Annotated in this window: 54 protein-coding genes and 1 riboswitch (2 of these 55 only partly in view); of the genes, 25 read left to right on the top strand and 29 right to left on the bottom strand. The window is 59.0% G+C overall.

Annotated features, from left to right (window positions below; translation table 11 throughout):
• A protein-coding gene (locus ACR0J8_RS09470; protein WP_480524872.1) for a LysR family transcriptional regulator crosses the window boundary here: on the bottom strand, nucleotides 1–573 show its 5' portion. Its footprint begins 348 nt before the window's first position; the window shows 573 of its 921 coding nt (coding positions 1–573); it begins with the start codon at nucleotides 571–573; its stop codon lies off the left edge, out of view.
• A 96-nt stretch (nucleotides 574–669) separates the two neighbouring features.
• Here ACR0J8_RS09470 and ACR0J8_RS09475 point away from each other — a divergent pair, with 96 nt between their 5' ends.
• From ACR0J8_RS09475 to ACR0J8_RS09485, 3 genes are all read left to right on the top strand, one after another.
• Nucleotides 670–1,893 (top strand): urate hydroxylase PuuD, encoded by a 1,224-nt coding sequence (locus ACR0J8_RS09475; protein WP_480524873.1) that lies wholly within the window; start codon nucleotides 670–672, stop codon nucleotides 1,891–1,893.
• A gap of 147 nt (nucleotides 1,894–2,040) precedes the next feature.
• Entirely contained in the window at nucleotides 2,041–3,846 is a 1,806-nt protein-coding gene (locus ACR0J8_RS09480) for an autotransporter assembly complex protein TamA (protein WP_480524875.1), read from the top strand.
• On the top strand, nucleotides 3,843–7,928 hold the full coding sequence (locus ACR0J8_RS09485; protein WP_480889845.1) for a translocation/assembly module TamB domain-containing protein: 4,086 nt from the start codon (nucleotides 3,843–3,845) through the stop codon (nucleotides 7,926–7,928). Before ACR0J8_RS09480 ends, ACR0J8_RS09485 begins: the two co-directional genes overlap by 4 nt.
• 225 nt (nucleotides 7,929–8,153) lie before the next feature.
• Here the strand turns inward: ACR0J8_RS09485 and fdhF are convergent, their stop codons facing one another.
• The 5 genes from fdhF to ychF form a co-directional block, all read right to left on the bottom strand.
• On the bottom strand, nucleotides 8,154–10,937 hold the full coding sequence (fdhF, locus tag ACR0J8_RS09490) for a formate dehydrogenase subunit alpha (protein ID WP_480524878.1): 2,784 nt from the start codon (nucleotides 10,935–10,937) through the stop codon (nucleotides 8,154–8,156).
• A 13-nt stretch (nucleotides 10,938–10,950) separates the two neighbouring features.
• The gene (locus ACR0J8_RS09495) at nucleotides 10,951–12,654 is read right to left on the bottom strand and encodes an NAD(P)H-dependent oxidoreductase subunit E (RefSeq protein ID WP_480524880.1); all 1,704 of its coding nucleotides are present in this window, start codon (nucleotides 12,652–12,654) and stop codon (nucleotides 10,951–10,953) included.
• Nucleotides 12,655–12,739: 85 nt separating this feature from the next.
• The gene (locus ACR0J8_RS09500; protein WP_480889848.1) at nucleotides 12,740–13,621 is read right to left on the bottom strand and encodes a LysR family transcriptional regulator; all 882 of its coding nucleotides are present in this window, start codon (nucleotides 13,619–13,621) and stop codon (nucleotides 12,740–12,742) included.
• Nucleotides 13,622–13,696: 75 nt separating this feature from the next.
• A complete protein-coding gene (locus tag ACR0J8_RS09505; protein ID WP_480889851.1) occupies nucleotides 13,697–14,206 on the bottom strand; it encodes an N-acetyltransferase family protein in 510 nt (169 codons plus the stop codon).
• A 10-nt stretch (nucleotides 14,207–14,216) separates the two neighbouring features.
• Nucleotides 14,217–15,314 (bottom strand): redox-regulated ATPase YchF, encoded by a 1,098-nt coding sequence (gene ychF / locus ACR0J8_RS09510; RefSeq protein ID WP_321251396.1) that lies wholly within the window; start codon nucleotides 15,312–15,314, stop codon nucleotides 14,217–14,219.
• Between the two features lie 198 nt (nucleotides 15,315–15,512).
• On the opposite strand from ychF, the gene ACR0J8_RS09515 reads away from it, so the two are divergent.
• The 7 genes from ACR0J8_RS09515 to ACR0J8_RS09545 all read left to right on the top strand — a co-directional run bounded on the left by ACR0J8_RS09515 (nucleotide 15,513) and on the right by ACR0J8_RS09545 (nucleotide 21,534).
• Nucleotides 15,513–15,998, top strand: a complete 486-nt coding sequence (locus ACR0J8_RS09515; protein WP_321251394.1) for an acyloxyacyl hydrolase — start codon at nucleotides 15,513–15,515, stop codon at nucleotides 15,996–15,998.
• A gap of 78 nt (nucleotides 15,999–16,076) precedes the next feature.
• On the top strand, nucleotides 16,077–16,868 hold the full coding sequence (gene trpA / locus ACR0J8_RS09520) for a tryptophan synthase subunit alpha (protein WP_170678260.1): 792 nt from the start codon (nucleotides 16,077–16,079) through the stop codon (nucleotides 16,866–16,868).
• A gap of 138 nt (nucleotides 16,869–17,006) precedes the next feature.
• Nucleotides 17,007–18,173 carry an alpha-hydroxy acid oxidase gene (locus ACR0J8_RS09525; RefSeq protein WP_480889855.1) on the top strand — a complete coding sequence of 389 codons (1,167 nt, stop codon included), beginning with the start codon at nucleotides 17,007–17,009 and terminating at the stop codon, nucleotides 18,171–18,173.
• A 248-nt stretch (nucleotides 18,174–18,421) separates the two neighbouring features.
• Nucleotides 18,422–19,072 carry a 50S ribosomal protein L25/general stress protein Ctc gene (locus ACR0J8_RS09530; RefSeq protein ID WP_170807711.1) on the top strand — a complete coding sequence of 217 codons (651 nt, stop codon included), beginning with the start codon at nucleotides 18,422–18,424 and terminating at the stop codon, nucleotides 19,070–19,072.
• Nucleotides 19,073–19,223: 151 nt separating this feature from the next.
• Nucleotides 19,224–19,907, top strand: a complete 684-nt coding sequence (pth, locus tag ACR0J8_RS09535) for an aminoacyl-tRNA hydrolase (RefSeq protein ID WP_480524889.1) — start codon at nucleotides 19,224–19,226, stop codon at nucleotides 19,905–19,907.
• A gap of 79 nt (nucleotides 19,908–19,986) precedes the next feature.
• Nucleotides 19,987–21,150, top strand: coding sequence for a serine hydrolase domain-containing protein (locus ACR0J8_RS09540; RefSeq protein WP_480889859.1), 1,164 nt, complete (start codon nucleotides 19,987–19,989; stop codon nucleotides 21,148–21,150).
• A gap of 9 nt (nucleotides 21,151–21,159) precedes the next feature.
• Nucleotides 21,160–21,534 carry a DUF2237 family protein gene (locus ACR0J8_RS09545; RefSeq protein WP_480524893.1) on the top strand — a complete coding sequence of 125 codons (375 nt, stop codon included), beginning with the start codon at nucleotides 21,160–21,162 and terminating at the stop codon, nucleotides 21,532–21,534.
• A gap of 87 nt (nucleotides 21,535–21,621) precedes the next feature.
• On the opposite strand, the gene ACR0J8_RS09550 is transcribed toward ACR0J8_RS09545, so the two are convergent.
• From ACR0J8_RS09550 to ACR0J8_RS09585, 8 genes are all read right to left on the bottom strand, one after another.
• Nucleotides 21,622–23,277 (bottom strand): Ig-like domain-containing protein, encoded by a 1,656-nt coding sequence (locus ACR0J8_RS09550; RefSeq protein ID WP_480524895.1) that lies wholly within the window; start codon nucleotides 23,275–23,277, stop codon nucleotides 21,622–21,624.
• A gap of 506 nt (nucleotides 23,278–23,783) precedes the next feature.
• On the bottom strand, nucleotides 23,784–25,031 hold the full coding sequence (trpB, locus tag ACR0J8_RS09555; protein ID WP_480524897.1) for a tryptophan synthase subunit beta: 1,248 nt from the start codon (nucleotides 25,029–25,031) through the stop codon (nucleotides 23,784–23,786).
• Nucleotides 25,032–25,098: 67 nt separating this feature from the next.
• On the bottom strand, nucleotides 25,099–25,434 hold the full coding sequence (locus ACR0J8_RS09560) for a hypothetical protein (RefSeq protein ID WP_170613420.1): 336 nt from the start codon (nucleotides 25,432–25,434) through the stop codon (nucleotides 25,099–25,101).
• A gap of 47 nt (nucleotides 25,435–25,481) precedes the next feature.
• The gene (locus tag ACR0J8_RS09565) at nucleotides 25,482–26,126 is read right to left on the bottom strand and encodes a phosphoribosylanthranilate isomerase (protein ID WP_480889863.1); all 645 of its coding nucleotides are present in this window, start codon (nucleotides 26,124–26,126) and stop codon (nucleotides 25,482–25,484) included.
• Nucleotides 26,127–26,131: 5 nt separating this feature from the next.
• Nucleotides 26,132–26,482: a LapA family protein gene (locus tag ACR0J8_RS09570; RefSeq protein ID WP_170613423.1), complete on the bottom strand. Its 351-nt coding sequence runs from the start codon at nucleotides 26,480–26,482 to the stop codon at nucleotides 26,132–26,134.
• A gap of 7 nt (nucleotides 26,483–26,489) precedes the next feature.
• Nucleotides 26,490–26,774: an integration host factor subunit beta gene (ihfB, locus tag ACR0J8_RS09575; protein ID WP_037310872.1), complete on the bottom strand. Its 285-nt coding sequence runs from the start codon at nucleotides 26,772–26,774 to the stop codon at nucleotides 26,490–26,492.
• A 272-nt stretch (nucleotides 26,775–27,046) separates the two neighbouring features.
• Nucleotides 27,047–28,723: a 30S ribosomal protein S1 gene (gene rpsA, locus ACR0J8_RS09580; RefSeq protein WP_170613425.1), complete on the bottom strand. Its 1,677-nt coding sequence runs from the start codon at nucleotides 28,721–28,723 to the stop codon at nucleotides 27,047–27,049.
• 382 nt (nucleotides 28,724–29,105) lie between these two features.
• Nucleotides 29,106–29,294, bottom strand: a complete 189-nt coding sequence (locus ACR0J8_RS09585; RefSeq protein WP_480524901.1) for a DUF6525 family protein — start codon at nucleotides 29,292–29,294, stop codon at nucleotides 29,106–29,108.
• A 160-nt stretch (nucleotides 29,295–29,454) separates the two neighbouring features.
• Between ACR0J8_RS09585 and ACR0J8_RS09590 the strand changes: the two genes are divergently transcribed.
• On the top strand, nucleotides 29,455–30,933 hold the full coding sequence (locus tag ACR0J8_RS09590) for a sulfatase-like hydrolase/transferase (protein WP_480524904.1): 1,479 nt from the start codon (nucleotides 29,455–29,457) through the stop codon (nucleotides 30,931–30,933).
• A 134-nt stretch (nucleotides 30,934–31,067) separates the two neighbouring features.
• On the opposite strand, the gene ACR0J8_RS09595 is transcribed toward ACR0J8_RS09590, so the two are convergent.
• Entirely contained in the window at nucleotides 31,068–32,753 is a 1,686-nt protein-coding gene (locus ACR0J8_RS09595; protein WP_480889868.1) for a tryptophan halogenase family protein, read from the bottom strand.
• Between the two features lie 315 nt (nucleotides 32,754–33,068).
• Nucleotides 33,069–33,593, bottom strand: coding sequence for a hypothetical protein (locus tag ACR0J8_RS09600; protein WP_480524908.1), 525 nt, complete (start codon nucleotides 33,591–33,593; stop codon nucleotides 33,069–33,071).
• 216 nt (nucleotides 33,594–33,809) lie between these two features.
• Between ACR0J8_RS09600 and ACR0J8_RS09605 the strand changes: the two genes are divergently transcribed.
• Complete coding sequence (locus ACR0J8_RS09605) at nucleotides 33,810–34,289, top strand: YHS domain-containing (seleno)protein (RefSeq protein ID WP_170816780.1); 480 nt, start codon at nucleotides 33,810–33,812, stop codon at nucleotides 34,287–34,289.
• A gap of 17 nt (nucleotides 34,290–34,306) precedes the next feature.
• On the opposite strand, the gene cmk is transcribed toward ACR0J8_RS09605, so the two are convergent.
• Together cmk and aroA are read right to left on the bottom strand one after the other, a co-directional pair.
• Entirely contained in the window at nucleotides 34,307–34,924 is a 618-nt protein-coding gene (gene cmk, locus ACR0J8_RS09610; protein WP_480524911.1) for a (d)CMP kinase, read from the bottom strand.
• Complete coding sequence (gene aroA / locus ACR0J8_RS09615; protein ID WP_480524913.1) at nucleotides 34,921–36,267, bottom strand: 3-phosphoshikimate 1-carboxyvinyltransferase; 1,347 nt, start codon at nucleotides 36,265–36,267, stop codon at nucleotides 34,921–34,923. The genes cmk and aroA overlap by 4 nt, the downstream gene beginning before the upstream one ends.
• A gap of 178 nt (nucleotides 36,268–36,445) precedes the next feature.
• Here aroA and ACR0J8_RS09620 point away from each other — a divergent pair, with 178 nt between their 5' ends.
• Complete coding sequence (locus tag ACR0J8_RS09620; RefSeq protein ID WP_480524915.1) at nucleotides 36,446–37,255, top strand: hypothetical protein; 810 nt, start codon at nucleotides 36,446–36,448, stop codon at nucleotides 37,253–37,255.
• A 3-nt stretch (nucleotides 37,256–37,258) separates the two neighbouring features.
• Here the strand turns inward: ACR0J8_RS09620 and trmB are convergent, their stop codons facing one another.
• The 8 genes from trmB to miaB all read right to left on the bottom strand — a co-directional run bounded on the left by trmB (nucleotide 37,259) and on the right by miaB (nucleotide 45,768).
• Nucleotides 37,259–37,966: a tRNA (guanine(46)-N(7))-methyltransferase TrmB gene (gene trmB / locus ACR0J8_RS09625; protein ID WP_480524917.1), complete on the bottom strand. Its 708-nt coding sequence runs from the start codon at nucleotides 37,964–37,966 to the stop codon at nucleotides 37,259–37,261.
• A 131-nt stretch (nucleotides 37,967–38,097) separates the two neighbouring features.
• A complete protein-coding gene (gene metK, locus ACR0J8_RS09630; protein WP_480524918.1) occupies nucleotides 38,098–39,279 on the bottom strand; it encodes a methionine adenosyltransferase in 1,182 nt (393 codons plus the stop codon).
• A 5-nt stretch (nucleotides 39,280–39,284) separates the two neighbouring features.
• Nucleotides 39,285–39,333, bottom strand: a riboswitch (SAM-SAH riboswitch).
• 42 nt (nucleotides 39,334–39,375) lie between these two features.
• A complete protein-coding gene (gene lnt / locus ACR0J8_RS09635) occupies nucleotides 39,376–40,881 on the bottom strand; it encodes an apolipoprotein N-acyltransferase (protein WP_480889874.1) in 1,506 nt (501 codons plus the stop codon).
• Nucleotides 40,878–41,765, bottom strand: coding sequence for a hemolysin family protein (locus ACR0J8_RS09640; RefSeq protein ID WP_480524922.1), 888 nt, complete (start codon nucleotides 41,763–41,765; stop codon nucleotides 40,878–40,880). Before ACR0J8_RS09640 ends, lnt begins: the two co-directional genes overlap by 4 nt.
• Before the next feature lie 35 nt (nucleotides 41,766–41,800).
• A complete protein-coding gene (ybeY, locus tag ACR0J8_RS09645) occupies nucleotides 41,801–42,295 on the bottom strand; it encodes an rRNA maturation RNase YbeY (protein ID WP_480524923.1) in 495 nt (164 codons plus the stop codon).
• A 36-nt stretch (nucleotides 42,296–42,331) separates the two neighbouring features.
• Nucleotides 42,332–43,354 carry a PhoH family protein gene (locus ACR0J8_RS09650; RefSeq protein ID WP_480524925.1) on the bottom strand — a complete coding sequence of 341 codons (1,023 nt, stop codon included), beginning with the start codon at nucleotides 43,352–43,354 and terminating at the stop codon, nucleotides 42,332–42,334.
• A gap of 148 nt (nucleotides 43,355–43,502) precedes the next feature.
• Nucleotides 43,503–44,267, bottom strand: coding sequence for an outer membrane protein (locus ACR0J8_RS09655; RefSeq protein ID WP_480524926.1), 765 nt, complete (start codon nucleotides 44,265–44,267; stop codon nucleotides 43,503–43,505).
• Between the two features lie 181 nt (nucleotides 44,268–44,448).
• Nucleotides 44,449–45,768, bottom strand: a complete 1,320-nt coding sequence (gene miaB, locus ACR0J8_RS09660) for a tRNA (N6-isopentenyl adenosine(37)-C2)-methylthiotransferase MiaB (protein ID WP_480525028.1) — start codon at nucleotides 45,766–45,768, stop codon at nucleotides 44,449–44,451.
• Nucleotides 45,769–45,888: 120 nt separating this feature from the next.
• Between miaB and ACR0J8_RS09665 the strand changes: the two genes are divergently transcribed.
• Entirely contained in the window at nucleotides 45,889–46,752 is an 864-nt protein-coding gene (locus tag ACR0J8_RS09665; protein ID WP_480524928.1) for a hypothetical protein, read from the top strand.
• A 68-nt stretch (nucleotides 46,753–46,820) separates the two neighbouring features.
• Here ACR0J8_RS09665 and ACR0J8_RS09670 read toward each other — a convergent pair whose 3' ends face one another.
• Complete coding sequence (locus ACR0J8_RS09670) at nucleotides 46,821–47,618, bottom strand: phytanoyl-CoA dioxygenase family protein (protein ID WP_480524930.1); 798 nt, start codon at nucleotides 47,616–47,618, stop codon at nucleotides 46,821–46,823.
• An 85-nt stretch (nucleotides 47,619–47,703) separates the two neighbouring features.
• Here ACR0J8_RS09670 and ACR0J8_RS09675 point away from each other — a divergent pair, with 85 nt between their 5' ends.
• On the top strand, nucleotides 47,704–48,594 hold the full coding sequence (locus tag ACR0J8_RS09675; RefSeq protein WP_480524932.1) for a LysR family transcriptional regulator: 891 nt from the start codon (nucleotides 47,704–47,706) through the stop codon (nucleotides 48,592–48,594).
• A gap of 6 nt (nucleotides 48,595–48,600) precedes the next feature.
• Here the strand turns inward: ACR0J8_RS09675 and irrA are convergent, their stop codons facing one another.
• Nucleotides 48,601–49,020: an iron response transcriptional regulator IrrA gene (gene irrA / locus ACR0J8_RS09680; protein ID WP_480524934.1), complete on the bottom strand. Its 420-nt coding sequence runs from the start codon at nucleotides 49,018–49,020 to the stop codon at nucleotides 48,601–48,603.
• A 191-nt stretch (nucleotides 49,021–49,211) separates the two neighbouring features.
• Here irrA and fabA point away from each other — a divergent pair, with 191 nt between their 5' ends.
• From fabA to ACR0J8_RS09700, 4 genes are read left to right on the top strand one after another with little or no spacing between them, the layout of a single operon-like run.
• The gene (fabA, locus tag ACR0J8_RS09685) at nucleotides 49,212–49,721 is read left to right on the top strand and encodes a bifunctional 3-hydroxydecanoyl-ACP dehydratase/trans-2-decenoyl-ACP isomerase (RefSeq protein ID WP_170807690.1); all 510 of its coding nucleotides are present in this window, start codon (nucleotides 49,212–49,214) and stop codon (nucleotides 49,719–49,721) included.
• Nucleotides 49,722–49,769: 48 nt separating this feature from the next.
• Nucleotides 49,770–50,999: a beta-ketoacyl-ACP synthase I gene (gene fabB / locus ACR0J8_RS09690; protein ID WP_170613465.1), complete on the top strand. Its 1,230-nt coding sequence runs from the start codon at nucleotides 49,770–49,772 to the stop codon at nucleotides 50,997–50,999.
• A 5-nt stretch (nucleotides 51,000–51,004) separates the two neighbouring features.
• Nucleotides 51,005–51,796, top strand: a complete 792-nt coding sequence (locus ACR0J8_RS09695; RefSeq protein ID WP_480524937.1) for an enoyl-ACP reductase FabI — start codon at nucleotides 51,005–51,007, stop codon at nucleotides 51,794–51,796.
• A 59-nt stretch (nucleotides 51,797–51,855) separates the two neighbouring features.
• Complete coding sequence (locus tag ACR0J8_RS09700; protein ID WP_480524939.1) at nucleotides 51,856–52,047, top strand: hypothetical protein; 192 nt, start codon at nucleotides 51,856–51,858, stop codon at nucleotides 52,045–52,047.
• Nucleotides 52,048–52,068: 21 nt separating this feature from the next.
• Here ACR0J8_RS09700 and ACR0J8_RS09705 read toward each other — a convergent pair whose 3' ends face one another.
• Complete coding sequence (locus tag ACR0J8_RS09705; protein WP_170678317.1) at nucleotides 52,069–52,497, bottom strand: FKBP-type peptidyl-prolyl cis-trans isomerase; 429 nt, start codon at nucleotides 52,495–52,497, stop codon at nucleotides 52,069–52,071.
• A 126-nt stretch (nucleotides 52,498–52,623) separates the two neighbouring features.
• On the opposite strand from ACR0J8_RS09705, the gene ACR0J8_RS09710 reads away from it, so the two are divergent.
• The 6 genes from ACR0J8_RS09710 to ACR0J8_RS09735 form a co-directional block, all read left to right on the top strand.
• The gene (locus ACR0J8_RS09710; RefSeq protein WP_480524942.1) at nucleotides 52,624–53,310 is read left to right on the top strand and encodes a haloacid dehalogenase type II; all 687 of its coding nucleotides are present in this window, start codon (nucleotides 52,624–52,626) and stop codon (nucleotides 53,308–53,310) included.
• On the top strand, nucleotides 53,310–54,137 hold the full coding sequence (locus ACR0J8_RS09715; RefSeq protein ID WP_480524944.1) for an alpha/beta fold hydrolase: 828 nt from the start codon (nucleotides 53,310–53,312) through the stop codon (nucleotides 54,135–54,137). The genes ACR0J8_RS09710 and ACR0J8_RS09715 overlap by 1 nt, the downstream gene beginning before the upstream one ends.
• Nucleotides 54,134–55,108, top strand: coding sequence for a threonine ammonia-lyase (locus tag ACR0J8_RS09720; protein WP_480889884.1), 975 nt, complete (start codon nucleotides 54,134–54,136; stop codon nucleotides 55,106–55,108). Before ACR0J8_RS09715 ends, ACR0J8_RS09720 begins: the two co-directional genes overlap by 4 nt.
• A gap of 59 nt (nucleotides 55,109–55,167) precedes the next feature.
• Nucleotides 55,168–55,956 (top strand): 3-oxoadipate enol-lactonase, encoded by a 789-nt coding sequence (gene pcaD, locus ACR0J8_RS09725; RefSeq protein ID WP_480524947.1) that lies wholly within the window; start codon nucleotides 55,168–55,170, stop codon nucleotides 55,954–55,956.
• Nucleotides 55,957–55,969: 13 nt separating this feature from the next.
• On the top strand, nucleotides 55,970–56,683 hold the full coding sequence (locus ACR0J8_RS09730; RefSeq protein WP_480524949.1) for an alpha/beta fold hydrolase: 714 nt from the start codon (nucleotides 55,970–55,972) through the stop codon (nucleotides 56,681–56,683).
• Nucleotides 56,684–56,779: 96 nt separating this feature from the next.
• Nucleotides 56,780–57,039: the 5' end (the start) of a TCR/Tet family MFS transporter gene (locus ACR0J8_RS09735; protein ID WP_480524951.1), read on the top strand. 940 nt of this gene lie beyond the right edge of the window; 260 of the gene's 1,200 nt are visible here — the first part of the coding sequence; its start codon is at nucleotides 56,780–56,782; its stop codon lies off the right edge, out of view.

Consider the following 57,039-nt stretch of genomic DNA (forward strand, 5'->3'; position numbering starts at 1 on the left):
ACATTCATGCTTGTCCGAAACCAGGTCCGCGCCGGTCTGCGGCATGCCCCTGCGTTCCACGTAATCCGGCGCGGCGCATAGAACCCGCTGGCAATCCGCGATCTTTCTGATCCGCAGGGTGCTGTCCTCTGGCTGGCCAATGAAAAATGCCAGATCCAGGCCCTCGGTGGTCAGATCAACCGACCTGTCCGTCAGCCGCAGGCGCACGTCAATCTCCGGGTATTCAGACAGAAAATCAGGCACATGCGGAGCCAGCAACCGGCGGCCAACCCCCAACGGCGCCGCAACGAATAGCGATCCCCTTGGCGCTTCGGTCAGATGGACAACCTGCGCCTCGGCCTCATCCACCGCATCCAGAACCGCGACCGCGCCGGGATAAAAGGCGCGACCCTGTTCGGTCGGACTGAGGTTTCGCGTGGTGCGTTGAAACAGACGCACGCCCAGATGATCCTCAAGCTGCGAAATCCGGGCCGAGGTTACGGCAGGGGAGATCCGCAGGTCTCGACCCGCAGCGGACATGCTGCCCAGATCATAGACACGGACAAAGGTACGGATGTTCTCGAGATAGGACATCTTATCGATTTTTTTGATACAGTTTGACAATATACGGGAATACCGAAGAAAATCCCTTTTGCCTAGTGTGACGGCAAGCAATCGGAGACTTCTTGCATGTATGACCTCGCCGTGTTCTGGGACTGGATAGCCTTTGCTGTGCGCTGGCTGCACGTGATCACTGCCATCGCGTGGATCGGATCATCCTTTTATTTCATAGCGTTGGATCTTGGGCTGAACCGCGACATCCCCGGCCCCGCCGATGGCGAGGAATGGCAGGTGCATGGTGGTGGCTTCTACCACATTCAGAAATACCTGGTCGCGCCCGAGCGGATGCCGGACCACCTGACCTGGTTCAAATGGGAAAGCTATGCGACCTGGCTCAGCGGGGCGGCGCTTTTGATGATCGTCTATTGGGTCGGCGGCGAGTTGTATCTGATCGACGCGCAAAAGGCCGATCTGGCGCTGTGGCAGGGGATTTTGATCTCGGCCGCCTCGCTGACCGTGGGCTGGCTGGCCTATGACTACCTGTGCAAATCAGGTCTTGGCGAACGCCCCACCCTTTTGATGGTACTGCTGTTCGTGCTGCTGGTGGCAATGGGTTGGGGGTACAACCAGATCTTCACCGGCCGTGCAATGATGCTGCATCTGGGGGCCTTCACGGCCACAATCATGACGGCGAACGTGTTCTTCATAATCATGCCCAACCAGCGCATCGTGGTGGATGACCTGAAGAACGGGCGCACACCGGACCCGAAATACGGCAAAATCGCCAAGCTGCGGTCCACGCACAACAACTACCTGACGCTGCCGGTCGTGTTCCTGATGCTGTCGAATCACTATCCGCTGGCCTTTGCGACCGAATACAACTGGATCATCGCGGCGCTGGTCTTTCTGATGGGTGTCACCATCCGGCACTATTTCAACACCCGCCATGCCCGTGCCGGTAATCCGACCTGGACCTGGCTGGTCACCGCCCTGCTGTTCATCGCCATCATGTGGCTGTCGACCGCGCCGATGTACAAGCCGCTGGAAGAGGCCGAAGCGCAGCCGCTGACGCCTTATGAACAAAAATTCGCCGCCGCAGACGGGTTCGAAGAGGCGCATGACATCGTGCTGGGCCGCTGCTCCATGTGCCACGCTCGCGAACCGGTCTGGGAGGGTATCCTGTGGGCACCCAAGGGCGTGCTATTGGAAACCGAAGGCGACATCGCAAGAAACGCAAAGCAGATCTATCTGCAGGCAGGCGTCAGTCATGCGATGCCGCCTGCAAATGTCACCTTCATGGAGCCCGAGGACCGCGACGCCCTGATCCGCTGGTTCCGCAATGCGGGTCTTTGACCCCACAAAAGATTGCCACAAATCGCAATTCGCACGTCATTTCCCTTTTCCTGCACCCCATCAGATGGTCTAACATGAAGTCGAACAGCCGCCGAACCGTACAAGGCGGCCAAAGTGATTTCGAGTTGGGGCAGTTGGAGCCATTTGATGCAGGGAAGAAGGCCGCGCGCCATTCTTAAGTGCTGGCTGTTTGGCGTTGTCGTGGCCATCGCGCCGACCACATTGGCGGCGCTGGAAACCACGTTGACGGCGCCCGGAGCGCCGAAAGAAGTGGTGGACCGCCTCAAGGAAAACTCTTCGGTAACAACAGCCAAATCGCGCGGGCTGGACACTCCGCTGGAAATTCTGTCCGCGGCTCTTTCGGATTACCGCACCATCGTCCAGATCCTGTATGACGAGGGGTATTTCAGCCCGGTCGTCAGCATCAAACTGGATGGACAGGAAGCGGCCGATCTCAGTTCGCTGAGCGTTCCAAGCCAGATCAAGCGCGCTGTCATCACTGTGAACACGGGCCCGGTCTTTACATTCGGAACAGCGCTTGTGCAGCCGTTGGCCCCGCTGACCGTATTGCCGCAGGAATTTGCCACCGGCAAACGTGCGACAACAGGCGCGATCCAGCAGGCCACGTCCACAGGTGTTCAGGCATGGAAAGACGCTGGGCACGCAAAGGCGGACGTTGCTGGACAAAAGGTCGTCGCCCGGCACAAACAATCCAAGCTGGATGCCGAGATCGATCTGGCGCCCGGCCCGCGCCTGACATTCGGAAGGATGTTCATCGACGGCGACACCACCGTGCGGCACAGATCGATAGAAAAGATCGCTGGATTTCCCACGGGCGAAGTCTACTCCCCGCAAAAAGTTCAGAAAGTCGGAACCCGTCTGCGCCGCACCGGGACGTTCAATGTTGTCTCGATCAAGGAGCGGGAAAAACCCAACCCTGATGGCTCGCTGGATTTTGATGCCACGTTCGAGGATCTGCCCCCGCGTCGCATAACACTCGGGGGCGAGCTTGCCTCGCGCGATGGTCTTGATCTGACCGCGACATGGACCCATCGAAATGTGTTCAGGCGCGCGCAGCGGCTGAGGTTCGAGGCCGCGATCCGCAACATTGGCGGGGCCGAGAATATCGATGGGCGGATTGGCCTGCGACTGGATCAGCCAGACAGGCTGGGCCCCGACGACAGCACCTTTTGGAGCGCCCTGCTGGAGCGGCGCGACACCGAAAACTACAACGTTACCGTGGCCTCAGTGGCATATGGTGCGAGGCGCACCTTCTCGGACCAGCTTTATGCCGAGGCATCAGCAGGGTTCCAGTATTCGGATGCGGATGATGCCTACGGCTCCGGGCGCAAATTCAGGTATTTCATCCTCCCCTTCCGGTCGGAATGGGACCAGCGCGACAGCAAGGTCAGCGCCACGCGGGGGTTCTATCTTGATGCGAATGCCATGCCTTTTGCCGGACTGTCCGAGACCGAGTCCGGCCTGCGCATTTTTGTGGACGGGCGCGGCTATACCAGTTTCGGAACCGGCGGCAGGCTGGTGCTGGCCGGCCGCGTGCAGCTGGGGTCGGTTCTGGGGCCGTCACCGGACGGGGTGACACCGGATTTTCTGTTCTTCTCGGGCGGCGCGGGAACCGTGCGCGGACAACCTTTTGAAAGCCTCGGCATCCCGGTGGGAACCGGCGTGGCGGGCGGCAAGTCCTTTCTCGGCCTGTCCGGAGAGGTACGCGGCAAGGTCACCGACTCACTGTCTCTGGTCGGGTTCTACGACTATGGCACGGTCGACACGTCATCCTTCATCGGCAGCGGTGCCGAGTATCATGCCGGTGCCGGTATCGGTGCCAGATACGATCTAGGTGGGTTCGGCCCGTTGCGCGTTGATCTGGCATGGCCGGTTCAGGGCGACACCGGCAGCGGGTTGCAGTTCTATATCGGGATTGGACAGGCATTTTGATCCGGCGGCTTTCATATCCGGTGCTGATCGGCGCGGTGCTGATCACATCGCCCGTGACCGCGCAGGAAGATGGCGGCGGCAGCATGCTGGAGAATTTCCTGCAGGACACCTTGTCCGGCGACGACCAGAACGTCCGGGTCAAGGGCCTTCAGGGCGCGCTGAGTTCACGGGCGACCATCGAAGAAATCACCGTGGCCGATGACGAAGGCGTCTGGCTGACCATCAAGGATGCAGTGCTGGACTGGAACCGGCTTGCATTGATCCGCGGCCGTTTTTCGGTCAACGCCCTGACTGCGCAGGAAATCGACATCGCCCGCGCGCCTGGGGCAACCACCAAGGACACCCCCGCGCCTTCGGCTGAAACCAAGCCGTTTCAGCTGCCTGAATTGCCCGTTGCCATCCAAATCAGCGAAATCCGGGTAGACGAGCTGTCGCTGGGCCAACCCCTGATCGGGGTCGCGGCCGAGCTCGCCGTGAACGGAAATCTGTCGCTGGCAGACGGCACGCTGGATACCAAACTGGATGTCACGCGACTGGACCAGGCCGGCGACCAGATCAGCCTGTCCGCCGGGTTTGAGAACGCGAGCAGTGAAATCCGTCTGGACCTGAAAGTGGTCGAGGATTCGGGCGGGCTGATCTCGACGGCGCTGAAGATACCCGACAGCCCACCGATCGGTCTGACCGCCACCGGGTCAGGTCCCCTTACGGATTTCACAGCGGATATCGGCCTGAGCAGTGACAACCAGCAGCGTGTCGCAGGACAGGTCCGGTTGCGGTCGGCCACGGAGGCAGGTGGCGCGTCAAGTGACGGCATCGCCTTTACAACCGATCTGAAAGGCGACCTGACGCCATTTCTGGCGCAAAACATGGACACGTTCTTTGGCCCTGACACGCGTCTGTTTGTCGATGGCCGGACGCAGCCGGACGGCGCGCTGGACATTTCCGATCTCGAGTTTTCCTCGCAGGCGCTGAAGCTGAAGGGAGAGCTGCAGCTTGCCCCTGGCGGTGTACTGCAACTGGCGGCCCTGCAAGGGCGGATAACTCCACCGGATGGCGAAACTGTCGTGCTGCCAGTCTCAGGCGGTCAAACATCTATCGAAGCGGCTCAGATTTCAGCGCTGTTCGATCAGAAGAACGGCAACCTCTGGGATTTGAGCCTGACAACCAACGCTTTCAAATCGCCGCAAATCGGGTTGCAGCGGGCACAGATCACCGGCCAGGGAACACTGGAACAAGGTGCATCCTTACAATTCGAAGGTGACATTCAAGCCGCGCTGGACGGGATCGATCTGGCCGATGCCGGGCTGAACGCGGCACTGGGCGATCGCATCACACTGGACGGATTGTTCAGCTACGGCAGCGATCAGTCGTTGACCCTGTCGGGTGTGGAACTGGTGGGTTCAGACTATACGCTTGGGGCAGACGCATTGATAAGCGGTTTGGCCGGCGGTCTGACGATTGACGGAACGGCGACCCTGGACGCAACGGACCTGTCCCGGTTCTCGGAACTGGCCAAGCTTGATCTGGGCGGACAGGTCTCGGCCCGGGTCGAGGGAAACGGATCACCGCTGGAAGGCAGCTTTGACGGCAAGCTGAACGTCGAGGCCCGCGATCTGTTGACGGGCCGGGACGATATCGATCCGGTGATTGCCGGCGAAACGACCATTCTGGTGGATGCAAAGCGCGACACGGACGGCGTCACCATCCGTGACCTCACAGTAAACGGCGAAACCTTGCAGGCGGCTGCGAGCGGTGAGGTCACGACACCGAACGGAAACCTGACCATCGACGGTCAGGCCAGCGTCAACGCGCAGGATCTTTCCGTCTTTTCGGGTCTGGCAAAGCGCGAACTGAGCGGCGCAGTTCAGGCCACCCTCGACGGTCAGGGAACCGCGCAAACGCTGGAGTTTGACGGAACGGCCAGCGTAATCGGACAAGACATCACAACCGGACTTTCGGACATCGACCCGCTTTTGACCGGTCGGACCACTATTGAGTGGGATGGCGCCCGGACCGCCGACAAAATTGATATCCGTAACGCCACGGTAAACGGCACCGCACTGAACGCGCAGGTCTCGGCGATTGTGCAGGATCCGACAGGGGATCTGTCCGTTGACGGACAGGCGCAATTGAACGCGCCGGATCTGTCGCTGTTCTCCGGCCTGGCCAAACGCGATCTGGCGGGTTCGGTGCGGGCCGACGCCAATGGGACCGCCGCGCTGGCCAACCGGACTTTTGACATCAAGGGCGATCTGGATGCACGCGACATCCAGACCGGCATCGAAGCGCTGGACAAACTGATTCAGGGCCGCACGACTTTGACGGTGGACGCCGAGAAAACCGAGGAAACCGTCGATATCCGGGCATTCCGTCTGCAGGGAACGGCCTTGTCCGCGGACGCGTCCGGTGAACTAAACCGCGAAAACGGGGGGCTGACCTTCAACGTCAGACTGGATGATCTGGCCAGGTTGGCGAATACCCTTTCCGGTCCTTTGACCCTGACCGGCAATGTAGCACCCGATGGATCAGGTCTGGAAGGCACCGTCAGCCTGCAAGGCCCTGACAGCTCCTATGCCAGTCTGGACGGCAATGTTGGACTGGACGGAAACGCCGATCTGGAATTTGACGCGCGATTCAACAAAATCGAGCGGTTTGTGCCCGAGTTTCCGGGGACTATTGCGGCCAAGGGTACGGCAAAACGCGACAACGGCGTCTGGACCGTCAGCGCCAAGGCCGATGGACCTGCGGAAATCAGCGGCGATGTCTCGGGGACATTTAGCGAGACCACCGGTCAGGCCGACCTGACCGCGCAAGGTGGTTTGAACCTGGGCATCGCCAATGTGTTTATCACACCCAACAAGATCGATGGTCAGGCGCGGTTTGATCTTGCTTTGAACGGCGCGCCGTCACTGGCGGCCTTAAGCGGAACGGTTACAACCTCCGGTACAGCTCTGGCCATTCCCGCGGCTGGACAGACCGTGACGGGGATCAGCGGTTCGGTCGACCTGGCGCAAAGCCGCGCTACCGTCGCGCTGAACGGCGGGATGCAGGCTGGCGGGTCCTTTACGGTCAACGGCCCAATAGACCTGACGCCACCCTTCAATGCCAACATCACGACCGTTCTCAACAGCCTCGTGCTGACTGACAGGCTGCTATATGAAACGACGCTGAACGGCCAGATCGCCATGACCGGCGCTTTGGCGGGCAACAGCTCGATCGCCGGGCAGATCACATTCGACGAGACCAACATCAACCTCGCCGCAGCATCCGGCGCGGTGGGCGCGGCACCCATCCCCAACATCACGCATGTGAACGAAAGCGCGGCCGGTTTCCTGACCCGGGAACGCGCGCAGCTAGTCGTGACCGGGGACAAAGCCAAAAGCGATTCCCGGATTGCGCTGGACGTCAGCCTGCTGGCCCCCAAAGCCGTGTTTGTGCGCGGCCGCGGTGTAAACGCTGAACTTGGGGGCAGAATCAATATCGGTGGAACCACGGCATCCATCGTGCCGTCCGGTCAGATTGAGCTGATCCGGGGCAACTTCGACATTCTGGGGCGCAGGCTGGCGCTGACCAAGGGTGTCGTGACACTTCAGGGCGATCTGACACCCTATATCGAGTTCGAATCCTCAACCAGCACATCGGACGGCACCGCCACGATTGAAATTGCGGGGCCATTGGATGCGCCTCAGGTCGACATATTTTCCGACCCTGAACGCCCTGCGGAAGAGGCCCTGGCGATATTGTTGTTCGGCAATCGCTTTTCCGAACTTTCACCCTTTGTGATCGCGCAAATGGCGGCGTCGCTGGCGCAACTCAGCGGTGCAGGCGGGGACGCAACCAAAGGGCTGCGCGATGCGACGGGCGTGGATACCGTCGATATTGGCGCCTCGGAGGGCGGTGCGGGCCGTCTGGGCGCAGGTGCTTATCTGAGCGACAACCTCTACACTGATTTCACGGTCAACACTGAAGGCGACACCGAAGTGAACCTGAATCTGGATGTCACCGACAGTTTCACCGTGCGTGGCACGGTCGACGGGCGTGGTGAAACAGGTTTGGGTGTCTTTTTCGAACGCGACTACTAGGGCCAGTTGCGGTTCCAGAACCATCGGGACAGGTGTGTAAGATTGTTTTGTCCTGTACCAAAGCGCGTTTTTTGTCTGCCTGCCTAGCTCTCTGGCGAATGCGGCGCGTTGAGGCGCAACTGACGCTGCACAGTTTTGGACAGGCATGACCGGCACAGGATGGTGTGAAACGCGAAAGGGCGGCTCTGATCAGAACCGCCCCTGAATTTTTGTCGTGCGCGGCGCCTACTCCGCTGCGATGGCATCCCCGATCTTTTCAACGCGAATGGCCGAGAATTTAAACTCGGGGATTTTCCCATAGGGGTCGATCGCCGAGTTGGTCAGAATGTTCGCCGCCGCTTCGACATAGGCAAACGGAATGAAGACCATGTCTTCAGCGATCGCCCGATCGGCTCGAACCATGATGTCTATCGTCCCGCGCCGGGTGGTCAGCCGGATCATCTCACCCGGTTCGATCCCCATCAGCTTGAGCGTGCGGGGGTTCATCGAACAGTTCGCTTCCGGCTCAACAGCGTCGAGAACATTAGAACGGCGGGTCATCGACCCGGTGTGCCAGTGTTCCAACTGACGGCCGGTGGTGGCGATCATCGGGTACTCGTCATCCGGCGCTTCATCCGGCGGGATGACGCTGGCCGGAGTGAACCGGGCTCGGCCATCCGCGCGCGGGAATCCGTCACCGAACACAATCGCCTGCCCCGGATCGGTCTCGCTGAGCGACGGATAGGTGATGGTTTCGGTCTCAAGCCTCTCCCACGTGATGTTGTCAAGCGACGCCATGGTCAGCTTCATTTCATGGAACACCTGAGACACGTCCGTGTAATCCCAGTTCAGCCCGATCCGCTGCGCCAGATCGACGGTGATCTTCCAGTCCTCGCGCGCCTCGCCCGGAGGTGTCACAGCAGGCCGCACCCGCTGCACCTGACGGTTGGTGTTCGACACAGTGCCGTTCTTTTCATACAGCGCCGAGGCGGGCAGGATGATGTCAGCATAGTTCGCCGTTTCGGTCAGGAAGATGTCCTGCACGATCATCAGGTCCAGCTTGGCCAGCGCGTCACGCGCGTGATTCACATCCGGGTCGGACATGGCCGGGTTTTCGCCCAGAATATACATGCCCTTGATGTTGCGCGCATAAATCTGGTCGATGATCTCGGTAACGGTCAGGCCCTTCTCGTTCGAGAAGTCGTCCGAGTTCCAGACCTCGTTGAACTTGGCGCGAATGCCATCGTCCGTCACGGTCTGGTAATCCGGCAGGAACATCGGGATCAGGCCCGCATCGGATGCACCCTGCACGTTGTTCTGACCGCGCAGCGGGTGCAGACCCGCGCCGGGTTTACCGACGTTGCCGGTCATCAGAGCCAACGAGATCAGGCAGCGAGAGTTGTCTGTGCCGTGGATGTGCTGGCTGACGCCCATGCCCCAGAAGATCAGGCCGGCCTTGGCCTGCGCAAAGGTGCGCGCGACACGGCGCAGCTGATCGGGCTCGATGCCGCAAATCGGCGACATCGCCTCGGGCGTGAACTGGCGCAAATGCTCTTTCTCGGCTTCCCAGTTCTCGGTCCAGCGGTGGATGTACTGGCTGTCATACAGCTCTTCCTCGACGATCACGTTCATGATCGCGTTCAGCATCGAAACATCAGCACCCGGACGGAACTGCAGCATTTCGTCTGCGAACTTGCGCATACCAACGCCGCGCGGGTCCATCACGATCAGCTTGCCGCCGCGCTTGGCGAACTGCTTGAAGTAGGTTGCCGCAACCGGGTGGTTCTCGATCGGGTTCGAACCGATGATGATCGCCACATCCGCGTTTTCGATCTCGTTGAAGGTCGCGGTCACAGCACCTGAACCAACATTCTCGATCAGCGCCGCAACGGAGGACGCGTGGCACAATCGGGTGCAGTGGTCGACGTTGTTGTGTTTGAAACCCTGGCGGATGAATTTCTGGAACAGATAGGCTTCTTCATTGGTGCATTTGGCCGAACCAAAGCCTGCAACGCTGCGCGGGTCTTCGTCGCGAAGCGCCTTCAACTTGGTGGCGGCAAGATCCATCGCCTCTTCCCAAGTCGCTTCGCGGAAATGGGTACTTAGATCGCCGGGATCGACGTTCAGGCCCTTCTCGGGGGCGTCTTCGCGGCGGATCAGCGGCTTGGTCAGACGGTGCGGGTGGTGGATGTAGTCAAAGCCGAACCGCCCTTTGACGCACAAACGGCCTTCGTTTGCCGGGCCGTTGATGCCCTCGACATACTTGACCTTACCGTCCTTGACCTTCAGCGAGACTTTACAGCCCACACCGCAGAACGGGCAGACGCTTTCGGTTTCGCTATCGTAGTCTTTACTGTCGCCGTGCTGCTGATCGTCCAGCACGGTCGCGGGCATCAGCGCCCCGGTTGGGCAGGCCTGAACGCATTCGCCACACGCCACACAGGTCGACGCGCCCATCGGGTCGTTCTGATCGAACACTACCTGCGCCGTATGGCCACGACCGGCCATGCCGATCACGTCATTCACCTGCACTTCGCGACAGGCCCGGACGCAGAGGTTGCAGTTGATGCAGGCGTCCAGATTGACGCGCATCGCAACGTGGCTGTCATCCAGCAGCGGGATTTTCTCGGCCTCTTTCGCAGGGAAACGGCTGTCGCTGACATCGTTCAGCTTGGCCATGTCCCAGAAATGGCTGGAGGTATCGTGCGCTTCCTCGGGCTGGTCGGCCACCAGCAGTTCCATGACCATGGCGCGTGACTTCTCGGCACGTTCGCTGTCGGTCTTGACCACCATACCGTCCGCTGCGGGACGGATGCACGAGGCGACCAGAGTGCGCTCGCCTTCCACCTCGACCATACAGGCGCGGCAGTTGCCGTCCGGACGATAGCCTGGCTGCGGCTTGTGGCACAGGTGCGGGATAGTGAATCCCTGCCCCTTGGCGGCTTCCCAGATGGTCCAGCCCTCGGGCACGGTGACGTCTTCGCCGTTCAGGTTGAAGGTGACGGTCTTGTTTGGGCTTGCATCAAGCATGGCTCTGTCTCCCTCAGATTTCGTCAGCGAAATGTTTCATGACCAGGCGGATCGGGTTCGGGGCCGCTTGCCCCAGACCGCAGATGGACGCGTCGCCCATGACCTGGCACAGATCTTCGAGCAGGTCCTGATCCCACTTGTCGGCCTGCATCAACTTCACCGCCTTTTCACAGCCGGCCCGGCAGGGCGTACACTGACCGCAGCTTTCGTCTTCGAAAAACCGCAGCATGTTCAGTGCCGCATCGCGCGCAGTGTCCTGATCGGACAGAACCACCACAGCGGCAGACCCGATGAAGGTGCCCAGCGGCTGCAGTGTGTCAAAGTCGAGCGGGACGTCGTCGATACTGGAGGGGAGAAGACCTGACGACGGCCCGCCCGGTTGATACGCCTTGAACGCATGACCTTCGGCCATGCCGCCGGCGGCATCAATCACGTCAAGAATGGTCGAACCCGCGGGCAGCAGGTAAACACCCGGCTTCGCAACCCGGCCCGAGACCGAATAGCTGCGCAAGCCCTTGCGGCCATTCTTTTCAACTGAATTCAGAATCTGCGGCCCCTCGCGGCAGATCTTCGAGACCCAATAGAGCGTCTCAACATTGTGCACGAGCGTTGGGCGGTTAAAGACCCCAACCTGCGCCACGAACGGAGGACGGTGACGCGGCAGGCCCTTCTTGCCCTCAATCGACTCGATCATCGCGGATTCTTCACCGCAGATGTATGCGCCAGCACCGCGGCGAAGATCGATATAGCCTGTTTCGACGATCCCGGCCTGTTCCAGCGCGGCAATCTCGCGGGCCAGGATTTCCAGTACCGCCGGATACTCGTCGCGCATGTAGATAAAGCAGGTCTCGGCCTCGACCGCCCAGGCGGCGATCAGCATGCCCTCAAGAAAGACATGCGGCGCACGCTCCAGATAGTAGCGGTCCTTGAAGGTGCCGGGTTCGCCCTCGTCGCCGTTCACGGCCAGATAGCGTGTGCCCTCGTTCATTCGAACAAAGCCCCACTTTTTGCCGGATGGGAAGCCAGCACCACCCAGGCCGCGCAGGCCCGAGGACAGGATGTCTTCCTGCACCTTCTCCCAGTCACCACCGTCGCGCAGCTCTTTCAGCTTGGCGTAGCCGCCATTGGCCTCATAGGCGGCAAAGGTCTCATAGTCGGGCAGATGGGCGTGAGTGTCGCCCACAGCAATCGCAGCCTGCACCTTTTCGGGGGTCGCATGGTCGATATGGTTGTGGCCAATCTCAAGTACCGGAGCGGTATCACAACGGCCCATACAAGGCGCACGCACCACACGCACCTCTGCCGGGTCCAGACCGTCTTCCAGCGCCTTCTGCAGCAGCTGGGCACCGGCCATTTCGCAGGACAGAGAATCACAGACACGGATCGTGAGCGCAGGCGGAGGGGTCTCGCCTTCTTTCACAACGTCGAAATGGGCGTAGAAGGTCGCCGTCTCATAAATCTCGGCCTGTCCGATCCGCATCTCAACTGCAAGCGCGGCAATGTGATCGGCGCTGATATGGCCGTGTTCGTCCTGAATCAAATGCAGAAATTCGATCAGCAGGTCGCGGCGGCGCGAGCGGTCGCCCAGCAGGCGATGAATTTCCGCCTGCGCCTCATCCGTGAACTGACGGCCTTTGGGCGTGTGCCGCCCTTTGCCTTTACCTGACTTCCAGACGCCCTTGGGTGCGCCTGATGGCTTGGTGTCTAATGGTGCCATGATGCCCTCCGATTGAGGCTCCGTGTCTCATCAGAATAGCATATCGTCAAATCGCCAAATTCAATCGCACGATAACGACAGTTTATCACCGTAAAGACGTCACTACGGCACGCAAAGCCTCGACCGTTGGCAATTCCGGGTCACGACTGAGGGTCGCCAGACAAATCGGTTTGCTGACAACGGGATCGACCAAGGGCAGCACTTTGGTTCCCTTCAGATCACCCAACGCCCGGATCAGAACGCGAGGAACAACCGTAGCTGCCAGCCCCTCGCGCGCCATCACCATCGATGCGGTAAAGCCACTGGTTTCGGCGACGACGTGGGGATGCAGGCCCTGTTCGGCGAAAATCCGGTCTAGAATACGTCGGTTCTGCATCTGCGGCTCCAGAAGGCTGATCGGAAATTCAGCCACCCGAGCCCATGGAATAGGGCCGGTTTCCTCGGTCATGTGGGACGGGACCAGCAGCACATAGGTTTCTTCATAAAGCGGCTGCACCTGCCGTAAGTCAGTGCCGATACTGTCGCCATAGGTGATGCCTGCATCCAGACTGCCTTCGTCCAGCCGGTGCTGAATGGCCGAGGCCGACATGGTTTCGATCCGTGTGACAACACGTGGATGCGCCTGATGCAGTCGCTTGACCAGCCGTCCCGTAAAGGCAATCGCGGTTGGGATCACGCCCAGAATCAACGTGCCCGTAATCTCACCCCGCGCGGCCAGCACCTGCTGTTCCAGCGCCTTGGCGTCATCGAGGATACGCCGCGCGCGGCGGACGATCATCTCGCCCTCTTCGGTCAGGCCCTGAAACCGGTTGGCCCGGCGGACAATTGAAACGCCCAGCCGATCTTCGAGATTGCGGATGCGCATGGAAAACGCGGGTTGAGAAATCCCACATTCCTCGGCCGCCTTGGCGAAATGGCGTTGCCGCGCCAGAGCGCTGAGCAATTGCAGGTCGCGGATTTCGATCATGTGGCGGCGCCCAAAGTCTGGAGAGAGGCCCAGATTAGCGGTATTTTCAACAGGGGAAAGAGCCTGATGAAAACCTCAGCTCAGGCGCAGGGCGTAAACGTTGTTCAAATATCCCTCATCCCCAATATGGAATAAGGTCTCGCCGATCTGTTCAAACCCCTGAGCAAGGTAAAACGCAATGGCCGGGTCGTTTTCTGCGTTTGTCGTCAGCCAGACCAGACCGGCCCTATGGTCATGGCAGCACTGGAGCGCCGCTTTCAGCAAATGTTTACCTATGCCTTTCCCATGATGGCGCGGCTGAACGTAGAAGGTCGAGATTTCCATGCCCGACCAGCCGACAATAGGCGCGTTGCGCTCCGATGACAGGCGGATGAACCCGTCGATCCCCTCATCATTGTCAGACACCAGAATGAACTCATTCGGGTCGCGGATAAGCTGTCCGATTTTGGACGGCGTGAATTCCTGCAAAGCAAAGTCGGCAAATTTCGAATTCACCCCGCGCTTGAGGTAGGTACCGATCCACACCTCAATCGAGATTGCCGCGATCCTGGACGCATCCGAAATTTCCGCCTTGCGCAGTGTCAATGATCAGGCGCTAAGTATTAAACAAAAAGTGCATCACATCGCCGTCCTTGACGATGTAGCCCTTGCCCTCGGCCCGCATCTTGCCTGCTTCTTTCGCACCCTGTTCGCCATTGGCAGCGATGTAGTCGTCATAGGCGATGGTCTCGGCGCGGATGAAGCCCTTTTCGAAATCCCCATGGATCACGCCAGCGGCCTGCGGCGCGGCGGTGCCGGTGCGGATGGTCCAGGCGCGGGCCTCTTTCGGGCCGACGGTGAAATAGGTTTCCAGTTTCAGCAGGTCGTAACCTGCTCGGATCAGACGATCGAGACCGGGTTCTTCCAGGCCCATCTCTTCAAGGAACATCTGGGCTTCGTCCGCTTCCAGCAGGCTGATCTCTTCTTCGATCTTGGCGCTGATGATAACGTGAGCATTACCCTGAGCAGCGGCCATTTCGGCCACCTTCGCCGAGTACTCATTACCTTCGGCAGCTTCTTCTTCGGACACGTTGCAAACATAGAGCACCGGCTTGGTGGTCAGCAGTTGCAGCATCTTCCAGGCCTTGGCATCTTCGTCTGACACTTCAACCAGACGCGCGGGCTTGCCGCTTTCCAGCATCGCTTGCGCTTGGGCCAGCAAGCGGTCCTGTTGCTGTGCCTCTTTGTCACTGCCTTTCAGCTTGCGCACCAGATTGGCGCGGCGCTTTTCGATGCTTTCCAGATCGGCCAGCATCAGCTCGGTCTCAATCGTGTCCGCATCAGCTACCGGATCGACACGGCCATCCACATGGGTCACATCTCCGTCTTCGAAACAGCGCAGCACATGGGCAATGGCGTCGGTTTCCCGAATGTTGGCCAGAAACTGGTTTCCAAGCCCCTCGCCTTTCGAGGCTCCCTTAACCAGACCGGCGATGTCAACGAACGTCATCCGCGTCGGGATGATCTGTTTCGAGCTTGCAATCGCCGCCAGCTTGTCCAGCCGATCATCGGGCACGGCCACATCACCCACGTTGGGTTCGATCGTGCAGAACGGGAAATTCGCCGCCTGTGCAGCCGCGGTTTTGGTCAGCGCGTTGAAGAGGGTCGACTTACCCACATTCGGCAAACCCACGATTCCCATTTTAAAGCCCATGACGGTCTCCTGATGCCATTCGAGGGGTGCTTCTATGCAGGTCCGGGTCAATGCGCAAGCCAGAGCGAAAGATGGCGGCCCGGTCCAAAATGCAACATCACGAAATCGTTCGACATCCGTGATATTGCCGGCATTGAATCCTGCGCTCTAAGCTCACCATGTAAGACGTTGCAAACAACCAGATAGTGATCAACAGTTATGAAGAGTTTTGTTGCAGCCCTTGTGCTGATAATGGCCGCTCCAGCAGCGTACGCTCAAACCATCATCTTTGGCGCTGGGTATTCGGATTTCTCCGACAGCGACGCAGACGATGAAGCCGCTTTCTCGCTCGAGTACCAGCACCGCCCCTTTTATGAAGCCACCCGCGTGTCCGCCACCTGGGGCAGCGCCCTGACGGTGGATACGGCTGGTGATGTTCATATCGGGATCGGGTTGATCGGGTTCTACACCTTCGCCGACCGATGGTTCGTCGAAGGCAGCGTCATGCCAGGGTACTTTTCCGAAGGCGACTCGTTGAACGATCTGGGCGGAGAGTTCCAGATCCGCAGCCTTGTTGGCCTTGGATATACGTTGAACAATGGCAACAAACTGTCCTTCGCGATTACCCACAAATCCAACGCCAGCACCCATGACGACAACCCGGGTGTCAACTCGGCCCTGGTCAGATATCATTACGCGTTCTGAACCATTCAGCCTTGGCGGGATTGATTTCCGGGCAAAGTTTCTGCACATCAGGTTCAAACCTGAATGCAAGGACAGAAGATGACCCGTATCGACGCCAAGTTCGCCGCCCTCAAGGCCGAAGGCAGGAAGGCCTTTGTTTCCTACGTCATGGCCGGGGATCCCGATTTCGACACCTCGCTTGAGATCGTGAAAGGTCTGCCGGGCGCCGGTGTCGACGTGATCGAACTGGGCCTGCCTTTCACGGACCCGATGGCTGATGGCCCTACGATTCAGGCTGCAGGCCAGCGCGCGCTGGACGGGGGAATGACCCTGCAGCGCACTCTGGATCTGGCGCGGGCTTTCCGTGAAACAGATGATACGACCCCGATTGTCCTGATGGGATATTACAACCCGATCTACAGCCGAGGTGTCGACGACTTTCTGGCCGAGGCTAAATCCGCCGGAATCGATGGCCTGATCGTTGTAGACCTGCCCCCGGAAGAGGATGCCGAACTGTGCCTGCCCGCGCAGGCCGCCGGCCTGAACTTTATCCGGCTTGCAACGCCCACAACCGACGATAAGCGCCTGCCCCGCGTCCTTCAGAATACATCGGGCTTTGTGTATTACGTCTCGATCACCGGCATCACCGGCGCTGCCGAGGCGCAGGCCACCAATGTCGGCCCGGAGGTAGCTCGGATCAAGTCGGAGACCGATCTGCCGGTTATCGTGGGCTTTGGCATCAATACACCCGAAAAGTCGAAGGCAATCGCAAGCATAGCTGATGGCGCCGTGGTCGGTTCAGCCATTGTCAGCCAGATTGCCGAGGGAAAGCCGGTCGGCCAGATCCTGAGCTTCGTCCGGTCACTGGCGGACGGTGCACATTCGGCCTGATCCGCCGACAAAACTCGTCTCATGCGTCAACCGCAGCCCGCCTTTGCGAGCTGCGGTTTTTTTGCTGCCAGAGATACGTTGCAGAGCGCAAGAGAAATTGGTAAATAAAATTAACCAAAGCTACCGAGGCCCGGAATCATGCCAGTCATTACAACGATTGAAGACCTCAGACGCATCTATGAACGCCGCGTGCCACGGATGTTCTACGACTACGCCGAAAGCGGCAGCTGGACCGAGCAGACCTTTCGCGAAAACACCTCGGATTTCGAGAACATCCGCCTGCGCCAACGGGTTGCAGTAGACATGTCCGGGCGTTCGACCGCGTCACAGATGATCGGACAGGACGTAACGATGCCGGTCGCGCTGGCGCCGGTGGGGCTGACCGGCATGCAACACGCAGATGGCGAGATAAAAGCGGCCAAGGCAGCGGAAGATTTCGGCGTACCCTTCACCCTGTCGACAATGTCAATCAATTCCATCGAAGATGTGGCCGAGAACACGGGCAAGCCGTTCTGGTTCCAGCTTTATACGATGAAGGATCAGGACTACATCAATCGCCTGATCCAGCGGGCCAAGGACGCCAAATGTTCGGCATTGGTGATCACACTCGACCTGCAAATCCTCGGCCAGCGGCACAAGGACCTCAAGAACGGGTTGTCCGCCCCGCCGAAATTGACGGCCAAAACAATCGCCAACCTGATGACGAAATGGGCTTGGGGAATCGAGATGCTGGGTGCCAGCCGACGCGAGTTCGGCAATATCGTCGGACATGCGCACGGCGTTTCTGACGCATCCTCGCTGGGGGCCTGGACTGCCGAACAATTCGACCCAAGCCTTGATTGGGGCAAGGTCGAAAAGCTGATGGAGCAATGGGGCGGTAAGGTTATCCTGAAAGGTATTCTGGACGCCGAAGACGCGAAAATGGCCGCAAAGCTGGGGGCGGATGCCATTGTGGTCTCGAACCACGGCGGTCGCCAGTTGGATGGTGCGCTCAGTTCCATCCGAATGCTGCCGCAGATCATGGACGCCGTTGGCGGAGGCGTCGAAGTGCATATGGACAGTGGCATCCGTTCGGGTCAGGACGTTCTGAAAGCACTGGCGCTGGGGGCCAAGGGTACATATATCGGCCGCGCGTTTGTCTATGGCCTTGGGGCGATGGGTCAGAAAGGCGTAACCACGGCGCTGGACGTCATCCACAAGGAACTGGACACCACCATGGCGCTCTGCGGCGAACGCAATGTTGGCGATCTGGGGCGCCACAACCTGCTGATCCCAGAAGACTTCGGTGGCCGCTGGCAGAACTGAGAGAGCCGCTGTTGTCAGGGGCTCTGCCCCCGCCGCCCTACGGGCGTCTCCCCCGGGATATTTTTAGCCAGATGAAGACCGGATCCGTTTTTCATCTGGCCCCAAATATCCCGGAGCGCGAGGCAGAGCCTCGCAAAATGACAATCCGTCAAAAACCCCTTTCCAAACCCAATGAATCAAGCTAAGGACGCGGCTTCACGCGGGCATACAGCCTTGGAGGATGCCCGCCCTAACATTGGAGAATTATCATGGCTGGAGAGATTCCTGATCTCGTAGCTCTGGAACGGACGGGGACAGGCAAGGGCGCCGCTCGTCAGGCACGCCGCGACGGCATGGTTCCGGGCATTGTTTTTGGTGGTGACAAAGAGCCGCTGCCGATCCAGATCCCGTTCAACGTCCTGTTCAAGCGCCTGAAAGCAGGCCGGTTCAAGTCGACCCTGTGGAACCTGAAGGTTGAAGGCCACGAAGACGTTCGCGTCATCTGCCGCGACGTTCAGCGGGACGTCGTCAAAGACCTGCCGACCCACCTGGACCTGATGCGCCTGCGCCGGACCACCAAGATCGCGCTGTTCATCCCGGTTGAGTTCATCAACGAAGAAGAAGCGCCCGGCATCAAGAAGGGCGGCGTTCTGACCGTTGTTCGTCCGGAAGTCGAACTGATGTGCACCGCGGGTGACATTCCTGAAAAGATCACCGTCGATCTGACCGGTCTGAACATCAACGACGTTGTGACGATTTCGTCGGTTGATCTGCCGGCCGGCACCAAGCCGACCATCGACCGTGACTTCGTGATCGCGAACATTTCGGCTCCGACCGGTCTGTCGTCCAGCGACGATGAAGACGGCGAAGAGGGCGAAGTTGCAGCCGACGAAGTCGAAGTAATCGGCGCTGAAGAATAATTTCGGAACCTTTTGGTTCTGGATATGAAACGGGGTTCTTTCAGAGCCCCGTTTTTCTTTTGGCCGGGCGGGACTGGAAAGGCGGTGGCGAACCGTGCAATGAACCTGATACGTATTCAGGTATTGGCCCGCGACATGTAAGGACGAAATGATGAAGCTGTTTGTCGGCCTGGGGAATCCCGGTTCAAAATACGCTGGAAACCGTCACAACATCGGCTTCATGGCACTGGACCGCATCGCAGAGGATCACGGGTTTGGTCCCTGGCGTTCAAAGTTTCAGGCCGAGGTCTGCGAAGGTCGTCTGGGCACGGACAAAATTCTGCTGCTGAAACCGCAAACCTTCATGAACCGGTCCGGCCAGTCCGTTGGTGAAGCGATGCGGTTCTACAAGCTCGAGTCGGTTGACGTGACCGTCTTTCATGATGAACTCGACCTGGCCCCCGGCAAGGTGCGGGTCAAGGCCGGCGGTGGTCACGCGGGGCATAACGGGCTGCGATCAATCCACGAACACATCAGCCCCGCCTATGACCGGGTTCGGCTGGGGATTGGCCATCCGGGGCGCAAGGAAATGGTCTCGGCCTATGTGCTAAGCGATTTTGCCAAGGCTGACGCCGACTGGCTGGAAGACGTCCTGCGGGGCGTTTCGGACGGGGCCCAATATCTTGCCGAAGGGGAAAGCGGGAAATTCATGAATGCCGTGGCTTTGCGGACGGCGCCTGCGCGGTCGTCAAAGACACCGGAAAAGCCCACACCAAAAGCCGCGAACGACCCTGAGCCTATTCCGGCTCCGGATGACCGGTCACCGATGCAAAAGCTGTTGGACAAGTTTCGGTAAATCACCTGCTGCCGCAACGTTCGGATTGCGAAAGGTCCCGGACCTCTTTTCTATTGTGTTGATCAGGTGGAGGGGACGAATGAGAACTGTATTCAGATGGCTGTTGCGCATTGTTCTGGCGCTGGTTTTGGCGGCCGTCGTCGTTGGCCTGTGGAAACGGGAAGAGATCGAGCGGCTTCTGGCGGTCAATTCCCTGTTCTCGGAAGAGCGGATCGTTCACAATTTCTCGCACATGAGCGACGCCTTTCTGACGGTCGATCTGCCGCGCGGGAGCGGCCCGACATGGGAACTGCCCTATGGACCGGGCTTTGATCTGCCTGAGGGAACCGATCAATGGATCGGGGAACGCGCTGTGACATCCCTGCTGGTGATGCAGAAAGGCCAGATCCGGTTCGAAGAATACTATCTGGACACCCGCCCGGACGATCGGCGGATATCGTGGTCCGTCGCCAAAAGCTATCTGTCCGCCCTGTTCGGCATTCTGTTGGCCGAGGGGGCAATCGACTCGCTGGACGACCCCGTGGTGAAATATGCGCCCAAACTGGCCGGCAGCGCTTATGACGGCGCCACGATCCGCAATGTCCTGAACATGGCCAGCGGGGTGACCTTTGACGAGGACTATCTGGATTATAACTCGGACATCAACCGGATGGGCCGTGTCGTGGCGCTGGGCGGGGAGTTGGACGACTTCGCCGCGTCCCTTCAAGACAGCTTTGCCGCGCCGGGTGACACCTGGCAATATGTATCAATCGACACGCATGTGATCGGTATGGTCATTCGCGGCGCGACCGGGCGCAGTGTTTCCGAGTTGTTGACCGAAAAGATCATTCAGCCTTTGGGGCTGGAACGCGATGGGTATTACATCACGGATGGGGCAGGCGTCGCGTTTGTTCTTGGCGGGCTGAACTTTACAACCCGCGACTTTGCCCGGTTCGGACAGATGATACTGCAAGACGGTTCCCGAAGCGGCGAGCAGATTGTTCCCGCCGACTGGATTGCCGAGTCGACATGGCCAAGTGCCCCGACCGAAACCGGCAAGATCGGCTATGGATATCAATGGTGGATCCCCAAAAACGGGCATGAGGGCGAATTTCTGGCGCGCGGTGTCTATGGGCAATACATCTATTTCGATCGGCCGCGGGATGTCCTGATTGTCACCACCGGAGCCGATCGCAAGTTCCGCGAACCCGGTGTCAGCGATCAGAACATAGAAATGTTCCGCAAGATCGCCCAAACCCTGTAGGATGCCTCTATGCAAAAACAGGACAGTATCAATGTGCTGGGGGGTGTCCTTGCCCCCTGTTCGCGTGATCCGCTGACCGGGTTCTTCCGGGACGGGGCCTGCAATACCTGCCCCGAAGACCAGGGCAGTCATACGGTTTGCGCTGTTATGACAGCCGAATTCCTCGCCTATTCCAAATATGTCGGGAATGACCTGAGCACCCCACGCCCCGAATTCGATTTCGCGGGCCTCAAGCCCGGCGATAGCTGGTGTCTGTGTGCGGGTCGGTTCCTGCAGGCCCATGACGAGGGCTGCGCCCCAAGGGTTTATCTTGAGGCCACGCATCAGCGCGCATTGGACATTGTGCCGCTGGACATCCTGCAGCAGCACAAAGCCGGGTCCTGACCCTTCGTCAGTCTTTAGAATCCGTTTCGGCTTATTTTTGAGAAAAAGAAGTCCCGGACGGATCCGGGACTTCAAGGATTCAATCGGTCAGAAGTTGATCTGCCACGTCAGATCGACGCTGTAGCTTTCAAATCCGCTTTCGCCGATGCCGTCGTAAAACACACCTGCCGCAAGCAGGCTGTTGTTCTGCAACCTGTAATCAAGACCCAGATCGACACGGCCGCGTGTGGTGTCCCCGATCGGGGCGACGCCCGGTACGGTGCCGGTGCCTGATGTGCTGCTCCAGACGCCGGACAGTCCGCCCGTCAGGGTCATGCTGCCACGTGCGACGGAGATCGGGTGGCTGAAATCCATTCCCAACTGAACGGTCGTCAGGCTGAAATCCTGGGCCGAAATCGGATTGCCCAGACTGTCCGTATAGGCCTCGGCATCATCGCTGACATAGCTCAGATCCAGAAGCGGCATCAGGGTCAGCGCCCCGCGCTGGATTTCGCCTGTGACCCGCGACTGCACCAGCCAGCGGTCACTGTCGAATTTGTCCGAGTATGTGCCCAGAGGCGAAACCTCATTGTCAGCTTTCCCGTAAAGCGCACGTCCTTCGAAATAGATCGGATGCTCGGGCAGTTTCGCCACGACATACGGACCAACAAACCACCCGGTGCCGTCAATCTCGGACGCGCCGTTTTCGGTTTCGGCATAGTCCAGCTGCAGCATCGCACCGACCAACAGGTTCTGATTAACCTGATGGTGCGCCCCCAGAACCGCCAAAGCATAGCTGCTGTCAAAGTCGTCCTGCGAACTCCAGTTGCCTGTAACGTTCAGCCAGATGGGCAAGGTCGGATCGCTGGCAAAGTTCAGGAACCCGGCGCCCTGAGATACGGACGCATCGAATGCCCCCGCGCCGGACTGTTGCAGAAACCGCGTCAGGTTGGGCTGGTTTGAGACCAGGCTATTCGCGCGGGCATTCTGAAAGGCCTGAATCAAACGCTGCGTGTTTGTTGCGGCCTGCACGGTTGTCACAGTGTTCGACGCCAGATTGAGATTGCCTGCGGCGTCGGTGAAAACTCCGGCCGGAACGGAAAGCTCGATTGTACCGTTGTTCTGCGGTGTCAGTGTGGCAACGTAATCGACACCCGAACCGGTCATGGTCGCGGTTGCGTTCACCACCAAAAGATCACTGGCAACAAAGTCGGTACTGGGTTCGCTGAGGGTGATTGTCGCGGTAAAGGTGCCGTTCCCGGTCGCAGTCAGCGCCCCGACCGAAGCCGTGGGCTGGGTCGTATCCACCAGCGTCCGGGTGCTGATAATCTGCGTGTTCGTCACACCCGATAGGGCCAGTTCGTATCTGTAAAGCGGCCCACCCGGGGTTTCCTGAGCCGTGAAAATGATCCCCATGTAACCGTCGGCGGCATATGTGCTGTCTGCGCCGTCCTGACTGAGAATGGTTGGGTTCAGCCAACCGAGGTTGGTCAATCCGGCCGGAGTGATGATCGGAGACGGCGTGATCCCGCCACCAAAGTAAATCGCACCGCCCGGTGCCTGGCCGCTGCCGCTGAGGGCGACAAATGCAGTCGTTGCGCCGGGGATGTTGGTAAACTGGACGGAACCGCCATTGGGTGACGCAATGGGTGTATTGAAGAAGGTAGCCCCACCAAAGGCCGCGCCTTCCTTGCTGCTGCCGAACAGAACGACTGAAACCAAACAGACAAGGCCAAGCAGCCTGCGAAAAAAGGAGTTAACCATCCCAACCTCCAACAAACCCGATAGGGGCATAACACAAGGATATGCGCCTTATGACATGCCATTCCGAACGCGCAACTGAGTTCTGACACCGTCCGGGGCACATTATGATTAGCAACCAGAAGTTGCGAATTGACAGTGAGTTTATTCAAATTCAAAACGCTGTACAGATTCACCAAATCTCAATTATTTCGCGTGTATCGAATTTGCCAGATGCGCCGAGTCTGGCGCTTGCCGCGAGGGTCATCCCGGCACCTATTTGGCAAATAATTCTGAGGGTTGGCGGAAAAATCCTGGGAAAACACAGCAGCTTTCTAACCAGACCTTACAGGAGGGCTGTTTCGGCACTGCAAGCTAACCCGGCAAAAGCCAGACAATCCGCACCAAAGCGCTTCATTTTCCGCAATTGCGAGACAGTGAAAGCATCATGGCGACCGGGGCAGGTCCAATGATTCTCGGACCCACCGCCGCTCAACATCTGTCTGGCTTACGCTGGCGAAATCAGAGGCTTAGATTGCCTCGCGTCCTTCGGTATCGGACATGTCAAAGTTCAGGTATTTCGCAACCGTCTGAACATCCTTGTCGCCGCGTCCGCACATGTTCATGCAGATCAGGTGATCTTTGGGCAGTTCCGGGGCAATCTTCATCACATGGGCCAGTGCGTGGCTGGGTTCGAGCGCCGGGATGATGCCTTCGGTTGCGCAGCACAGCTGGAACGCTTCCAGCGCCTCTTTGTCCGTGATCGAGACATATTGCGCACGCCCTACCTCGTGCAGCCATGAATGTTCTGGCCCGATGCCTGGGTAGTCCAGACCAGCGGAAATGGAATAGCCTTCAAGAATCTGGCCGTCGTCATCCTGCAGCAGATAGGTTCGGTTGCCATGCAAAACGCCCGGACGACCACCGGTCAGAGAGGCGCAATGCTCCATCTTTTCGTTCACGCCTTTACCGCCCGCCTCGACGCCGATGATATTCACGGACTTGTCGTCGAGAAATGGGTAGAACAGGCCCATCGCGTTCGACCCACCACCGATGGCGGCGATGATCGTATCGGGCAGACGGCCTTCGGCCTTCATCATCTGTTCCTTGGCTTCCTTGCCGATGATCGACTGAAAATCGCGCACCATCGCCGGATACGGGTGCGGACCAGCGACCGTTCCAATGCAGTAGAACGTATCGCGCACGTTGGTCACCCAGTCGCGCAGCGCGTCGTTCATTGCATCTTTCAGTGTCCCGCGACCGGAAGTCACAGGGATCACCTCGGCCCCCAGCAGGCGCATGCGGAACACGTTCGGAGCCTGACGCTGCACGTCATGGGCCCCCATGTAGACCACGCATTTCAATCCGAACTTGGCGCAGACGGTGGCGGTGGCTACGCCGTGCTGCCCTGCCCCGGTTTCAGCGATGATCCGGGTCTTGCCCATGCGCCGCGCCAGAATGATCTGGCCCAGCACGTTGTTGATCTTATGCGCGCCGGTGTGGTTCAGCTCGTCACGCTTCAGGTAAATCTTTGCACCACCCAGATGTTCGGTCAGGCGTTCCGCGAAGTACAGCGGCGACGGGCGGCCAACATAGTTGGCCCACAGATCGTCCATCTCGGCCCAGAAGGTCGCATCGTCCTTGGCCTTCTCATATTCCTCTTCCAGCGACAGGATCAGGGGCATCAGCGTTTCGCTGACGAACCGTCCGCCGAAGATGCCGAAACGGCCCTGTTCGTCGGGCCCGGACATGAAGGAATTGAAAAGATCGTTGGCCATGGGTGTCTCCCTCGTCGTACCCGTTGTTCATAGGAGGTGGCGGCGGGATTTGCCATGGCAAAACGTATCATTCAGCCGCATGAACATGCTGAGACCAAACCCGCAGAGCCTGGTCCCTGCTTGGCACGGCAATACAGTTGAAATGATGGAACTCATGCACCTCCGCCAACCGGGAGGCCGCCTGCACAACGCGCCGATGCGGACCCGACTGGGCGAATGTCAGCATGGCCTCGGCGTCGTGCCAGACGCTCAGCGAAAAATACAGGCCCTGATGTGGGAACAGTTCCACCCGCAGGCACAGCGGATCGTCACGGGCTTGCAAATAAGCCTGGCGCGCGCGCCAGAAAAACTCGGGCGCGTGATACCAGTTTTTCAGGGCAACTCCACCGATTGCGGCCAGCATCCATTCATACTCCTTAACAGGAGATACGCGATGGCGGCCCGATCAGATCAACGGGTGGCTTCGATAAAGGCGTTGATCAGGCCCGAATCCTTGATCCCCGGAGCACTTTCAACACCTGAGGCGACATCTACCTGTCGTGCTCCCGTCATCCGAATGGCCTCGGCCACGTTTTCCGGGTTCAAACCGCCGGCCAGCATCCATGGCTTACGCCAGTATTTGCGCCCAGCCAGCAACCGCCAGTCAAACGCCAGCCCGTTACCGCCCGGCAAGACCGCGTTCTTGGCGGCTTTGGCATCAATCAGAAGCTGGTCCGCGACGTCGCTGTAGATGTCGATTGCGGCCAGATCTTCGGCATCTGCCACACCGATGACCTTCATCACCGGCAAGCCGTAACGTTCCTTGACCTCGCGCACACGCTCGGCACTTTCGCTGCCGTGCAATTGCAACATATCGAAGGGCGCGGCCTGAGTGATACTGTCCAGCAAATCGTCTGAGGGGCTCACGACCAGGGCCACCTTGGCCACGCCAACCGGCACGTCAGCCATCAACGCAGCCGCCTGTTCGGGCGGGACATACCGGGGCGACTTGGGAAAGAAGTTGAATCCCAAGTATCGTGCACCAGCATCTACGGCCGCGCGCACCTGAGCCGGTGCGGTCAAGCCGCAGATTTTCACACTAATTTCAGTAGACATGCCGCTTAGCTGGCCTCGTCCAGCAGAGCCAGAACCTCGTCCTGACCTTGATTCTGCTTTTTCTTGAGCTTCTTGACCTCACGCTCAAGTTTGCGCACTTCGCCTTTGCTGGCCGTCGCGTCGCGGCGGTGCTTGTGTTCGCGCAGCCACTCCCAAAGAAAGCCTATGACCAGCCCGGCAACCACGCCCCCAAGAACAACTAGGAACAGCGGCAACGAGGTGCTGAGGTTGAAGCCAGCCAGCTCGGACAAGGCATCCGGCATAAGCTTGAGTTCAACCATTTCGCGATTGGCCAGCGAAATCGAGATCAGGGTGATCCCGAGGACCGCAAGAAAAGCATATCGAATGTAGCGCATCATAAGGTCAGGCTTTACCGTTCAAACGGTCCCTTAGCAACTTGCCTGTCTTGAAAAACGGTACACATTTTTCCTCGACCTGCACGGTCTCACCGGTTCTGGGATTGCGGCCGACGCGTGCGTCCCGCTGTTTGACAGAAAAAGCGCCAAATCCGCGCAGTTCGACCCGGTCGCCGCGGGCCATAGCATCGGTCACTTCCTCGAAAACGGTATTCACGATCCGTTCAACGTCACGCTGATAAAGATGCGGGTTCTCGTCGGCGATTTTCTGAATCAATTCTGAACGGATCATAGGCATTACCCTCCCAGGCGACCGGATTACCATGTCTATTGTTTTGGACAGTATAAGAAAAAACGCGGAACGGGGGAACGCAAACTCCGCGTGCCGAGGCATCATTTTGCCATATTCTCACGCAATTTTTTGCCTGCGGGCCTGATTCCGGGCTCCAAAGAACACCTGTTGCCCGAGTTGGGCCGGGAAATCAGAACATATTGATTCGCAACAAAAACGGCCCCGCACTGACGTGCGGGGCCGAAATTCGACTGCTTCGGACAGCCTGAGGTTTAGTCGCCGGATTTCAGCGCTGCACCCAGGATATCGCCCAGCGATGCGCCCGAGTCGGAGGAACCGTACTGTTCCACGGCCTCTTTCTCTTCGGCGATCTCGCGTGCTTTGATCGACAGGCCCAGACGGCGAGTCTTGCTGTCGACGTTGGTGACGCGGACGTCAACCTTGTCACCGGTCGAGAAACGCTCGGGGCGCTGCTCGGCACGGTCACGCGACAGGTCCGAACGACGGATGAACGACTTCATGCCTTCGTATTCGACCTCGATGCCGCCATCTTCGATCGCGGTGACTTCAACGGTGATGACCGAGCCACGCTTCACGCCGCCCACGGCTTCGGCGAACTTGTCACCGCCCAGGGCTTTGATCGACAGCGAGATACGCTCTTTTTCAACGTCAACTTCCGAAACGACGGCCGAAACCATGTCGCCTTTGCGGTAGTTCTGGATCGCATCCTCGCCACGCTCGTCCCAGGACAGGTCGCTGAGGTGAACCATGCCGTCGATGTCGCCTTCGAGGCCAATGAACAGACCGAATTCGGTGATGTTCTTGACTTCGCCTTCGACCTCGGTGCCCTCGGGGTGTGTTTCTGCAAACACTTCCCACGGGTTGCGCTGAGTCTGCTTCAGGCCCAGAGACACGCGACGCTTGGCGCCGTCGATTTCCAAAACCATAACGTCGACTTCCTGGCTGGTCGAAACGATCTTGCCGGGGTGGACGTTTTTCTTGGTCCAGGACATCTCGGACACGTGCACCAGACCTTCGACGCCGGCTTCCAGCTCGACGAACGCGCCGTAGTCGGTGATGTTGGTGACGCGACCCTGATGGACCGAGCCCAGCGGGTATTTTGCAGCAACCAGATCCCACGGATCTTCCTGCAGCTGCTTCATACCCAGGCTGATGCGGTGGGTCTCTTTGTTGATCTTGATGACCTGAACCTTGATGGTTTCGCCGATCGTCAGGATCTCGGACGGGTGGTTCACACGGCGCCATGCCATGTCGGTGACGTGCAGCAGGCCGTCAACGCCGCCCAGGTCAACAAATGCACCGTATTCGGTGATGTTCTTGACGACACCCTCGACGGTCTGACCTTCGGACAGGTTGCCGATGACTTCGGCACGCTGTTCGGCACGCGATTCTTCCAGGATAGCGCGGCGCGAAACAACGATGTTGCCACGGCGGCGGTCCATTTTCAGAATCTGGAACGGCTGCTTCAGACCCATCAGCGGGCCAGCGTCGCGCACAGGGCGAACGTCAACCTGCGAGCCGGGCAGGAACGCAACTGCGCCACCCAGATCGACGGTGAAGCCACCTTTGACGCGACCGAAGATTGCACCTTCGACGCGCTGGTCGTCGGCATATGCTTTTTCCAGACGGTCCCATGCCTCTTCACGGCGGGCCATCTCGCGCGAGATGACGGCTTCGCCACGGGCGTTTTCTGCAGCACGCAGGTATACTTCGACCTCGTCACCAACAGCGATTTCAGGAGCTTCGCCGGGATTTGCGAATTCTTTCAGATCAACGCGGCCTTCCATTTTGTAGCCGACGTCGATGATGGCCTGACCGGCTTCAATCGCCAGAATCTTGCCTTTGACAACAGAACCCTCTTCGGGTGTGTCCATTTCGAAGCTTTCATTAAGGAGGGCTTCGAATTCCTCCATGGATGCGTTAGCCATGTGGCGTTGTTTTCCTTTACTTACGTTTTTACTGGCCGAGCGGTTGTCTCCGCCGGTCTTGTTTCATGATGTCTTCTGGCGTGATCCGGGGCGCATCCGATTACACAAACACAAAGGGCCGAGGTGACCCGGCCCTGCTCAGATACGTCATCCGGACGTTGACCGCCCTTGTTCAGACAGCGCGCGTATAGGCGGATTTGCTGACCGGTGCAAGTGGAAAGCCCATATTTCCAAGGTAAATGGCCTATTGGGCGCGATCCTGCCGCTCCGGCTGATCGAATTTTGGCCTCCAGATCCGGGCGTCCCGCTTCAGCATTGCCCGTTCAATTGCATCCAGCCGGGTTTTCGCCGCTTCCGGATTATGGGTTCCGCCTGCACGAATCTAGATTCGTTTTGCGGAAGCCGGGCTCCACGGAAGGCAGGCGGCTGCAAGCCATTGACGCAATTCAGGCGGCAGCGCGTCGTAAGCCCGCATTGGTGAACCGCCTCTTATCCTGGGATGGAGACTGGTGTTTTGATTTCGCCGCCTGTGCCTGCCCCGGCTGACACCCCCAGAGGAAGTCGCGCCCATATTTCCGCCTTTGCTCAAAAACAAATAGATATGTTATGACATTACATTTCATGCAGAAGGACACAACCGCGCAAATGACACCAAATCACTTTCCCGGAATGTCGCAATCAAACCTGCGACCAGGCCCGACCCGACGGTATGAAGTGAGGCGGAGGACCCCATGACTCAGCAAAATACGAATTTTCTTGTCATCATTTCGGACGAACATCGCAAGGATGCCATGGGTTGCGCAGGGCACCCGATCGTGAAAACTCCGCATCTGGATGCGCTGGCCGCACGGGGCACGATGTTCCAGGCCGCCTACACGCCGTCGCCAATGTGTGTCCCGACCCGCGCAGCGCTGGCCACCGGTGAATGGGTGCACCGCACCGGCAATTGGGACAGCGCCTCGCCCTACGCCGGAGAGCCTCGCAGCTGGATGCGGCAGCTGCGCGACGCCGGGCGCGAAGTGGTTTCCATCGGCAAACTTCATTTTCGGTCGGCCGACGATGACAACGGGTTTTCGGAAGAAATCATTCCAATGCACGTGGTCGGCGGCGTCGGATGGCCCGTCGGTCTGCTGCGGGAAAACCCACCGCCCTACGATTCAGCCGCTGAACTGGCAGGTGACGTGGGTGCTGGCAGCAGCACCTATACCGACTACGACAAGGCCATCTCAAATGCCACCGAGGCTTGGCTGGCGGATCCCAAGCGCCTGGAGCAACCCTGGGCCGCCTTTGTTTCGCTGGTCAGCCCGCATTACCCGCTGACCTGCCCTGAGGAATGGTACAACCTTTACGACCCCGCCGACATGGACCTGCCGGTCGGTTACGGCGAAGGCCTGCCCGAACATGGAGAGCTGCGCAATATCGCCGCCTTCTTCAACTACGAGGACTATTTCGATGAACGGAAGATGCGCGAAGCAAAGGTTGCCTATTACGGCCTGACCTCGTTCATGGATCATTGCGTCGGCCGCGTGGTTGCCGCGCTGGATGCCAGCGGACAATTGGACAATACCGTTATCCTATATGTGTCGGACCATGGCGACATGATGGGGGATCAGGGATTCTGGACCAAGATGGTCATGTACGAAGCCAGCGCCGGTGTGCCTATGATTGCTGCCGGTCCCGGAATTCCCGCAGGCCGCACTGTTTCGACCTGCACAAACCTGACCGATATAGCCGCCACCGCCCGCGAGGTCTGTGGTGTTGCCGATGACGAAGGGAACGCCGGACAGCCCGGTCTGTCGCTGCGTACCATCGCCAATGCGCCAGACGACCCGAACCGTACCGGTTTCAGTGAGTACCATGATGGCGGTTCAAAAACCGGCAGTTTCATGGTGCGCTGGGGCCGCTGGAAATATGTCCACTACGTTGGTCAACCACCGCAGTTATTCGATCTGGAAACCGACCCGCACGAACTGGTGAACCGCGCGGTGGATCGGGTAGACGACCCCGACGTTGCCGCCGCGCTGGCTGAGGGTGAGCGCCGCTTGCGCGAAATCTGCGATCCGGAAGAAGTCAACGCCCGTGCTTTTGCCGACCAGCGCCGCAAGATCGAAGCGCTGGGAGGGGAAGACGCTTGCCGCACGGCCTTCGTCTTCAACCATACGCCGACGCCGACCGAACAGGACGAGTTGCGCGAGGGATCCGCGCTATAGCGTCAGATCACTTCGCTCCGCGGCCCCGACTACGGAGGTCCTAATAACACCCGAGTGACCGCAACAGGGGCAGAGTTTCGAAGCTCTGCCCCTGATAAGTTCTTCCAACCCCTCTTTCTGAGAGGCGGGGAACTTTAGAACAGCTGCAAATCCTTCGCGCCGCTTTGGATTTCCGCGAAATTGGGCATGTTGTGGATCACCGCCGGAGCAGGGACCGCACCCGGCATGGCCACTGTGGGTTTCATTGCAGCCGCCTTGCCAAAGGCTGGTCTCTCCAGTTCTCCCCGGATATCGCGCAGCAGCGTCTTGTGATCCGGCATCGTTTTGAGGATCTGTGCAAGGTGCCCCTTCGCGCCCTTCCACCACTGGAACCAAATCGGTCGGTTCAACGGTCGCAACCGATCACGGATACCCTCACCATAACCCGTATCATAGACCTGCTTGCCCAAAAGAACCGTCTGATAGACCCGGTGGTCAAACAGCGTTGCAAACTCGACATCGTGCTGCATCGGAAGCCGGTGCTGCCACAATTCCAGGTTCTCGGCCAACCGATCCGGTACTTTCATCTCGGTGCGTGCATCGATCCAGTATTGGTCGTCCGTGCGGTTGCCCAGTTGGTAATGCAGACAGATGAATTCCAGAACTTCGCCATAAAGCTTGTCCATCTGCCGATTATATCTGGCGCGCAAGGACGGCTCCATGTCACGTGTGGGCAGGTGTTCGGCGAACCAACGCACTGCATGATCAATCATATGGATCGCGGTACTTTCCAAAGGCTCAATAAAACCACCGGACAGACCGATCGCCACACAGTTCTTGACCCAGGCGTTGCGCACACGACCGATGCGCATGGGGATCACGCGTGGCGTCGCCCCCTTGCCGCTGTCCCCCAGCCATTCGAGGTATTCATCCGCCGCCTGATCATCCGTGCGGTGTGCCGACGAGAACACATAACCGGTGCCCACACGGTTATAAAGCGGCACCCGCCATGTCCACCCTGCGCCCAGTGCGGTAGACCGCGTAACGCTTTCGATCTTTTCCGGGTTGGGATGCTCGATCTGCAACGCCATGGCGCGGTCGTTAGGCAGATAATCCGAATAATCCATAAACGGCTCGCCAAGTGCCTTGTTGATGACCAACCCGCGAAAACCGGTACAATCGACCACCATCTCGACGTCATGGCGGCCTTTGCGGTCCAACATCAGGTGGCTGACATTGCCCTGTTCATCCAGCTCTACTGACTGCACTTCATCCTGGATATGCTCCACACCGCGCTTGGTGCAGACCTTGGTCAGCATGCCTGCGAACTTTACGGCATCCAGATGATACGCATAGCCAAAGCGCTGTTCAAATTCGGGCTGACCCAGTTGCCGTGCGCCTTTACACAATCGCGCCAGATCATCGTGTGGCGAGATTGATTGCGTGAAGTCCCGATCCCCATTGCCAAAGCGCAGGAAATATTCGGCGGCCTCCAACCCCTCCAGCATCTGGCCATGGGCAAAAGGGTTCACGTAGTCGATGCGATTGCCTTTGGCGTACTTGTTCCAGTTGCAGAATTTCACACCCAGCTTGAACGATGCGTTGGTCTCGCGGAAAAAATCCCGCTCTGATATGCCTGCCTGCCGGAGCGTGACGGGCATGCGCGGAACCGTGGCTTCGCCAACTCCAACGGTGGCGATATTCGGGCTTTCGATCAGGCAGATACGCGGGCGATCCTTGGGTGCTGACGTGCGTGAAAGCACCATTTCCAGAATCAAGGCGGTCATCCAACCAGCCGTACCACCACCTACGATGGTGATTTTACTCAAACGATTATTCATGTATTTCTGTCCCTGTTGGCTTGGGGGATTTCTTGGCTGCCTGCCCTTTTTTTGTTTTTGGGCTTGTGTGGCAGCCTTCCCTTTTCGCTGCGGGAAACTATAGCAGTTTTCCTGCTTTCAGCTAGAGCCTATGAAAATATGGCATTCAGACCCGTCCATGCGTCCGAAATCGCAACAGAAAACACTCATCGCTTTGCTCCCGGCACCACATGAAACCATGGCGCGCCAGTCGTCACGGTGCTGTACATCGTCTTCAGAACGTGGGTCCCTGCGAAACAGGGCAGTATCAGGAAAAACTCCAGTTTCGGGCGCGGATCAGATTTCCTCGCCCTTCTTCAAAAGCTCTTCGATCAGGGCGCGCTGCAGGTCGGTACTGTCGCCGCCTCCAAACTCTGCCGCACCACCGGTGTAAAGGGTGCCGTAGGTCGCGGCGATGTTCACGGTCTGGGCCAGCCCCGAGATCAACTGGTCTTTTCTCAGTGAAGACAACGGGTGGACGAACGCAGCCCACAAAGTGCCATTGGCGATCGCGTAACGCGCATCCAGCGTACTGTCGAAATTGGCCTGCATCATGCGCCGCAGATCATCATCCGACAGCCCCTCGGCACTGCGGATCGGGACCATGGCGCGCATCCGGTCGGCATTAATGTCTGTCACCACCAACATCGGATAATCCGCAACCGTCATCTGAAACCCGGGGCCCTGCGGTTGTGCTTCTGGGTCGAGCGCAAAGATGATCTTGCCCAGACGCTCGTAATCCATTGCCGGCTCGGGTGCCTGCCCGTCTTGAGCCGCCAGTCCTCCGGCCAGAAAAATCAGCAATACGGCTAGTCGGATCATGGCATTTCTCCTGCAGGCTATTCCTTCACAATAGAAAGCCACCTTCTCACTGGCCAAACAAAGCTTGGTGAAGAGTATTCCCGGCAAGCCCCATCTTTGAACGATCTGCAAAACCTGACGGCCTTCCTGCGATAGTTCGTACAAGAACAGCCGCCTATCTTTGTTTCAGCGGTTGGCGCACCAGCCAGCCCGAACCTGAACACGAAAGGAAATGCAATGAAAAATCTGGTCCTGACCACCCTGATCGCAACCCTGCCGCTGATCGCTGCCCCGGCCTTTGCCGCCGATGAAATCAACGTTTCGAACGGCATATCGGCAGCGGGCGCGCCTTTGGCGGCCCATGGCGTCGATCTGGTCGCGCTGGTCAATGACGGCAACCCGGTAGAGGGTTTTGCAACCCATTCCGCCACCTATGACGGGGCGTCGTACTACTTCACCAGCGCCGCGAACCGCGAAGCGTTCGAGGCCAACCCGGCCGCCTATCTGCCGCAGCATGGCGGATTCTGCTCGTATGGCGTGTCCGTGGGCAAGAAGTTCGACGGCGACCCGGATCAGTATCTGGTGGCTGATGGAAAACTGTACCTGTTCCTGAACGCCGATACCCGCGCTGCGTTCCTGAAGGACGTCCCCACCACGGCAAAAACGGCTGACGACCAGTGGGCAAGCATCAAAAGCATTGCCGTCGGCGAACTGTAATCAGGCAACCCGCTGCACTACGGTGTCGCGGGTCGTTTTTGTTTGATGACCCCTATGGCCTGTTCCAATGCAGCTTCGATACTCAGATCAGAGGTATCGAGCAGAACCGCGTCATCTGCGGGCTTCATCGGCGCCGCGCTGCGTTCCGCATCCCGCGCGTCACGCTCCCGTACATCCGTCAGGACCTGATCGCGTGTGACATCAGCCCCTTTCGCATTGAGTTCAAGATAGCGACGTTCTGCGCGCACCTCGGCACTGGCGGTGACGAACAGTTTCACTTCCGCCGCCGGACATATCACGGTTCCGATATCGCGACCGTCAAGCACGGCCCCCCCCGCCCGACGGGCAAAGGTGCGCTGGAAATCCACCAACGCGGCGCGCACTTCGGGGATCACCGCAATTATCGAGGCCGCCTGTGCAATCTCGGCCGTTCGCAGATCACCCTGAGCCAGTTCTTCAGCGGTCAACGCAAGCGCCGCCGCAACCGGGTCCACACCAACCAGTGTGTGCCTGCCCACGGCACGATACAGCAGCCCCGTGTCCAGATGCGCAAAGCCGAAATGTGCGGCGACACCCTTGGAAATCGTGCCCTTACCCGCCGCCGCAGGACCGTCTATGGCGACCGTAAAACTCATGTACGCTCGACCTTCGCCCCCAAGGCCGCCATCAGTGGTTCGAAAATCGGGAACGAAGTTGCAATCGGGCCGCCGTCATCGACAGATACCGGTAATTTCGCACCCATGCCCATGACCATAAAAGACATGGCAATGCGGTGGTCGAGAAAGCTCTCACACGTGCCGCCGCCTGGGATGTTACCGATGCCGAGGCCCTCGACCGACCACCAGTCGTCGCCCTCGTCCACTGTCACGCCATTGGCGCGCAGCCCGCGCGCCATAGCGTCGATGCGATCGCTTTCCTTGACGCGCAGTTCCTTAACGCCGCCCATCATCATGGTGCCGGTGGCATTGGCCGCTACCACAGACAGCACCGGGTATTCGTCGATCATCGAGGCCGCGCGTTCCGGTGGCACGTTGATGCCCTTCATGTTGGGTGAATATTTGGCGCGCAGATCAGCGACTGGTTCGCCGCCCTCTTCGCGCTCATTCTCATATGTCAGGTCTGCGCCCATCTCGCGCAACGTCGTGAACAGCCCTGCGCGGGTCGGGTTCAGACCGATACTGGGAACCAGCACGTCAGAACCGGGCGTGATCAGCGCCGCACAAACCGGGAAGGCCGCGCTGGACGGATCCCGCGGAACGGCAATAACCTGCGGCTTCAACTCGGGGCGACCGGTCAACGTGATCACGCGACCCTCGTCCGTGTCCTCAACCGTGATCTCCGCTCCGAAACCGGCCAGCATCCGCTCGGAATGGTCGCGGGTGGCTTCTTTTTCGATAACCACGGTCTTGCCCGGTGCGTTCAGACCGGCCAGCAGGACGGCCGACTTGACCTGAGCCGAGGGGACGGGAACTTCGTAGCGAACCGGCACTGGCTCGGCCGCGCCCACGATTGTCATCGGCAGACGCCCGCCGGAACGACCGACAGATTGCGTGCCAAACAGCGCCAGCGGATCGGTGACCCGCGCCATGGGGCGCTTGTTCAGGCTGGCGTCGCCAGTAAAGGTCGCGGTGATAGGCGACGTCGCCATCGCCCCCATGATCAGGCGCACTCCGGTGCCCGAGTTGCCACAGTCGATCACCTGATCGGGCTCGGCAAAGCCGCCAACCCCGACGCCATGCACGGTCCATTCGCCGCCGCCGTGATCCGTGACTTCGGCCCCAAAGGCCCGCATGGCCTTGGCGGTGTCCAGAACATCCTCGCCCTCCAGCAAACCCGAAATTCTTGTTTCGCCAACCGCCATCGCGCCCAGAATCAGCGACCGATGCGAGATCGACTTGTCGCCGGGCACCTCTGCCGTGCCGGTCAGCGGGCCGCAGGGATGCGACGTCATCGGGATGGGCGTTCCGTGTCCGGACATGGGGGCTCCTTTTGCGCTATCAGTGCTCAAGCCGATTAGCGAATTGGGGCCGGTTGGTCCAGCGGCAAAGCGACCGCAAGATTGAACAGAATTTGGGGCATCAGCAGGTTTCAGGCTATTATGGCGACATTTAGGACGCATTCGTTTTGATTCACACAAATCACTCCGAGGTCTAATCATGTCACAACTTCGATCCATGCTTTCCAAGGGAACCGAAACCTACTTTCAGCCCGAAGACCCCTTGAAGACTGACAGTGTTCTGCAGATGCGCCTGGCCTTTTTGGTCGGGTTGGTCGCCTTCGGCCTGCCAATAATTCTTGCCAGTGGCGCAATATTTGGCGGCAGCTGTTTTCGTGACAGCATCAGCCACTTTTATTACGCCCAGTTTCTGGGGGCGATTTTTGTCGGATTACTGATATTCATCGGTGGTTTTCTGATCGCTTATACCGGTGACCACTGGCTTGAGGATCTTGGGTCCTTTATTGCCGGATTAGGTGCCTGCTTTGTTGCGGTATTCCCGACAAGCGGGTCTGGCTGCGAAGAACCGGTCAGCTTCCAGTCGCGTATTTTTGCCGATGTGAATCAAACACCGCCACCGGTCTTGTCTGACCCCGATCCCGAAGCATTTTTCACGCTGTTTTCCGGTGCCCCGCATTTGCATGCCTGGTCTGCCGGTATCTTGTTTATCTATCTGGGCCTTTATTGTCTGTTTGTTCTGCGCCGCGTGGTTCCCGAGCGTCACATCAAAAACGGTCAATTGATCGAGACAAAAAGACGGCGCAACACGTTGTATACGTTGTGCGGCATCACGATCCTGTTGTGCGTTCTTGTGCTGGGAATCGTCGCGTTTTCCGGCGAAGGCGCCCAGAGAGGGTGGAAGTCCCACAATCTGACCTTCTTTGTGGAATCCATCGCGCTTTGGGCGTTCGGGCTGGCGTGGTTTGCCAAAGGCAGGGCCTTTCCCAACCTGCGGGACCCCGCGCCTTAGCGCTCAGGTCTTGCGGAACGTCAAATAATGCGGTGTACGCCCCTCGCGCAGGGCTTTTTGTTCATACCGGGTGGAAATCCAGTCGTCCCATGGCATACGCCAGTCCTGCGGGCGTTCCGCCAGCCATTCGAAACCGGCGCGCGGAACTTCCTCGAGTGTCTGCCGCACATAGTCCGGAATGTCAGTCGCCACGCGAAAAATCGACCCCGGCTTGAGGGTGCGCGCCAAGGGCTCCAGATGTTCATGCGTGACGAAGCGGCGACGATGGTGCCGGGTTTTCGGCCACGGGTCCGGGTAAAGCAGAAAGGCGCGCGAGATGCTTGCCTCGGGCAGCACATCGAACAGATCACGCGCATCGCCGGGATGGATGGCGAGATTCTCAACCTCGGCCCGGCGAATTTTCCCCAGCAGCATGGCAACGCCGTTAATGTAGGGCTCGGCCCCGATGATGCCGACACCGGGGTTGTTTTGGGCCTGATGAACCAGGTGTTCACCGCCGCCAAATCCGACTTCTAGCCAGACATCCCGGCCGCCAAACAGCGCCTGCAAGTCCAGAGGGTTCCGTTCGGGGTTGGTGTCCCAGTCAACCACACCAGGTGACAATGCTGCGAGGTCTTCATTCAGATAGGTCTTTTGGCTGGGCTTCAGGGTCTTGCCCTTGAAGCGGCCATAGAAGTTTCTGCGCGGGCGTTGCGGGGTCTCGGTGCTCATGGCGGTGCCCATACTGCCCGCGCCCGGGCATTGCAAGTGGCAGAGGCCAGAGGACCAGCCCCCACAAACCCGAGGTGTCTTCAAACAAAAAGGAACGCGCCCTGATGGGCGCGTCCCCCGGTAATTTCCGGTCAGACCGCGGCTTTCAGCGCATCCACCAGGTCGGTGCGTTCCCAACTGAAACCGCCATCCGCTTCCGGCTCGCGCCCGAAATGGCCGTAGGCCGCAGTGCGCTGGTAGATCGGTTTGTTCAGTTCCAGATGCGTCCGGATACCGCGTGGCGTCAGGTCCATGACCTGCCCGACGGCATTTTCGATCGCTACATCCTCGATCTCGCCAGTGCCGTGAGTATCGGCATAGATAGACAGGGGTTTTGAAACACCGATCGCATAGCTCAACTGGATTGTGCAGCGCTCGGCCATTCCGGCGGCAACGACGTTTTTGGCCAGATAGCGCGCGGCATAGGCTGCCGAGCGGTCGACCTTGGTCGGATCCTTGCCCGAAAACGCCCCGCCCCCATGCGGCGCGGCGCCGCCATAGGTGTCCACAATAATCTTGCGACCCGTCAGCCCCGCATCACCGTCCGGTCCACCGATGACGAATTTACCCGTGGGGTTAACGTGCCATTCTGTGTCAGCCGACAACCAGCCCTCGGGCAAGGTTTCCCGGATGTAAGGTTCGACGATGGCGCGGATGTCGTTCGAGGACAGCGCCTCGTTCAGGTGCTGTGTCGACAAAACGATGGAACTGACGCCGACAGGCTGGCCGTCGCGATAAATCACAGACAATTGTGATTTTGCATCCGGCCCAAGCGCAGGCTCGGTGCCATTTTTACGAACCTCCGCAAGACGACGCAGGATCGCGTGCGAGTACTGGATCGGTGCAGGCATCAGCGCAGGCGTTTCGGTGGTGGCATAACCGAACATGATCCCCTGATCGCCGGCACCTTCATCCTTGTTGCCCGACGCATCCACGCCTTGTGCGATATGCGCGGATTGTTCGTGCAGCAGGTTGGTGACTTCGACCGTTTCGTGGTGAAACTTGTCCTGCTCGTACCCGATATCCTTTACGCAGGCGCGCGCGATCTCGTCGATACGGCGCATATATTCGTGCAACCGGTCCTGATCTGAAAGACCGACCTCGCCTCCGATTACAACGCGATTGGTCGTCGCGAATGTCTCGCAGGCGACACGCGCTTCGGGTTCTTCGTTCAGAAATGCATCAAGCACAGCATCGGAGATGCGGTCGCAGACCTTGTCCGGGTGCCCTTCGGAAACGGACTCCGAAGTAAAGGTATAGTTTTGTCGGGACATGAAAGTGCTCCATTATGGTTTTCCCATCACGCCAGGAAGCCGTTGTGACAGGCATCAGGATGCATAAATCGCCTGGCCAGAAGGGTCAATCCGCATTTATGATCCGGCCCGCCTAGCAAGCAGCCAGGACACCAAAAACATGGCCAATAAAGCCAAAAGCATCGGACTATCCCCAATGCGCGAATAAAAAGTTTCCGTCAGGGGGGCCGGAAGCTGTGCATCCACGTAGCCTGCCTGCCCCAAGGGCAATGCGCTTGTGATGCGCCCCAGCGGGTCAATCATGGCCGATACTCCGGTGTTGGCCGACCGCATCATCGGCAGACCCATCTCAATCGCGCGCATCTGGGCCTGCGCCAGATGCTGGTAAGGGCCGGATCGTGTTCCGAACCACGCGTCATTGGTGATTTGCAGCAGGTAATCCGCGCGCCCGGGGGCCGTCAGGACGTCCTGAGTAAACACCGCCTCGTAACAGATAAGCGGCAACGCCCGGCCGAGCATGCCCGTATCCATCAGGGCTGGCCCGGGTCCGGAACTGAAACCGTTGCCCGTAGTCGTGGCCATGCCGTGAACTCCGAAACGAACCATCAGATTCCCGAAAGGCACATATTCCCCGAATGGCGCAAGGTGATGCTTGTCATACAGCTCCTGCTGCTGGGCATCTTGATCCAGCAAGATCATGGAATTGTAGATACGGGCACCATCACTGCGTTGGATACCCAGAACAACCGGAACACCCTGGGCGGCATCCGCGATGGCGTTCAGATAAGGTTGCGCCCCGCTCAGCCACGCCGGTACGGATGTTTCGGGCCAGACAATCAGATCGGGACGCGGTTCAGCGGCGGTATATTCTACCTGCCGCGCAAAAAACAGCGGCGTGAAATCCGGATCCCATTTCTGGTGTTGCGGTGCATTGGGCTGCACCAAACGCACGACGTGATCGGTGTCAGTCACATTGGGCCTGCTGAGCGCATATACCCCGGCCAGAATCGCAAGCCCAGCCGTCATCGCGATTGGCATTGCCAGGTCCCGAGTGTCTTCGCGCTTGGTCAGGCCCGCGCCCAAAGGCAGGGTGGCAAAAAGAGTCATCGCGCCCAAGCCGTAAGGCCCGATCAGCGACAGCAGTTGCGCCACAGGTGTACCGACCCAGATCTGCGCCAGCCCTGCCCAGGGAAAACCTGTGAACACATATCCGCGTGCCAGTTCAACCAATGAAATTGCGGTCGCCAGCAAACACGCCTGCAAAATCGCCGGAGCGCCGGGGTGCCGCGAGACACGAAACGCCAAAGCCCAGAACAACGCCAGCCCGCCGGCCAGGAATACCAGCGCAAAGGGCGCCATCCAGGCGTGGCGCGCGGCGTCAACCTGAAACGGCTCGACAATCCAGGACAGCGCGTGCGCGAAATAGCCGGTTGCAAAGGCCCATCCCAACCAACCTGCGCGCGCCCTTGTTTCTGTTGTCAGAAACAAGGGCGCGATCAATACCAGGGCGACCAGAGTTGCCAGCCAATATCCGAACGGCGCCAGGCCAAACGCAGCCAGCGCCCCAAGCAACCCGGCCAGCGCCACCCTCAACAGGAAGGGCCAGCCTTTGGCAGGGTTCATGCAACCTGATCCGGCAACATGATACGCAATCGCTTGATGCGCCGGGGATCGGCGTCGATGACTTCGAACTCGGGGCCTTCGGGGTGCAGTACGACCTCTCCCCTCGTCGGGACGCGCCCGGACAACATGAAGACCAGACCGCCCAGCGTATCGATCTCTTCTTCATCGACATCTTCGTGGCTGGTCAGCGAACGTCCGATTTCGGCCTCGAAATCCTCAAGCGGGACCTTCGCCTGAACGACATAGCAGCCGGGCTTCTCCTGAACCCACAACTGACTTTCATCGGCATCATGTTCGTCGGCGATCTCACCCACAACCTGTTCGATCAGGTCTTCGATGGTCAGCAGGCCATCAACCCCACCGTATTCGTCGATCACCAGCGCCATATGGCGTCGCTCTGTCTGCATCTTTGTCAGCAAAACCCCGATCGGCATCGATGGCGGCACAAAAAGAAGCGTGCGCAGCATCGAAACAAGGTCAAATTCAGCCGATCCGCCATTGAACCCGTGGGTCAGAGCAAAATCCTTGAGGTGCACAAACCCCAAGGGCGTATCCAAGGTCCCGTCGTAAACCGGTATCCGTGACAAGCCGCTGTCACGAAACAGCTGCGCCAGTTCATCCTTGCTGATCGTTGACGGGACCGCGACGATATCCGCAGACGGGATTGCAACATCCTCGACCCGCATACGGCGAAGGTTGATCATGCCGCGGGGCTGAATCATGTCGGTGTCATGTCCGTTGGCCACGCTAGCGGTGTCGTCACTCTGCGATGTAAATGCATCAACGATCCGGGAAAAAAGTCCGGATTTATCTTTACTTTCAATGTTGCCATCCTCTGGTTGCGCGCTTTGCGCCGCCATAGAACTGCCGTCTGTATCGCCCATTATCCTGTTCCAACTGTGCGGGCCCGAGGCCCCATTCATACATTATATGGGTCATCAATACCCATTTTGCCAAGTATCTCGACCTCGACCGCCTCCATCAAAGTGGCGTCAGGGTCACGAATGTGATCATACCCCAGCAAATGCAACACACCGTGAACGATCAGATGTGTCACGTGGTCACCCATGGGTTTGCCCGCCTCTGCGGCCTCGCGCTGGCAGGTCTCGAAGGCTATGGCGATATCCCCCAGCACGATCTCACCCGTGAAGTCCGGACTTGGTTGCGCGGGGATTCCGCCTGGGTCCGCCGGTGAAAGATCCTCGGCGGGCCAGCTCAGCACGTTTGTCGGCACAGGCTTTCCCCGAAATTCCGAATTCAGATCGGCAATTCGGGCGTCATCACATCCCAGCAGGCTGATTTCACACTCATCGGACTCAAGCCCGCAATGGGTCAGAGCGCCAATGATCGCCCTTTGGGCCAAAGGCTCCAGCCCTGACCAGCGTACGTCTTCGACCGTTATTTCCAGGTTCATGCCTTTCACCCAATGCCTGTGCAGCGGGCACCTAGGTCACTCTGTGTCCCGGCCCGCGTCGGCCTCATACGCTTCGATGATGGCGGCGACAAGCGGGTGGCGGACAACGTCCTTGGAAGTGAAATAGTTGAAACTGATGTTGGGAATCGACTTGAGCAGCCGTTCCGCATCCCGCAAACCCGACTGAACACCGCGCGGCAGGTCCACCTGAGACCGGTCCCCTGTGATAACCATGCGGCTGCCTTCACCCAGTCGGGTCAAAAACATCTTCATCTGCATGGTGGTCGCGTTCTGCGCCTCGTCCAGCACCACAAAGGCATTGGCCAAGGTACGCCCCCGCATGAACGCCAGCGGCGCGATTTCGATTCGCTTTTCCTCGATCAGCTTGGCCAGTTGCTTGCCGGGCAGGAAATCATTCAGCGCGTCGTACAGAGGCTGCATGTAAGGATCGACCTTGTCCTTCATGTCGCCCGGCAGATAGCCCAGCTTTTCACCGGCCTCGACTGCGGGTCGGCTGAGGATGATCCGGTCGACCTGCCCACCAATGAACATCGACACCCCGGCGGCGACAGCAAGGTATGTCTTGCCGGTTCCCGCAGGCCCGATTCCAAAGGCCAATTCGTTGTTGAACAACGAGCGGACATAGGCTTTTTGGGCATCAGTGCGCGGTTCGACCAGCTTTTTGCGCGTCTTGATCTCGACAGTGCCGCCTTTGAACATTTCAAGCTGATCGCCGTCGCGCGTTCCGGTCTCGGCCTCGGAATTGCCCATGCGCAATTCCCTGTCGACATCGGCCGGCATGACCTCGCGCCCGCCTTCCAACCGGGTGTACAGGGCCTGCAGCACCTCGAGGGCCTGCTTTTGCGCGTCCTCATCGCCCATCACGACCAGTTGATTTCCCCGGCGCACGATCTGAACAGATAGCTTCTGTTCGATATCGGCCAGATTGCGGTCATATTCGCCGCATAGATCAATCAACAGTCGGTTGTTGGGAAATTCAACAAGCGCCTCGTTACGGGGCATGTCATTTTGCGGTGGGTTCAGGGCACCGATGGCCAATCCGTTCTCCTGTCTTGGCGTTTCAAAATCAGCGTAGACAACAATTCTTGTCGGGCGCAAGACAGAGTTTCAAATTTTCCCCCACGCATTGCAAAAGCGCCGCCGACCGTCCCCTTGCGCCTTGGGTCGCGTTTGGTGGAATGCGCCCTCAGAACCGGTAATTCAGACCGAACCGAAGCCCTTGGTACTTGGGCGTGGATTTTGTGGAAAAGCCCGAGTCGAACGTCACGTCTTTCGACTGGAACTGAACAAATTCATATTCACCGGTAATCGACCAGTTATCGGACAGGAAGTGCTCTGCCCCGACACTGACCGAGAACCCGCCGCGCTGGTCGCTTTCCTCAAAGGACTGAATGCGGGATACGGGGCCAAAGCTGTTGGAGGTGGTCACATCGCCCTGCACGTACCCGAGGGACACGAAATACAGAATATTTCCGCCCCGGTTTGTCACGCCATTACGAAACCGGACCGACAGGATATCGGATATTTCGGAGCTGCCCGTGACGGCAACGGACCCAACTTGAGTGGAAACACTGTCTTCCAATGATCCGAAATCGTACCCAAGCTCTAACCCGTAGACATAGTTGCGCCGACCGCTGATAGGCAGGCTGCCGCGCCATCCGCCCCGAATTCCGCCATATGAGCCGCTCAGGGTGAGATCGCCGACAGTCGTGGTGCCGGCAGGAGTTCTGAGGCCAAACCTGTCATCCCCCTCGCCCCCGTATCCGGCGCTGAGCCCGAGGTAGAACGCGCTGACATCATCGCCGTACCGTTTTGCGCTGATCACTTCAGCATCAGCAACATCGCCGTTGCGATCGCTGGCGGGGCTGGAACCGGCTTGAAACACCATCAAAAGGGCCAAAGGCAATGCTGCCCAAAACCTGGGTGAAACCGAATGTGCTCGCTTTTTCACTCGTACCCTCCTTTGCGCCGAACGGACCATCGGACCAACGCATATCCGCTCCAAAAAGGCGCGTGGGAACCGCCCCAAGGAAAGACTGGGTTTCCTCGACCATAGTTCGCAACGATAAATCAAGGGTAAATTTTGGAAACAAACACCAGTTATGGTGTCTGCGCCATGGATAACGACAGCCTCAGATCACTTCGCCCGCAAGCGAGTTTGCACCGGATTCGGTGATCAGCACGTCCCTCAGATCGCCCGCCACAATATCGGTGCCCGTAACGTGAACCGAATGCAGATACTCGGATTTTCCGACCATCTGGCCCGGCAAACGCCCTGGTTTTTCAAACAAAACCCGTACTTTTCTGCCGACCATGTCATCCTGGATCTCGCGCTGATGGCGGGTGATCAGCGCCTGCAGACGCTGCAGACGATCATCCGCCGCTTGCGGGTCGACCTGTTGCCGCTCGGCGGCCGGTGTGCCGGGGCGCGTCGAATACTTGAACGAATAGGCATATCCATACCGGACCTGCTCGACGAGCTCCATAGTCTCCTGGAAATCCTGTTCGGTTTCCTCCGGAAAGCCCACGATGAAATCGCCGGACATGACGATATCCGGCCGCGCAGCCCGGATACGTTCGATCAGGCGCAGATAGCTTTCGGCGGTATGGCTGCGGTTCATGCGCTTGAGGATCCTGTCCGATCCCGACTGCACTGGCAGGTGCAGATACGGCATCAGCTTTTCGCAGGTTCCATGCGCCTCGATCAGGTCATCCGCCATGTCATTGGGGTGAGATGTGGTAAAGCGAATACGCTCCAGCCCGTCGACCTTGTTCAACTCCCAGATCAGGCCGGCAAGCGACACATCCCCGTTCGGGCCCGCACCGTGATACGCATTGACGTTCTGTCCCAGCAGGGTGATTTCGCGCACGCCGCGGTCAACCAGATCCTGCGCCTCGCGGATGATACGGTCGGCAGGACGGCTGACTTCGGCCCCCCGCGTGTAGGGAACAACGCAGAAGGCACAGAACTTGTCGCAACCTTCCTGAACGGTCAGAAATGCGGTTGGCCCACGGCTGGCCTTTGGACGGTTCTTGAGCTTCTCGAACTTGTCCTCTTCCGGAAAATCCGTATCCAACGCCTTTTCGCCCGCGCGGGTCTTCGCCTCCATCTCGGGCAGGCGGTGATAGCTTTGTGGCCCCACAACCAGATCGACCAGAGGCTGGCGGCGCATGATTTCTTCACCCTCTGCCTGGGCGACACAGCCCGCAACGCCAATCTTGAGATCGGGTTTTTCGGCCTTCAACCCCTTGAACCGGCCCAATTCGGAATAGACCTTTTCGGCGGCTTTTTCCCGGATATGGCAGGTGTTCAGCAGGATCATATCCGCGTCATCCGGGCTTTTGGTTTCGACATAGCCCTTCCCACCCAGAGTTTCGGCCATACGCTCGCTGTCGTAGACGTTCATCTGGCAACCATAGGTCTTGATGTACAGCTTCTTGGGTTCTGACATGAAAACGGCCTTTGCATTCGCGGGATCGGCGTCGTCTATACCCATAGAACGCCGCTTGCAATGCCGACGCGATTAACCGATTTTGGCCGGCAATTCCAGCACGGCGGATCAAGACAGGCGATGCACTACAAGACCCTCGACACTTTTCTGCAATCCGGCAGCGCCGCCCTCGCCAAGGGACCCGTTGCCCTGGTCATCGCCGAGGACGACGTCGAACTTGACGGAACCATCCGCCACCATCTGAACCTTGGCTTCAAATCTCTGATCGCTTTGATGCCGCTGGAGTTTAATCTGGATCCGGAACTGTCCGAACGCGTTCACCGGGTAGATCAGACCTGCGCGCCACGAACCGTGGTCTTTGACGCACTAAACCGGATCATCCAGGCCGCGCCGGGGTTGTGGCTGTACTACTGCTACAACGCCGAGTACCTGTTCTTTCCGTTTTGCGAGACCCGAAGCATCGGCGAGATGCTGACGTTCCATACCGAAGAGCGCCGCAATGCGATGCTGTGCCACGTGATCGACCTTTATGCCGAAGACCTGACCGTATATCCCAACGGTGTCGCCCCTGATCACGCCATGCTGGACCGAACCGGATACTACGCGCACGCCCGCCACGATGCCGACGGACATCCGCTTGAGCGCCAGCTGGACATGTCAGGTGGCCTACGATGGCGGTTCGAGGATCACATCCCCTACGAACGCCGCCGCATTGACAGGATTTCCCTGTTCAAGGCGCAAAAGACCCTGACGCTGAAGCCGGACCACAGCTTTAACGAGGCGGAATACAACACGTATTCGTGCCCCTGGCATCATAACCTGACGGCCGCGATCTGTTCTTTCCGCGCCGCCAAGGCCCTTAAAAGCAATGCCGGTTCCACATTCGATATCCCGACCTTCCGCTGGCAGAATTCAGTGCCGTTTGAATGGACCTCGCAACAATTGCTCGATCTGGGCCTGATGGAATCGGGACAGTGGTTCTGACAAGCTTTTCGTCTGTTTGAAAATGCCGCGGTGGAAGCGCGGCATTGTTGCGATGGGGGCAGTGTCCCCTACCGCTGCAACAAGACCGGAAACCAGTCTTCGCGCAGACGTTGCCCGGGCTGCATGTCATGCCCCGGGAACGGCGGCGAAGTCCGGCCCGGGCGCTCGACATAGCGTGCGTCGTCACCGACCAGCCGCAACGAAAATGCCCGGCGGCGGCTGTCCGACTGATTGCCCCGCGCACCATGCAATGTGCGGTAGTTGAACGCCACCGCATCTCCCGGCTTCATCTCGAATTCGACGACCCGCATGCCTTCGGCATCCGGATCGGGCACGGGGATGTACTGGCCTTCATCCGCAAAGAACCCTTCCTCGGAAACCCATCGTGTCGGCAGGACTTCTTTTTCCCACCGGTGCGACCCGGCAACGCAGCGCAAGGTTGCCTGCTTGACCGGATCAAGTGGCGACCAGAAGCTGATCGTTTGCTGGCCATCAACAAAGTAATAGGGACCATCCTGGTGCCATGGGGTCGCCATCGAGGTTCCCGGTTCCTTGACCAGCACGTGATCATGAAACATCTGAACACTGCGCGACTGCATCAGGTCTGCAGCCACCTCGGCAGCCGGCGAGTTGCGGATCACATCTTCAAACTGCCCGATTCGCGACCAGTTGCAGTAATCGTCGAAAAACAGTCCGGTCTCGCCCTGTTTACGATTGTCGGACGCATACGGTCCAGGCTCGGCCATGTTTGCGGCCACCCCGTCGCGCAGAGCCTCTACGTGATCGGCAAATAGCCCTTTGATCAGGACCACGCCGTCTTCCTGAAAGGTGTCAATCATTTCCTGTGTAACAAGGGGGTGTGTCATCTCGGTCTCCGTGCGTTCCCTGCCCGATCTGCACATGAAAATTAATTCTATTCAAATAATATCTTTCGAACCTAGAATTAATGGTATGTTATACGTTACGCTCCGACATTATGAATATATCTGCGCAATTGGCCGCTACGGCAGCCTGTCCGCGGCGGCTCAGCAACTCAATGTCTCGCAACCTGCGTTGTCCACCGCCCTGACGCGGGTCGAGTCGCAATTGGGGTATCCGCTTTTTGCCCGCAAACGAGGCGCCGCGATGGCCGTCACGCCACAAGGCCGCCGGTTTATCGGCGAGGCTGAGGCGCTGCTGGACCGTGCCGCGCGGCTGGAATCGTCGGACCAGACCAACACCGGCGCGGCGACGCTGCGGATCGGGTGTTTCGTGGACCTGGCCCCTTTCCTGATGGCTCCGGCCTTGCACCTACTTCGGAATGCCCTGCCTGACGTCGCGATCACTTATCAGGTGGACGGATTCGAGGGGCTGATTTCGGGAATGATAGACGGGCGCATTGACATTGCCCTGACCTATGGGCTGAGCATGGATGCCGGTTTCTCGCGGCGCATCCTGTTCGACAACATCCCCCACGCGGTGATGCCGCCCGAGCATATTCTGACGGGCAACGACACAATTTCACTGAAGGAATTGGAATCGCACCCCCTAATCCTGTCTCAGGAGGGTTTGTCGGCGCAGCATGTGCTGGGCCTGTTCCGGCAAAACGGGTTGTCGCCCACCGTCGCGCACCGCGCGGCCTCGCTGGAAATCCAGCGCAGCCTTGCCGCCCACGGCGAGGGAATCGCAATCAGCTACGCCATCCCGCACAGCAATTTCAGCTATGACGGGCGACCGCTGACCAGCAAGCCGATATCCAACCCGGAAGCGGCAGAACCCGTGGTTCTGGCACGTCACGGAATAGGTCCGGCGGACAGCAATGTTCAAAAGGCGGAACAGGCTCTGGCTGAACTCGGCGGTTAAGAGGTGTTACTGCGTTTTGCGAAGGCGGATAACAACGTCAACCGACGCGATCTCGACCCCTTCAGGCGCTTCGGGAAGACGCTGGATCACCAGCTGATCCGAGGGCGCATCGCTCAGCCGGCCTTCGTCTTCCCAGAAGAAGTGCGGGTGGTCATGCGTGTTGGTGTCAAAATAGCTTTTTGACCCGTCCACGGTGATTTCCTGCAGAACACCGGCGTCGCAAAAGGCGCGCAGCGTGTTGTACACTGTCGCCAGCGACACCGCGTCGCCATTTTTCTTGGCCGCATCAAACAGGCTTTCGGCGGTGACGTGACGGTGTCTTCCGTCGCCAACAAGCAGCTCGGCCAAAGCAACACGCTGGCGCGTCGGGCGCAATCCGGCGTCTACAAGCCAAGTCGTGGCTCTGTTCTGGCTTTGAGGTGTCATGATTTCCGATACCCGTAATTCTGGCTGTCTTACATATAAGTGCTTCGCCCCCACAATTTCAAATGAAATTCATTCGCAAAGAATGGGCTGAGCGCGACATGATATGGACCACAACTCTTGCAGGCCCTTGCAAACGGGTGCTAGACGAGGCCAGATATAACGAACGGACCCCTGGCAGGAGAGGCGGCAGAATGGCCCAATTCCCGAGCAGTTTTGACAAGGATGATCTGCTGAAATGCGCCCGTGGCGAATTATTCGGCCCCGGAAACGCGCAATTACCTGCCCCACCGATGCTGATGATGGACCGGATCACCGACATTTCCGGCGATGGCGGCGAACATGGCAAAGGCCATGTGGTGGCAGAATTCGACATCAATCCTGACCTGTGGTTCTTTGACTGCCATTTCCCCGGCAACCCGATCATGCCAGGCTGTCTGGGTCTGGACGGGCTGTGGCAGCTGACCGGCTTCAATCTGGGCTGGCGCGGCTGGCAGGGGCGCGGATACGCATTGGGCGTGGGCGAGGTCAAGCTGACCGGAATGGTGCGCCCCGACCGCAAGATGCTGACATATTATGTGGATTTCACCAAAGCCGTGCAAACCCGCCGTCTGACCATGGGTGTGGCGGATGGCCGGGTCGAAGCCGACGGCGAAGTGATTTATCAGGTCAAGGACATGAAGGTTGCGCTGTCTGAAAGCTGAACGCGGCTGACGGACTGGTAACAAGGAACGGAATACAGGAGTACGCATATGCGTCGCGTCGTCGTCACCGGTCTGGGGGTCGTTTCCTCGATCGGCAACAATGCCGAAGAGGTCCTCGCCTCGCTCAAGGCAGGTAAATCCGGGATCGAAGCCAACGAACAGATGGTCGAACACGGATTTCGCAGCCAGATCGCCGGAACGCTCAAGATCGACGTGGCCGAGCATGTGGACAAGCGTACCCTTCGTTTCATGGGCCCCGGCGCCGCATACGCGCACATCGCCATGAGCCAGGCGATTGAAGACGCCGGCCTGACCGAAGACCAGGTCGTCAACCCGCGTACGGGTCTTGTCGCAGGCTCCGGTGGACCATCGACCAGCGCCATGCTGACGGCGCATCAGACTGTGCTGAAAAACGGTGCGACAAAGCGGATCGGCCCCTTTGCAGTGCCGAAATGCATGTGCTCGACAATTTCGGCGAACCTTGCGACAGCGTTCAAAATCAAGGGTATCAACTATTCCATCACGTCGGCCTGCTCGACGTCGCTGCATTGTATCGGCAACGCGGCGGAGCAGATCATGCTGGGCAAGCAGGATGTGATGTTTGCAGGCGGCGGCGAGGAACTGGACTGGACCCTGTCCTGTCTGTTCGACGCGATGGGTGCGATGTCCTCCAAATACAACGACACCCCCGAAAAAGCCTCGCGTGCATTCGATCAGAACCGTGACGGTTTCGTGATTTCCGGCGGCGGCGGCATCGTCGTTCTGGAAGACCTGGAACACGCACTGGCACGCGGCGCCAAGATCTATGCCGAGGTCACGGGTTATGCCGCGACATCCGACGGACATGACATGGTTGCACCGTCCGGTGAAGGCGGCGAGCGTGCGATGCGCCTGGCCCTGTCCACCCTGCCCGAAGGCCGTAAGGTCGATTACATCAACGCCCACGGCACCTCGACCCCGGTCGGCGATGTGGGCGAGGTTGAGGCCGTTCGCCGTATCTTCGGTGAGGGCAGCGTACCGCCGATTTCGTCGACCAAATCGATGACGGGCCATGCGCAAGGCGCAGCCGGCGCGCTTGAGGCGATTTTCTGCCTTTTGATGCTGCAAAATGACTTTATTACTCCGTCGATCAATGTCGACACACTTTCCGACGGCATCCTGCCCGGTGAAATTGCAACTCAAGTGGTTGAAAACGCAGGTTTGGACTCTGTCATGACCAACAGCTTCGGCTTTGGCGGCACCAACGGCTCCATGATCCTGTCCAGGTATAACGGGTGACTATGATGTCGGATCTTCTCAAGGGCAAACGCGGCCTGATCATGGGCGTGGCAAATGACCGCTCGATTGCGTGGGGCATTGCCAAGGCGATGCATGAGGCCGGGGCCGAACTGGCGTTCACCTATCAGGGTGACGCGTTCGGAAAGCGTCTGGAGCCGCTGGCACAAAGCCTCGGCAGCGATTTCATGGTAGATGCGGACGTCACCGACGACGCCTCGCTGGACCGCGCTTTTGGCGAGCTGGGTGAGCGATGGCCGACCATCGATTTCGTCGTGCACGCCATCGCCTATTCCGACAAGAACGAACTGACCGGCCGGTTTCTGAACACGACCCGCGCGAACTTCAAACACTCGCTGGATGTCTCGGCCTATTCCTTTATCGAGGTCGCGCGCCGGGCATATCCGCTTATGAGGGACAATGGCGGCACCTTGCTGACCCTGACCTATCAGGGGTCTAACAAGGTTGTTCCCAACTACAACGTGATGGGTGTGGCCAAGGCGGCACTGGAATCGGCGACCCGCTACCTGGCCAATGATCTCGGCCCTGATGGTATTCGCGTCAACGCAATCTCTCCCGGGCCGATGAAAACGCTGGCCGGGGCCGCAATTGGCGGCGCGCGCAAGACCTACAAGTTCTGCGATCAGAACGCGCCGATGCGATCGAACGCGACGCTTGAGGCCGTGGGCGGCACTGCGGTTTATCTGGCGTCGGACGCCGGGTCCTGCACATCAGGTGAGATCATCCGTGTCGATGGCGGTTTCCATATCCTTGGAATGCCGCAGCCCGAGGCGATGTGACCATATCTTTCCCTGCCGACGCCTAGATTTGACCATCTTTCGGCGGCAGGGATTGGCTTATGAGCAAGCTAGACCAGATCATAGCAAACAACGCGCGCGGACCTCAGGTCCGGCGCAAGTCGGGACTCCTGACCAATCGGGGTCGTGTCATGTTACTGACGCTGACATCCCTTCTGGTGCTGTTTGTCTTTTTGACTCAGTCACCGGTGCGTGAAGCTGTGGATCGCCTTATCGGCATGATTGCAGGCTGACGGTCTTTTCGCCTTTTCCGGTCAGTTTACCGAAACCACCTCAATCTCAAAGATCAGGTCCTGTCCCGCCAGGGGATGGTTCCCGTCAAGAGTAACGGTGGCCTCATCTGCATCCACAACGGTAACAGGCAAGGCTTGCCCGTCAGGCGTCTGCATCTGCAGCTGAGTACCAGGCTCCAGCGGAATATCATCCGGGATGCCTTCGCGCGGGATGGCCTGACGCATCGCCGGGTTGATCGGCCCATAGGCTTCCACACAGGCGATTTCGACCCGTTTTTTGTCGCCTGCCGCCAGACCCGGCATGGCCGTGTCGAGGCCGGGAATGATCTGGCCCGAGCCAACGACGAACTCAAGCGGATCGCGCCCCTCGGAACTGTCGAAGACGGATCCGTCCAGCAAGGTGCCGGTATAATGGATGCGCACTGTGTCGCCTTGTTTGATTTCAGTCATATTGAACTCCGACCGCGTAAGGAATGAACCGGTCAACCTAGGGTATGACACGATAATGTAAACCCTTGCCCCTTTAACCCACAAAACTCCTGTGCCAACCTGCCGCCGAATGGCAGTGAGGGTCCGATGGCAATTTCCACCTGTGTTTTTGATGCCTATGGTACGTTGTTCGATGTCACCGCCGCCGCAAGGCTGGCCGCAGGTGAACCGGAGTTCGAGGCGCTACAGCAGAAATGGCCCGAGCTGGCCAATTTCTGGCGCCTGAAACAACTGCAATATACCTGGTTGCGGGCGATAACAGGCGCGCATGCCGATTTTTGGGACGTGACGCAGGACGGGCTTGATTGGGCATTGGAAGCCACGGGGCTAGATGGCAATGCCGCCCTGCGACAGAGGCTACTAGATTTGTACTGGCAACTGCAGGCCTATCCGGAAGTGCCCGAGATGCTGAAGGCATTGAAAGCGGGTGGTTTACAGACCGCCATCCTGTCCAACGGATCTCCGCCGATGCTGGAAGGTGCCGTGCAGTCGGCCGGCGTTGGCGATCTGCTGGACGACGTTCTGTCGGTCGAAACTGTTGGTGTCTTCAAACCACATGCGAAAGTCTACGATCTTGTGCAGCAACGCTTTGGCTGTGAACGCGATCAGGTCCTGTTCGTCAGCTCCAATGGCTGGGACGCCGCCGGCGCCAGCGGATACGGGTTCGTGACTGCCTGGGTCAACCGTGCAGGCGAACCCCAGGACCGATTGCCGTGGGCTCCTGCTCATATTCTGTTCGACTTGACTTCGATCCCAAAGCTGGCCGGTCTTTGATGGCGTTTTTCACGACCTCGGACAACAAGCGCATTTACTATGAGGACAACGGCACAGGCGCTCAGGTCCTGTGTCTGGCCGGATTGACGCGCAATGGTCGGGATTTTTCTTTCCTTGCGCCCCATATGGCCGATTGCCGCATGATCACGATGGATTATCGCGGGCGCGGTCGTTCCGATCATGACCCGGACCACGCGAACTACAACATCCAGCGCGAGGCGCTGGACGCAATCGAATTGCTGGATCATCTGGCCCTCGACCGGGTGGTCATTCTGGGGACGTCCCGCGGCGGTTTGATCGCGATGGCGCTGGCAATCAGCCATCGCCACCTGCTGGCCGGCGTTATCCTGAACGATGTCGGCCCGGTCATTGAACCTGCAGGCATTGCCAAGATCATGGAATACGTTGGCAAACCGCCGGTTTCCAGAACACTGGATCAGGCGGCACGGCAACTGAAACAGGCTATGGACCCTCATTTCCCCAGTGTCCCTCTGAGCATCTGGCGACGGCAGGCCGAGTTTCAGTACGAAGATCAGGGCGGGCATCTGTCGTTGCGCTACGACCCCGCCTTGCGGACCGCGCTGATCGAACAGGCCGCTGCCGGGGTGGCGCCGGATTTGTGGCCGTTGTTCGAGGCCTTGCGCGATTTGCCGGTTGGTGTCATCCGTGGCGCAAACTCGGACATTCTGGGAAGGGAAACACTTACCCAAATGCAAACTCGTCACCCCGGGCTTATCGTGGCTGAGGTGCCGGATCGCGGGCATGTTCCCTTTCTGGACGAGCCCCCTTCGCTGACCGTCATTCGCAAAGTACTGGACGCCGCATGAGCACCATTGATCTGATCGAAGCCGCCGCCACCCGACTGCGGGGACATGTGCGGGAAACACCGATCCTGACCTCGCCCTTTCTGGACGAAATCGCAGGCCGGCGTGTGCTGGTGAAACCCGAATGCCTGCAACATACCGGCAGCTTCAAGTTTCGCGGCGCATGGTCGGCAATCTCGGCGCTGGAAGAAAGTGACCGGCAGCGCGGCGTCATCGCCTATTCCTCGGGCAACCATGCGCAGGGGGTTGCGCTGGCCGCGTCCCGGCACGGAATATCATCGGTCATCATCATGCCCTCAGGCGCGCCACGGCTGAAGATCGAAAACACCCGCGCATTGGGGGCCGAGGTTGTTCTCTACGACCGCACAACCGAAAGCCGCGAGGAGATCGGAGAAGGTCTGGCGCAGGAGCGTGGGTTGACGCTGATCCGGCCCTACGACGAACCGCAAGTAATCGCCGGACAGGGCACCACGGGGCTTGAGATTGCGCGTCAGGCGGCCGAAGCCGGGGTTGCCAATGCGGACGTTCTGGTGTGTTGCGGCGGCGGCGGCCTGTCATCGGGCATTGCCTTGGCTTTGGAAAAACACGCGCCTGACCTGCGGGTTCGCCCGTGCGAGCCGGAAGGCTTTGATGATGTCAAACGATCGTTGGAAAGCGGCCGCATCGAAAAGAACACGGCGGCAGCGGGCAATCTGTGCGATGCAATCCTGACCCCCCAACCCGGCCAGATCACCTTTCCGATCCTTCAGCGTTTGTGCGGTCCCGGGCTAGCGGTATCCGAGGAAGAAGCCCTGCGGGCAATGGCGCAGGCGTTTTTGCGCCTCAAGATCGCGCTGGAACCGGGCGGGGCCGTGTCGCTGGCGGCAGCCCTGTTCCGAAAGGACGAGATCCAGGGCGACGCGGTGATTGTGGTGGCATCCGGCGGAAATGCCGATCCGCAAGTTTTTGGCCAGGCGTTGGAATTCCTGACCTGACAGCGGGCGGCAATCCGTGCAAGTTGACCCCGAACTCTGAATCGACAGGGACCGAAATCATGCAAATCGCCGATCTTGGTGACGTGCAACTGCATTACCGCACGGACGGCAACCCGGACGGGGCACCAATCGTGTTTGCCAATTCCCTTGGGACCGATCTGCGCCTTTGGGACAGCGTCCTGCCGCATCTGCCGGATGGCCTGCGGATCATCCGTTTCGACAAGCGAGGTCACGGATTGTCTTCGCAGCCTCCCGGCCCGTATTCGATGGGCGCCTTGATAAGGGATACCGAGGCCCTTCTGGACCATATTGGTGTCCGGGATTGCGTATTCGTGGGCCTGTCCATCGGCGGTATGATCGCCCAAGGCCTGGCGGTCAAAAGGATGGATCAGGTCCGCGCGCTGGTTCTTTCAAACACCGCCGCCAAGATTGCGACCCCCGCCATCTGGCAGGGCCGCATGGCTGCGGTGCGAACTGGCGGAATCGAAGCGCTGGCCGATGCAACGATGGAACGGTGGTTTTCGAAGGCCTATCGCACATCGGCGGATCATCTGCTGTGGCGCAACATGATGGTTCGCCAACCGGTCGAAGGTTATCTGGGGTGCTGCGCCGCCATATCGGGCACCGATTTCTATACGCCGACCAGCGGATTGCGCCTGCCCACATTGGGCATCGCCGGCAGCGAGGACGGCTCGACCCCGCCCGACCTGGTCAGAGAAACAGTCAACCTGATCCCCGGCTCCCGGTTTGAACTGATGCGCAAGGCGGGACATCTGCCCTGTGTCGAACACCCCAAGCAATACGCCGCCTTGTTGCGACGCTTCCTGTCCGATGTCGGACATATCTGAAGGAGAGACGACTGTGGCGGATTTTTTGCTGATCCACGGGTCCTGTCATGGCGCATGGTGCTGGCGCGATCTAATACCCGCACTTGAACGTCTGGGGCATTCCGCCCATGCCATCGATCTGCCCAGCCACGGTTCCGACCCGACCCGCATCTGCGACGTTACGCTGGACGGGTGTCGGGACGCTGTTCTGGCGGCCACAACACCGGAAACACTCATCGTCGGGCATTCCTGGGGCGGATATCCGATCAGCGCCGCCGCCGAGGCTCAGCCAAACGCGATGCAGGGCCTGATCTATCTTTGCGCGTATGTGCCGCACGACGGTTTGTCGATGGTCGAGATGCGAAAACGCGCGCCCCGGCAACTGATTGTAGATGCCGTGGACAAATCTGCCGACGGCCTGTCCTACACCGTCCATCCCGACCGGGTGCAGGATCTGTTTTATCACGACTGCCCGACCGGCACGACCCAATATGCGCTGGCACGAATGTGCCCTCAGCCAATCCGGCCTCAGGACACCCCTTTGGCTCTGTCCGCAAGATACGCCGGCGTCAAAAAGGCATATATCCGTACAACCGACGATCATACGATACCGACCGAATACCAGGAAACGATGAGCCACTGCGCGCCGCCGAACCTGCGCCACACCATCGACAGTTCGCATTCACCGTTTTTCGCGCAGCCGGAAAAGCTGGCCAAACTGCTGAGCGAGATCGAGCATGGGCTCTGAACCCGGCTGACCGGACGTCACGACATGGTACAGGGATGTTCCCTTCCCTGCGGCCGGTCGCTAGGGTCCGCGCAGAAACCTCTGAAACCGGTAATCATGCGTCTGCCATTTCTGTTTGTTCTCAGCATCGTGATGATCGACGCCATGGGCATCGGTCTGGTGATGCCCATCATGCCCGAACTGATCCTCGAAGTTCAGGCAGGAACGCTGGCCAGTGCCGCGATCTGGGGCGGGATTCTCAGCACCGCATTCGCTGCAATGCAGTTTGTGTTCAGTCCAATTCTGGGAAATCTCTCTGATGCTTATGGTCGGCGCACGGTTCTTCTGGTGTCGCTGTTTGTCATGGCGCTGGACTA

The organism is Ruegeria sp. N11, assembly GCF_056531525.1.

Coding starts and splice junctions, on each gene's coding strand:
- ACR0J8_RS09475 (WP_480524873.1), top strand. CDS start 670: ATGTATGACCTCGCCGTGTTCTGGGACTGGATAGCCTTTGCTGTGCGC.
- ACR0J8_RS09480 (WP_480524875.1), top strand. CDS start 2,041: ATGCAGGGAAGAAGGCCGCGCGCCATTCTTAAGTGCTGGCTGTTTGGC.
- fdhF (WP_480524878.1), bottom strand. CDS start 10,937: ATGCTTGATGCAAGCCCAAACAAGACCGTCACCTTCAACCTGAACGGC.
- ACR0J8_RS09495 (WP_480524880.1), bottom strand. CDS start 12,654: ATGGCACCATTAGACACCAAGCCATCAGGCGCACCCAAGGGCGTCTGG.
- ACR0J8_RS09500 (WP_480889848.1), bottom strand. CDS start 13,621: ATGATCGAAATCCGCGACCTGCAATTGCTCAGCGCTCTGGCGCGGCAA.
- ychF (WP_321251396.1), bottom strand. CDS start 15,314: ATGGGCTTTAAAATGGGAATCGTGGGTTTGCCGAATGTGGGTAAGTCG.
- ACR0J8_RS09515 (WP_321251394.1), top strand. CDS start 15,513: ATGAAGAGTTTTGTTGCAGCCCTTGTGCTGATAATGGCCGCTCCAGCA.
- trpA (WP_170678260.1), top strand. CDS start 16,077: ATGACCCGTATCGACGCCAAGTTCGCCGCCCTCAAGGCCGAAGGCAGG.
- ACR0J8_RS09525 (WP_480889855.1), top strand. CDS start 17,007: ATGCCAGTCATTACAACGATTGAAGACCTCAGACGCATCTATGAACGC.
- ACR0J8_RS09530 (WP_170807711.1), top strand. CDS start 18,422: ATGGCTGGAGAGATTCCTGATCTCGTAGCTCTGGAACGGACGGGGACA.
- pth (WP_480524889.1), top strand. CDS start 19,224: ATGAAGCTGTTTGTCGGCCTGGGGAATCCCGGTTCAAAATACGCTGGA.
- ACR0J8_RS09540 (WP_480889859.1), top strand. CDS start 19,987: ATGAGAACTGTATTCAGATGGCTGTTGCGCATTGTTCTGGCGCTGGTT.
- ACR0J8_RS09545 (WP_480524893.1), top strand. CDS start 21,160: ATGCAAAAACAGGACAGTATCAATGTGCTGGGGGGTGTCCTTGCCCCC.
- ACR0J8_RS09550 (WP_480524895.1), bottom strand. CDS start 23,277: ATGGTTAACTCCTTTTTTCGCAGGCTGCTTGGCCTTGTCTGTTTGGTT.
- trpB (WP_480524897.1), bottom strand. CDS start 25,031: ATGGCCAACGATCTTTTCAATTCCTTCATGTCCGGGCCCGACGAACAG.
- ACR0J8_RS09560 (WP_170613420.1), bottom strand. CDS start 25,434: ATGCTGGCCGCAATCGGTGGAGTTGCCCTGAAAAACTGGTATCACGCG.
- ACR0J8_RS09565 (WP_480889863.1), bottom strand. CDS start 26,126: ATGTCTACTGAAATTAGTGTGAAAATCTGCGGCTTGACCGCACCGGCT.
- ACR0J8_RS09570 (WP_170613423.1), bottom strand. CDS start 26,482: ATGCGCTACATTCGATATGCTTTTCTTGCGGTCCTCGGGATCACCCTG.
- ihfB (WP_037310872.1), bottom strand. CDS start 26,774: ATGATCCGTTCAGAATTGATTCAGAAAATCGCCGACGAGAACCCGCAT.
- rpsA (WP_170613425.1), bottom strand. CDS start 28,723: ATGGCTAACGCATCCATGGAGGAATTCGAAGCCCTCCTTAATGAAAGC.
- ACR0J8_RS09585 (WP_480524901.1), bottom strand. CDS start 29,294: ATGGGCGCGACTTCCTCTGGGGGTGTCAGCCGGGGCAGGCACAGGCGG.
- ACR0J8_RS09590 (WP_480524904.1), top strand. CDS start 29,455: ATGACTCAGCAAAATACGAATTTTCTTGTCATCATTTCGGACGAACAT.
- ACR0J8_RS09595 (WP_480889868.1), bottom strand. CDS start 32,753: ATGAATAATCGTTTGAGTAAAATCACCATCGTAGGTGGTGGTACGGCT.
- ACR0J8_RS09600 (WP_480524908.1), bottom strand. CDS start 33,593: ATGATCCGACTAGCCGTATTGCTGATTTTTCTGGCCGGAGGACTGGCG.
- ACR0J8_RS09605 (WP_170816780.1), top strand. CDS start 33,810: ATGAAAAATCTGGTCCTGACCACCCTGATCGCAACCCTGCCGCTGATC.
- cmk (WP_480524911.1), bottom strand. CDS start 34,924: ATGAGTTTTACGGTCGCCATAGACGGTCCTGCGGCGGCGGGTAAGGGC.
- aroA (WP_480524913.1), bottom strand. CDS start 36,267: ATGTCCGGACACGGAACGCCCATCCCGATGACGTCGCATCCCTGCGGC.
- ACR0J8_RS09620 (WP_480524915.1), top strand. CDS start 36,446: ATGTCACAACTTCGATCCATGCTTTCCAAGGGAACCGAAACCTACTTT.
- trmB (WP_480524917.1), bottom strand. CDS start 37,966: ATGAGCACCGAGACCCCGCAACGCCCGCGCAGAAACTTCTATGGCCGC.
- metK (WP_480524918.1), bottom strand. CDS start 39,279: ATGTCCCGACAAAACTATACCTTTACTTCGGAGTCCGTTTCCGAAGGG.
- lnt (WP_480889874.1), bottom strand. CDS start 40,881: ATGAACCCTGCCAAAGGCTGGCCCTTCCTGTTGAGGGTGGCGCTGGCC.
- ACR0J8_RS09640 (WP_480524922.1), bottom strand. CDS start 41,765: ATGGGCGATACAGACGGCAGTTCTATGGCGGCGCAAAGCGCGCAACCA.
- ybeY (WP_480524923.1), bottom strand. CDS start 42,295: ATGAACCTGGAAATAACGGTCGAAGACGTACGCTGGTCAGGGCTGGAG.
- miaB (WP_480525028.1), bottom strand. CDS start 45,768: ATGTCAGAACCCAAGAAGCTGTACATCAAGACCTATGGTTGCCAGATG.
- ACR0J8_RS09665 (WP_480524928.1), top strand. CDS start 45,889: ATGCACTACAAGACCCTCGACACTTTTCTGCAATCCGGCAGCGCCGCC.
- ACR0J8_RS09670 (WP_480524930.1), bottom strand. CDS start 47,618: ATGACACACCCCCTTGTTACACAGGAAATGATTGACACCTTTCAGGAA.
- ACR0J8_RS09675 (WP_480524932.1), top strand. CDS start 47,704: ATGTTATACGTTACGCTCCGACATTATGAATATATCTGCGCAATTGGC.
- irrA (WP_480524934.1), bottom strand. CDS start 49,020: ATGACACCTCAAAGCCAGAACAGAGCCACGACTTGGCTTGTAGACGCC.
- fabA (WP_170807690.1), top strand. CDS start 49,212: ATGGCCCAATTCCCGAGCAGTTTTGACAAGGATGATCTGCTGAAATGC.
- fabB (WP_170613465.1), top strand. CDS start 49,770: ATGCGTCGCGTCGTCGTCACCGGTCTGGGGGTCGTTTCCTCGATCGGC.
- ACR0J8_RS09695 (WP_480524937.1), top strand. CDS start 51,005: ATGTCGGATCTTCTCAAGGGCAAACGCGGCCTGATCATGGGCGTGGCA.
- ACR0J8_RS09700 (WP_480524939.1), top strand. CDS start 51,856: ATGAGCAAGCTAGACCAGATCATAGCAAACAACGCGCGCGGACCTCAG.
- ACR0J8_RS09705 (WP_170678317.1), bottom strand. CDS start 52,497: ATGACTGAAATCAAACAAGGCGACACAGTGCGCATCCATTATACCGGC.
- ACR0J8_RS09710 (WP_480524942.1), top strand. CDS start 52,624: ATGGCAATTTCCACCTGTGTTTTTGATGCCTATGGTACGTTGTTCGAT.
- ACR0J8_RS09715 (WP_480524944.1), top strand. CDS start 53,310: ATGGCGTTTTTCACGACCTCGGACAACAAGCGCATTTACTATGAGGAC.
- ACR0J8_RS09720 (WP_480889884.1), top strand. CDS start 54,134: ATGAGCACCATTGATCTGATCGAAGCCGCCGCCACCCGACTGCGGGGA.
- pcaD (WP_480524947.1), top strand. CDS start 55,168: ATGCAAATCGCCGATCTTGGTGACGTGCAACTGCATTACCGCACGGAC.